Genomic DNA, 42,300 nt, shown 5'->3' with positions numbered 1-42,300 from the left:
GGCGGTGCTGGGCCATGAACTGGTCGAACTCTTCCTTGTCCTTGGCGTGACGCAGGCGCTCGAGGAAGCTCTTGAACTCATGCTGCTCCTCTTCGAGGCGGCGCAGCGTTTCGACGCGATATTCGTCGAAGGCGCGGTTGCCCGAGGTCGGCTCGCCGAAGCCGAAGCCGCCAAAACCGCGGCTCTCCATGCGGCCGCGCATGCGCTCCATCTTGTCCTGCATCCGCTGCATCTTGTGTTCGAAACGACCCTGACGATCCCAGCAACCCATGTTTCTGCTCCCGAGTTTGAAGAAGAGAAGTGCGAGGCCAATCGGCCACCAGACGATGAAACCAAGAACAACCAGCACGATGCTCCATGGCGAACGAAGGCCATAGGTCACGCGCTCATCGTAAGGGCGACGGCCCCAGCGATTGAGATCTGCGGTGTCGGACATCTTCCTCTCCATCGGCGGCACCATGCCGCTTGTGAATGTAAATAACATTTACATACGTAAAGCACGGCCCGTTTTTGTCAAGGCGGGCACCGGGCCAGCCGCTCACATAATCGAGAGGTGGCCTGCGACTATTTGGGCGCCGCGCCCCAGGGGCCGGATTTCGGCACTGATGCTTTGTCGTTTTCGGACGGCTTTTGGTCGGTCGGGAAACCCAGTCCGCGCAAATAAATCAGCGCACCCGCTTCCAGCAGATCGTCCGGTGACATCGGCAGTTTGCGGCGGGCGGCATCGCCGCGGCCGAACAGCGAGGCGATACCGTGGGACATCGACCAGATATGCAACGCCATCATCAGCGCCGGTGGACGCGGCACGCCAGGCGGCGTAAGCGCTGCGAGACGCTCGGCCGCGGCGCGAATGACGCCAAAGGCGCGTTCGCCGGCAGCCGTCAATTCAAGGCTGGAATCCGCGGGAATGCCGGATTCGAACATGGCTGAATAGAAAGCGGGCTCATTACGGGCGAAGGCGAGATAGGCCTTGCCCAAGCGCTCGAAGGCCGTGACCGTGTTCGGCCGGCCGTCATCCCAGGCCTGCGCCAGCGTCTGCTCGAACTGCTCAAAACCGCGCTGGGCGATATTGGCCAGCAGATCGTCCCGGTCGCGAAAGTGGCGATACGGCGCGGCAGCGCTGACCCCTGCCGTGCGCGCGGCATCGGCAAAGGTGAAGCCTGCCGGCCCCTTCTCGGCGATCAGCCCAAGCGCTGCCTGCAGCAGCGCCTCCTTCAGATTGCCGTGGTGATAGCCGCGTTCGCCGCGACGGTCCTTGTGCCAGCTCATGTGAAGGGCTTTTACATGAGCCGGATCACGAGGTCATCCGGAAAGACGATCGTCAGACCTCGACCACGCGTTCGTTATGAACGCAACGGCAGTCCATTTCATATTCCAGCCCTTCGATCGGCGGCCGGTTGAAGTGCCAGGTCAGGCCGTGGCGGAACACGCCGCGGCGGCCGAGCTCGCTTTCGAGGATCGGGTACACGTCCTGCACCGTATAGAGCTGGGCGCCCGTGGTCTGGCTCCAGTCACCGGAGAAGGCGCTCATGCGGCGTTCCATCTCATTGAGAACGAACTTCGCCTTTTCCAGCATGCCTGACGGGCTGGTGTCGCCGAACCGCACCGTGTGGTCGCGATAGTTGCCCTTGCCTTCGGTCGCCTCGCCGCTGCCTGCAATGACGAAGGACGGCGGCGCATCCGGTGCCACGGTCGTGAAGGAAAAGGCGTAGAAGCCCGGCGCCGACGGCGGATCGATCTTCGGACAGACATTGCTGCGCGCGATCGGATTCACGCGGTCCTTCATGATGCCCCAGTCTTCGAGGGTCTTGATGTAGATCTCGTTGAAATCGATAAAGCCCTGTTCGGTGAAGGGCGCGGGCGAGCGGAGTTCGCAGGCTGCGAAGGACGTCAGCGGCCGGCCAGCCGCCTTGATGATCTCGGCGATCTTCGCAAAGCCTTCCTTCAGCGGCACCACTTTCGAGAAGCGGACGCGCTCCAGCGTGAAGCCCGGCAGCGCGCCGACGCCGCAGGAATACTGGAATACGCCGGGCATGTAGCGGTAGCCGCTATTGGGAGCTTCGACAGTTGCGGTCATGATGGCCTCTTTCGGATGAAACGGTGGTCAGTCTTCGAGAACGCCGAGATAGGCGTCGCGGATGATGGGATCGGCGAGAAGCTCGGCGCCCTGCCCGGCCCGCACGATGCGGCCCATGTCCATGATGTAGGCGTGGTGGCAGAGATCCAGCGCCGTGGTGACGTCCTGCTCGACCAGCAGGATGGACATGCCTTCGGAATTCAGCTGGCGCAGTGCTGCGACAAGCTGCTCGACCAGCAATGGCGACAGGCCGAGTGACAATTCGTCGATCATCAGCAGGCGCGGCGCGCTCATCAGGCCGCGGCCGATGGCACACATCTGTTGCTCGCCCCCCGAGAGTGTCGCGGCCGCTTGGTTGCGACGCTCACGAAGCTTGGGAAATGTCGTGTAGACGCGATCGATGTCGCGCTTGAGTTCAACGCTACTCGCCTTGCGCGAATAGGCGCCCATCAGAAGATTGTCCTCGATGCTCATGGCGCCGAACAGGCGGCGGCCTTCGGGCACGTGGACGATGCCATGGGCGAGGATTGCAGCGGCCGATGCGTTCGACAGATCGACGCCTTCGGAGACGTAGCTGCCCGATTGCCGATTGATCAGGCCGGACAGCGCGCGCATCAGCGTGGTTTTCCCCGCGCCATTGGAGCCGATCAGCGCGGTGATCTCGCCGGAGCGCACCACCATGTCGATGCCCCACAGCACCTGGATCTCACCGTAGCCGGCGCAGACCTCTTTGAGTTCGAGCATCGGATGATCAGCCACGGGCGGCGTTCCGTTGTGCATATTGCTGGCCGAGATAGGCATCGACGACAGCGGGATCCTTGATGATGTCGCGCGGCGCGCCGTCGGCGATCAGCCGGCCGTTATGCAGCACCGCGATGCGCGTGCAGACATTCAGCACCACTTTCATCAGATGCTCGATCATCACGATGGTGATGCCGTCGGCCGCGAGCTGATGGATGAGCTTGGTGGCGCGCTCGACTTCGGCGCTGTTGAGGCCAGCATTGACCTCGTCGAGGAACAGCAGCTTTGGCTTCATCGCCAGCGCCTTGGCGAGTTCCAGCCGCTTGCGCATGGCGAGCGTTAGCGTTGCCGCCGGCTGGTCCGCCTGTGCATCGAGGCCGACGAATGAGAGATGCGCGCGCGCAGCTTCACGCGCCGACTTCAGGCTTTCGCCGGGCTGCGAGAACAAGGCAGCCGCCGCGACATTGTCGAGCGCCGAATATTCGGCGAAGGGCTGCACGATCTGGAACGTGCGCGACAGGCCCATGCGCGCGGACTGGTAGGTCTTGATGCGTGTGATGTCCTTGCCGTCGAACGTCACGACACCGGACGACGCAGGCGTCACACCGCAGATCGTGTTCACCAGCGTGGTCTTGCCAGCGCCATTCGGGCCGATCAGGCCGACGACTTCACCTTTGTTCACCGATAGCGAGACATCGCTGAGTGCCTTCAGGCCACTGAAATGACGGGAGACATTGCTGAGATGCAGGATTTCGTGCGCGGGCTCAGACATGGCTGGCCTTTCGTCCGAACAGCGCCTGCCGGATTTTTTCGATCCGCAGCGACACCAGACCATGCGGCAGGAACAGCAGCAGCAGGATGATCAGCACGCCGAGGACGCCGGAATGGATCTGGATATAGTTGCGCCAGACCACCTCTTCGAGGCCGAGATAAAGGAAGGCGCCAAACACCACACCGAGCGGCGAGCCAAGCCCGCCCATCAGCGCCATCACGATCGGCTTCACCGAATAGAGGATATCGAACACGTCGGACGGATCGATGTAATGCACCCAGGCGGCATAAAGCCCACCGGCGGCGCCGACGAAACAGGCCGAGAGACCGAAAGCAATCGCCTTGTAGAGCGTCGCATTGAGACCGACCATCGTGGCCGCGGTCTCGTTCTGGCGGATGCAGTTCAGCCCGAAGCCGAGCTTCGAGGTCGCCACGATGGTGACGGTGATCGCCGTGATCAGCAGCAGGCCCCACATGGCGTAGAAGAAAAAGGTCGCGTCCGACATCACGCTCGACCCCGACACCAGCGGGATGTTGAGGCCCATGCCACCACCGGTGAGATCGGTCGCGTTGTTGACGAGTTCGCGGAACACTTCGACGAGCGACAGTGAGGCGATCGCAAAGTAGTGCCCGCGCAGACGCAGCAGCACGGCGCCGAACGCAGCTGCCAGCAGCAGGCAGAACACCAGCGACACGCCGACCGATACGAGCAAGGGCGCGCCCTTGTTCATGAGGATTCCGGTCGTGTAGGCGCCAAGCCCGAAGAAGGCGGCCGTTGCGAATGACGGATAACCGGCGAAGCCGCCGACGATGTTCCAGGACAGCGCGAACACCGCATACATGCAGGCGATGGTGCCGAGCCTGAGTGCATAGGCCTCTCCGAACAGCGGCAGCGCCGCGACGCAGGCGAGAAAACCGAACAGGGCGATGTGAGACCGGGTCATTCAAAGCCCTTCCGGCCAAGCAGGCCCTGCGGCCTGACGATGAGGAACACGATCAACAGAACGAAAGACAGGGTCACCGCATGGGCAGGACCGAGATAGACCGAACCGATGCCTTCGACCAGGGCCAGCAGAATGCCGCCGGCCAACGCACCGGAGACGCTGCCGAGACCACCGAGCACGCAGACGACAAAAGCCTTGCCGAGATAGGCCGATGAGGTGAGCGGCGAGATCGGGAAAATCAGCGCCATCAGCACACCAGCGCAGCCGGCAAGCGCCGCGCCGAGACCGAAGGCGACGGCATAGATGGATTTGACATCCACGCCCATCAGCACGGCGGCATCGCGATCGAGGCGGACGGCTACGATAGCGCGGCCGACCTTGGAGCGGCGGAGCAGCAGATAGAGCAGGAATGTCAGGAACAGCGCAGCACCCGTGGCGATCAAACGATCGATCGGCACGACGACATCGAGGATCGAGATCGAGCCGGTCGGCGGGCTGAGGATCAGCTTCCGGTAATCCGCCTTGAAGTAATAGATCATCGCATTGTTCAGGATCAGATCGAGCCCGAAGGTCAGCGTCAGCGTCACCAGCACCGGTGCGGTGATGACGCGATTGAGCAGCAGCCGCTGCAGCACATAGCCGAAGATGAAGAAGGCCGGCGCTGCGATGAGCAGCGAATACCACGGCGACAGCCCGAGCGAATTATATGCGCCCCAGGCCAGATAAGCGCCGAGCACGATGAACGAACCGTGGATCAGGTTGATGACGTTGAGAACGCCCCAGACCAGCGAGAAGCCGATGGCGATACAGGCATAGAGGCACCCGAGTACGAGTGCGTTGATGAGAACCTGGATGGCCAGCATGTCAGTATGTCTCTCCGAGACGTCTCAGAAACATCCGTCGTCATTGCGAGGCGCGAAGCGACGAAGCAATCCAGAGCCAAGTGAAGAAAGAACTGGATTGCTTCGCTGCGCTCGCAATGACGACATCAATTCACGCCGAGCTTGAAGTCGCCCTGCTTGATCGCTTCGGGAAACAGCACGATCGGCTTACCGCCCTGGATCTGGAAGACCGGAGGTTCGAGCGAATTGATCTGGCCGTTGGCGCCGAATTTAACCGGGCCCCAGAAGGTCACGACATCCATCTTGGCAAGTTCATCACGCACCTTGTCGCGATCCAGCGAGCCGGCCTTCTCGATGGCCATCTGGAACAGCGCGCCGCAGACCGCGGCCGATGCATGGGCATAGTCCGGCTCCGCCTTGTACTTGTCCTTGAACAGTTTCACGAAATTCGCGGTGGAGCCGAAGATATCCTTGCCGTCATATTTTTCGGCCGGATGCCACCAGGACGCGCTCGAGATGTTTTCAGCTGTCGGGCCTGCGGAATCGATGAACTCCTGATAGGCCGGGCCGGCGATCATGGTCACGACGCCAGCCTTGATCTGCTGATCGGCCATCTGCTTGCGAACGAGCAGAAGATCATTGGTGTAGCCGGTGACAAAGATCCACTGCGGCGCCAGCGACTTGATCTGCGAGAGCGTCGCCGAGTGATCGAGCGTGTTGATGGCGTATTTCTCGAAATAGACGACTTCGAGCCCGTTCTCCTTGGCCGACTTCTCCATCTCCTGCGCGATGGCGAGCGGGAACAGATCGTTGCGGGCGAGGATCGCAACCTTCTTGACGTCAGCAGCTTTCGCCTTGACCAGCTTGGTCAGCGGCGTGGTCAGCGTGTCATTCGGGGTGAAGGTGCCGAACAGATATTTATAGTTCTGGTCATAGACCTGCACCGACGACGCCGTCGCAGCCAGCATCGGCATCTTGTATTTTTCGGCGATCGTGCTCGCAGCTTTTGCAGCGCCCGAACCGAACGGGCCGAACATGAAGTTCACCTTTTCCTGGGTGATCATCTGTTCGGTGGTCTGCACCGAGCGCGGCGTGTTCGACTGGTAGTCGGAATAGACGATCTCGACCTTGTATTTCTTGCCGCCGACATTGATGCCGCCGGCCTTGTTGGCCTGTTCGGCCCAGAGATCGTAGCCCTGTTGCTGCTTCACCGCTTCCGGCGCCAGCGGGCCGGTGATCGGCAGCGGCGCGCCGAAGCGGATGACATCCTGGGCCGAGGCGACCGTGGTCGCCGCGGCGAAGCCGGCCACCGCCAGCGCGAGAGAGGCTGAAATGCGTGTCGGGAAGGCAGACCGGAGGCGAAACATTCACGTTCTCCATCAGGGACGGTGACTTTGACCTGACGGAAAGACTGTCAAATTTAGATATCGAATAAAAGCATTGAATTTCGATGCAGCCGATCTGAAAATCAGAACGCTAGCCAGTCCCTGCCGCCGCAGCGGGCACGCCGCGAGAGGGCCGCCTGATGATCGAGTCCACTGCCATCCGCTATTTTCGCGTGGTTACCGAATGCGGCTCGATCAAACAGGCCGCCGCGGCGTTGCGGATTGCTCCGTCCGCCATCAGCCGACAGGTGCAGGGGCTTGAGGAAGAACTGGCCGTCAAACTGTTCGAGCGCGGCGCACGCGGCATGAACCTGACCGATGCCGGCCATGTGCTCTATCGCTATGCAATAGAGAACCGCAGCCAGCTCGAGGGCCTGCGCAGCCAGGTCGAGGAATTCGCATCGCTGCGCCGCGGCCAGGTGAAGATCGCAACGGTTGAGGGCATGCTGTCGGACTTCCTGCCGGGTGTCTTCACCGATCTCTCGCAACGCTATCCCGGAATCGCGCTGTCCGTCACAGCTGTCGGCTCTCGCGATGTGGTGGAGCTGGTCGGGCAGAACGACGTCGATCTCGGCCTGATCTTTGGTCGCGCCAACCGGCGCGATCTCAACGAACTCGGCCGCATGCGCCAACCCGTCTGCCTGATCGTCTCGCCCAGGCATCCGCTGGCGGGTCAGCCGTCATTGCGCATGAAGGATCTCGCAGGCTTGCGCGTGATCCTGCCCGACACGTCATTCGGCATTCGTCAGGAGCTCGACAAATCCTGCGCACAGACGGGCATTCAATTGGACATGTGCAGCGAGACCAATTCGCTGGCCTTTACCCAGACCATCACGGCACGAACCGATCTGGCGACCTTTCTGCCAATGGTTTCCGCCATGGGATCGATCAATGCGGGTCACCTGATCGCAGTCCCGCTGCGCGACAAGCGGCTGGAGGCGACCCAGGTCACCCTCGTCCAGCTCGCGGCACGGATCGCCTCGCCTTCGACCCGGCTCGTGGCCGAAATGCTGATGGCGCGGATGAAGGAGCTCGACGATTGATTCAGGCTGCGATCTTCGCCGCCAAAGCATGAAACCGCGCGAGCTGATCAGCCTTCAGCGCCCGTGTCTCATCACGCCCGACAAAGACCTTGAACATCACGCCCCCGTCCACATTCAGGAAGGCGACGAAAGCCGAGGACTTGCCCATGAACGGCCGCTCGACAAAGGCGACGCCGCCGCAGCGTTCATGGCGCAGATGGCCGTGCAGGCCCTTCGGCTCGGTGAGATTATAGTAACCGTGGCCGAGGCTGCCGGGCGACAGCGGCGCCGTGGTTTCGAAGATGCCGTCGTCGGTATGGACGATCAGCGTCACCTCGCCCCATTGGGCGATGTCCTGCATCGCGCTGACGAACGCATCCGCACCACCGCCGATCTTGACCATCTCCGGCGGCAACGCCTCGATGACGACACGCGGCGTGACGCCGCGCTCGCGCGCAACGGTCTCGATCACGGCGCCGGGATTCTCCGCCATATGAGCCTTGAGAGCGGCGACATCAGCATTCGACATGACGAACTCCGTGATCGATCGTGAGGCGCAGCGCGATCAGGCTGCTTTGCTGTTCTTCTCGGTCTGGATCACCTCGAAGCCCTCGAACTTCGGATGGCCAAGATACAGGCTCGCACCTTCCGACTTGTTATCGGCGCGCGCATGCGCCTTGCGGAACTGCTCGGACTTGGTCCAGTTCTCGAAATCCGCCTTGGCCGCCCAGACCGTGTGCGAGGAATACAGCGTGTGATCCTCGGCCACGGGACCCTTCAGCAGATGGAATTCGACGAAACCCGGCAATTCGCTGAGATAGGATTCACGCGATGCCCAGATATTTTCGAAGGCAGACTCCGAGCCGGTTTTGACCTGAAAGCGGTTCATGGCGATGAACATGGGTTTTCTCCTGATGATCGGCTTGTCTAACCCAAGACTACTAGCCGTTTTGTGATGCTGATCAAACATGGAAGAAGCCGCGTCGGGACATCGACGCGGCTTCGGAGGTTTTGATCAGGCCGCAGCGGCCGTGATCATCCCTGATCTTCAACCACCGAAGTGGTACTTCAGACCGCCCTTGAACACGATGCCTGCACCGGCGCTGGCCCACAGCACGTCGTTCTGCGCGAGGCCGGAGCCGAGATCGGGACCAGGAACGGCATAGGGACGATAGTAGGAATTGAGCAGGTTCTCGATCGATCCCGTCACCGTCAAATTCGGCGTCGGCTTGGCGGCAACATACAGATTGACGAGGTCATACGACGTTGCCGCGATGCTGCCCGCCGGAAGGTCGGTATTCGCCTTCACCGATGTCCACATCATGGAGAGCGTCACGGTGTTCTCGAACAGGCGCACGCCGGCCGTCGTCGTCACCTTCTGCGACGGAATAGTCAGAAGACCGACATTCGTCTGCGTGTTCTTGCCTTCCTGGAAGCTGGCCGACACACCGACGAAGTACGCGCTGGCGTCGTACATGGTCTCGACTTCCACGCCCTGGATGCGGGCATTGGGGATGTTCTGATATTGATAGTAGGTAGTCGGGAACAAACCAGGGACCGGCGGGAAGCTGTTGAAGGGTGCCCCCGTAAACAGCGTCGGATTGATGTAATCCTCGATGTCGTTGCGGAAGACATTGACCTTGCCGCGGAACGTGTCGCCAGCGACAAACAGGCTATCCTTTTTGATATTAAGACCGAACTCCTTGTTCTTGCCGACTTCGGGACGCAGCGCCGTATTCGGAATGAAGCAGAAGTAACCGCGGGTGCCGTCGGCGCAGCGATTGAAGTCACCGGCGCCGGTGCTGGTTGCCACATGCGCGCCGGAGATTAGCGATTCCGTGATGGACGGCGCGCGGTACCCTTCAGCATAGCTTACATAAGGCGTGATGACGCCTGTTGGGAGCAGGCCCACCGTGATCTTTGGCGAGAGACGATCGCCGCTCGTGCTGCCCAACACCGACGAGAGCGTGTAGTTATCGTAGCGAAGCGCACCCACGACCTCCAGCAGCGAGGTGTAATTGGCCTTCCACTGCACGAAGCCACCGGTGACGGTCCGTTCGCCACCTGGGGTCGTGATATTGGAATTGCCGTGCGAGTCGGAAGTCTTGACCTCGTCGCGGAAGCCGTCCGCGCCATAGGTCAATGCATGTCGCCAGTCGCCGAACTCGAAGCGAGACGTATTGTGCACGTCGAAGCCGAACGTATCGATTTCGTATCCACGCTGGTCGCCGACACAGCCCGTGATGTTATTTCCGAGGCCGACACCGACGCAATTTCCAAGCGCAGTCGTGCCGTTATGCGAGACCTTCACCTGGTTGTTTTCAGTGCGGTTCCAGTAGACCTTGGCATCCCAGTCGAACAGCTTGTCGTCCGGCTGCGAATAGGTCCACCCCAGGGTGGTCATATAGTTCTTCACATTGGTAGCGAAGACAGACGTACCGGTGCCAATGGCACCGCCTGCCGAATTAGGCAGACCGGCGCGACGTGCCGGCTGGCCGACATTGTAGATGTCTTGCTGGATGACGGTACCGAGCTTGACCTCGTGCCCGTCAGCGGGACGAATAGTCAGCTTGGCGAGACCGCTCGACAGCCTGTTCCAGGTGTTCGAGACCTCGACGCCGCTGCCGTCGCGATAGTTTTCCTGGGTCGAATAGGTGCCGCCGGCGAAGAAGTCGACATTCGGGTTGATGCGCACACCACCGAAAGCCGAATTCATCGAGCGCGCAGTATTGCTGCCGAACACCGTGTTGACGTCAACGCCCCAGACCTCGCCAGGACGCAAGACGTCCTGAATATCCTTTGTACGGAACGACGCGACACCACCGATGGCGCCGGATCCGTAGATATTTGCAGTCGGGCCGCGTGTGATGTCGATGCCGCCAATCAATTCTGGGTTGAGATAGAACGAGCCGTTGGCGAAGTGGCCGGTGCGTTGATAATTCTGACGGGCACCATCAACGACGACCGCGACGCGGCCAAAATCCTGCAGACCGCGGATATTGATCGAGGTCGACGGCTCATCGCCGCGATCCTGCAGCCAGACACCGGGCATGTTGTAAATGAGATCGCCAACGGTCGAGGCCTGACGCCCCTGGATCTGCTGCAGCGTGACAACGCTGACCGGAGCCAGCGCGTCGATCGCGCGCTCCTGCGTCTTCGATGCCGTCACCGTGATTTCATCGAGGGATTGCGTGGTCTGGCGCCCGACCTGGGCATTGGCATTGCGCACGGGCTCCGGGAAAACGGCCTGCGGCGCGGCCACTCGCTTCTTCTTCGGCTTTGGCTTCGCCGGCTGCACGGTCTCGGCCGTCTGCGCAAACGCGACCTGCGCGCTGAACGTCCCCAAAACCACGACCGACACGCCCAGCAATAAGGCGCACTTCGTCCTGCCCGCGAGAGCCATGAAAACTTCCCCAAGTAAAAAAGACGATGATCTTGGCTGGCTGACGCTGCACAAAAGGCAGGCTTGCTGGCTCGCGAACGCATATGAGTCGGTGGCCCCCGCCACCAAACCGCCACTTTCGATTAAGGGTCTGTTACGAAACGGTCAACCGATCGCCCGGCTGTTTACATTGATTATAGACTGCAACGCTTGGCGATGCCGGGCGTCGAAACCTATAACTGCCTGACGACTTTCATCGACCGGGCAGATTGACACGATGGACACGGGTTCTCACGACGGCCGCAATGCCGCTGGCATCAAAGCTGAAGCGCAGCGCAGCATCTTCGTGAATGGCGACCGCATGGACAGCAAAGAGCTCTTTGCCGACCAGCGCGAATTGCTGATCACGCATGGCGAGGACACCTATCGGCTGCGCCTGACATTCCAGAACAAGTTGATCCTAACCAAATGACCGCCTCACTGCGCCCGCGCCGTGGCGCTCTCACGCGCATGCTGCAATGCGCAGCGCTGAGCGGCTGCCTGGCTCTATCGGCTGCAGCGGCGGCTGAAGATGTCGTCATTCGCGACGCCCGCGGCCGCGATGTCACCATCGGACACCCGACCCGCATCGTCTCGATCGGCGGTGCCGTCACCGAGATCCTCTACGCACTTGGCGCCCAGGACCGGATCGTCGCCATCGACACCACCAGCCTCTATCCGCCACAGGCGACGGCTGACAAACCCAATGTCGGCTATATGCGGCAACTTTCGGCGGAAGGCGTTCTCGGCCTTAACCCGCAGCTTGTGCTGGCGATTGCCGGCTCCGGTCCAAAAGAAACGATCGATGTCATCGATGCCGCCAAAATTCCGCTGATCCTCGTGCCTGATGCCCATTCCGAAGCGGGCATAATCGAGAAAATCCGGATGGTGGCGAAGGTCACCGGGCTGGAGGCACGTGGCGAATGCCTCGCCAAATCCGTCGAGGCCGATCTTGCTTCGCTGCGCGATCTGCGCGCCAAGGTGACGACACCGCCGCGTGTGATGTTCGTGATGTCCTTTGTCGATGGCCGCGCCATGGTGGCCGGACAGAAGACGGCCGCTCACGAGATCATCAAGCTGGCAGGCGCCGTCAATGTCGCTGACGGTTTCGATGGCTACAAGGTGATGAGCGACGAGGCGATCGCTGCCGCCCGGCCCGATCATATCCTCTCCATGGAGCGCAGCCGGGACGCGGTTCAAGCCGATGCGATCTTCGCCAGTCCCGGTTTTGCATTGACTCCGGCGGCGAAGAGCAAGAGCTTTGCCGCCATGGATGGTCTCTATCTTCTCGGCTTCGGCCCGCGTACGGCCGCCGCAGCGCGCGATCTGGCGCTCAAGATCGATCCGGCGCTGTCGAAAGACGCCACCGCATTCCAGCCGGCCGCGCCGACCGCCAATTGCCGCCAGTGACATGAGCCTCGCCGAGATCAAGCCGAGCGCCTTTGTCCGGGCCAAGGGACATGTGCGACGGCCGTCTGCCCTGCTCATCGTCAGCGGTCTCGTTGCCTTCCTGTTGCTCACCACCGTTGTTGCCACCACGATCGGCGCAGCCGGCATTCCCGTTGCGCGCCTGCCGGCCGCACTTGGGCTCACAGCGCCCGGTGCCGGCGATGCGTTTCATGCCCGCGATCAATTGATCCTGTGGTCGATCCGCCTGCCGCGTATTGCCGTGACGGCCATGATCGGCGGCATCCTTGGCGCGGCCGGCGCCATCATGCAGGGGCTGTTTCGTAATCCGCTTGCAGATCCGGCGCTGGTCGGCGTCTCCAGCGGCGGCGCCTTTGCCGCAGCCAGCGCCATCGTGATCAGCGATAGCCGCTATGCCGTCCATCTGCAGTTCATGCAGCCGGTCCTGCTGCCGCTTGCAGCCTTTCTTGGCTCGCTGCTCACCACCATCATCCTCTATCGGATCGCCACGCGCAGCGGCCGCACATCGATCGCGATCTTCCTGCTCGCCGGCCTCGCGATTGCGGCCATCGCCAATGCGGGCATCGGCCTGCTCGTCTTCATCGCCGACGACCGCCAGTTGCGCGACATTACCTTCTGGCTGCTCGGCTCGCTCAGCGGAGCCACCTGGAGCAAGGCGGCAACCATCGTGCCGGTATTCGCCATCGGGCTGATCGGGATGGCCTTCATCCATCGTGGCCTCGATGTGCTGATCCTCGGTGAATCTGAAGCATTTCACTCAGGCATCGATGTCGAACGCCTCAAGCGCATCTGCATCGTCATCATCTCCGCCATGACCGGCGTCGCGGTCTCGGTCTGCGGCGTGGTCGGCTTCGTCGGCATCGTCGTGCCGCATCTGTTGCGGCTGATGATTGGCCCCGGCCATCGCCTCCTACTCCCCTCATCGATCGTGCTCGGCGCCAGCCTGCTGGTCGGCGCCGATACGCTCGCCCGCACCATCGTGGCCCCCGCTGAAATGCCGATCGGCATTCTCACCGCGGCAGTTGGTGCTCCAATCTTCCTGCTCATCCTGCTGCGTCAGCGTGGATTGGTGGGGCTGTGACGGCGCTGCTCACAGCATCCGGCGTTTCGCTGTCGCTCGGGCAAGCGACATTGCTTCGGGATGTCGATCTGTCGCTCCGCAGCGGCGAAATGGTCGCGATCGTCGGCCCGAATGGTGCCGGCAAATCAACCTTGCTGCGGTTGCTGTCCGCCGACCTGCGCCCGTCGCGCGGCACGGTCGCGCTGAACGGACGCAACATCGACGCGTGGTCGCCTTCAGATCTCGCTCTGCAACGCGCGATGCTGTCGCAGCACATCACCGTCAGCTTCCCCTTCACGGTCGAGGAAGTCGTTCGCATGGGGCGCGGCAATCGTCCGCTTGCAGCGACGCAAAAACTGATCGACGACGCGATCGCCGAAGTCGGTCTCGATGCATTCCGGCATCGCGAATTGCCGACACTGTCCGGCGGCGAACAGCAGCGCGCGCATTTTGCCCGTATCCTCGTGCAGCTCGCGTGCGGCGAGGCCGCGCGCGGCCCCGGAGTGCTGATGCTGGATGAGCCGACATCGAGCCTCGACCTTCGTCACCAGATCGCATTGGTGGAGACATCCAAACAACGCGCGCGTAACGGCACGGCAGTCGTTGCGGTGTTGCACGATCTCAATCTCGCCATCCGCTTCGCCGATCGCATCGTCGTCATGTGCGATGGCGCTATTGCCGCAGAAGGCACGCCGAGCGAAACGATCACGAGTGACGTAGTACGGCGCGTGTTCCATATCGATGTTGCCGTTGCTCAGTCTGACAACGGAACACCCTATCTGCTGCCGCAATCGATGCAGGCGATCAAGGCATCAGAGATCCGGATCGCGGATTGAACCACGCGCATATCGGCCATCCCGCTGCAAACATGCCAGCAATATTGCTTGCGGGAACCCTGCCTTATTGATGAACTCCAGATGAATTGGCGCATTGCCCTCCTGTCGCAACAACCACGGAGGTTCCCCATGGGATATGCACACCGGTCAACTGCATTGGTGGTCGAGAACGACGAGGCGCAACGCACGCTCGTCAGCCTGCTGCTCGAAGAAAGCGAGATGGACGTCATCGAATGCGAGAGCGCGGAGGCTGCCGTGCTCGTTCTCGAAGAATCAGGCGACAATGTCTCGATGGTCTTCACCGACGTCGAACTCGCGGGCATGATGGACGGCATCGAACTCGCTTATCTCGCCAAGCAGCGTTATCCGAATCTGCAAGTCGTCGTCACGTCCGGGGCACCGCGTGTTCGCAGGCTCCCCGACGGCACCCTCTTTATGGCCAAACCCTGGAGCCCGATCGACGTCTTGCGGGCTGCCGAGCAATCCCTGCATTGAAGTTGAGCACATCATCCCTCACGCGATCGGGGTAGCTATCGTGTGGGGGGCTTGTGCAGGGATAGCGCCACGTGGAATAAATCGGCTCCCTTGACGCCACTAAAGAGCCGATCATTCTTTTACAGCACAACAACGCATTGATACCGAATGCTGGGCGATGGCGTGTCGCTATTGTCGGTGGAGGCGTTGCGGGTTCACTCGCAGCAATCGCACTTGCAACCATCCCGCGGATCGAATCCATCGCGATTTTCGATCGAGACGCTGCATTTGGCCGCGGCCTTGCCTATTCCGCCAAGTCGCCGTGGCACCGCATCAATGTTCCCGCCTATAAAATGGGCGGCGTCGGTGCAGAGGACGCGGAAGGCTTTGTCGATTGGCTCACCGCGACCCAACAGGCGGACTGGCGCGACTATTCAGACTCGTTCGTGTCGCGCTCGGTTTACGGCGACTACATCGCCGCGCAACTCTCTGATGTCGTCGCGCGCGGCCGAGCCGTCATGCGGACCGATGTCATCACGCATATCAGCCGCCAACAATCTGCATATGAATTGACGAATGCGGCCGGCAATCGCCAGACATTCGATCTGGTCTTTCTTTGTCTCGGCAATCCGCCACCGTCGCCATTCCCTGGTATTGCGCCGTCATCGCGCTCGATCACCGATGTCTGGGCGCCAGGAGCGCTCGATCCGATCGGCATGAATGATCGCGTGCTGGTGATCGGCACCGGTGCGACAGCCGTCGATGTAGTGATCGACCTGCATCGTCGCGGCCTGCAGCAGCCCATCACCATGATCTCGCGGCGCGGATTGCTGCCGCTCATCGATGCACCGAGCCAGACCGATCCTGCCCCTCTCGAAACGTGGCCCGAACCAACCACGCGCGGCATCTTTGCACGTTTGCTCGCGGATGCGCGACGCAAGATGGCGGCCGGCATTCCGTGGCAGACATCGGTCGATACGTTCCGGTTGCAGATCGCCCGCTTGTGGACAGATGCGTCGCAGGATGAACGTGAGCGCTTCTCACGCCATCTGCGCGCGATCTGGCTGGTACACCGACATCGACTTGCGCCGGATGTCGCAACATTGCTGAACCAGTTGCAGAGCGAACAACGTCTCACCGTGCTGGCTGGCCGGATCGTCAAGGCACAGGCAACACCGACGGGCTATGACCTGGAGCTTCGTCGTCGCGGCGGACAATCGTTGGAGATGACGGCCGACTGGATCCTGAACTGTACCGGCCCCGAAGAACGTTACGATCGCATCGACAATCCACTGGTCAAATCCCTGCTTGCGACTGGCATCGCCCGGATCGGCAATAACGGCCTCGGGCTGGATGTCGACACGACCTGCCAGATCAAGGATGGTTCGGGGACTGTTCAGCCCGGACTCTATGCCATCGGTCATGCGACGCGCGGCGCGTTCTGGGAAGTGACAGCGGCGACCAATATCCGTCACCAGATCCTGCATGTTGCCGATACGCTCAGGCAGACGGCGAGCTGTTAGCCCGCCTCAGCCCTTGCGCCACGGCACGATCACACGCTCGAGCATGTCGAAGCCGGCATTGAGCAGGAAGCCGATGATCGCGATGACGAACAGGCCGACATACATGGTTTGGACGTCGAACAGCTCCCAGGCATTCCAGATCATGTAGCCGAGGCCGCTCTTGGCGCCCACCATCTCGGCGATGGCGATCAGCACCAGGCCCATGCCGGCGCCGAGCTTCACGCCGGTCATGATCATCGGCAGCGCACCGGGCAACGCCACAGTGCGGAACATGTTGAAACGACTGGCGCCAAAATTTTGCCCGACATCTAGAAAGATCGGCGCGATCTGGCGCACGCCGGCCGCCGTATTGATCACAACCGGATAAAAGACACCGATCGCAACCATGGCGATCTTCGAACTTTCGCCAAGTCCGAAGATGAGCAGGATCAGCGGCAGCAGCGAGCTTTTCGGAATGGGATAGGTGGCCGAGATCAACGGATCGAATGCTGCGCGCACCGGACGATAGAGACCGATGGCGAGGCCGATCACGATCGCCGGTATGCAGCCGACGAAGAATCCGACGACGAGACGATAGAGGCTGGCTGCCAGATGTCGCCACAGATCGCCCGATCCGATCATCTCGACCAGATGCCGGATGACGTTCGACGGTGCCGGGAAGAACCGGACATCGATGAGCCCCGTGCGCGCGCAAATTTCCCACAGTCCGAGCAGGATCAATGGCGAGAGGATGCTGATGACGCGATCGTTCATGAAAGGCTTCGATCCCGCGACGCTCATGCACGGCCTCCGGGCTCGCGGCTGCGCGCGCGATCGACTTCCTCGCGCAACTGCGCCCAGATGTCATAGACCAGCTCGCCATAGGCGGGCATATGCCGAAGCTCGACCACATTGCGCGGACGCGGCAAATCGACCGGCACGATCGTCTTGATGCGCCCCGGTCCCGCCGTCATCACCATGATGCGATCGCCGAGCGTCACGGCCTCATCGACACTGTGGGTGATGAACACCACGGTCTTGCGGGTTTCCTCCCAGATCCGCAGCAGTTCCTCATGCAGCAGTACCTTGTTCTGCTCATCGAGCGCAGAGAACGGCTCGTCCATCAGCAGAATGTCGGGATCGTTTGCAAAGGCGCGCGCGATCGAGACGCGCTGGCGCATGCCGCCGGAAAGCTGATGCGGATAGAGGCTTCGCGCGCCATACATCCCGGTCTTGTTCAGGAAATGCCCGACCACCTCGGCAATCCGCGTGGATGGGACATGGCGCATCTTCAGGCCGTAAGCAGCATTGTCCCACACCGTCATCCAGGGAAACAGCGAGTCGCCCTGGAACACCATCGCATTCTGTGGGTGCCCGGGCTGCGGATCGCCGATGCGCATTTCGCCGTCGGATGGCGCGTCGAGACCGGCCAGCATGCGCAGCAATGTCGTCTTGCCACAACCGCTCGGGCCGACCACGACGAAGAACGTGCTGGACGGAATGTCCAGAGTGATCTTGTCCAATGCCAATTGCGCGCCATGGCGCTTGGACACGTTCCGCAGACTGATCTTGGGTGCTGCGGACTGATCCAATGACGGCATCGGAGTGATCGTTTGCATCGCCAGGAATCCCTTCAGGCCATTCAGTTCGATGCCTTGAATGGGCCCAGCACCGGCTTCAATTCATTGACGAAGGAGAGATCGATGACGCCCTCGGTCGAAATATCACCGGCGACCAGACCACGGGACTTGAAATAAGCGAGATCGGTCTCGACACTCGCGCGATTGATCTGCCCGTCGGGATCGATGAAAACCGGCACCATCTGATGCAGCAGGGACACGTCCTTGATCCCTGTCATTTCGGCGATGTCCTTGATCATCGCTTCGGCACCCGGCCCGGCGATTTTTCCATCCTTCAAGGTCGCCGCGTAATCACGGACGCCACGCAGATAGGCCTTGAGAAAAGCCGTCACCGTCCTGCGATCCTCGGCAAATTTGCCGTTGATGAGCAACATCGCGGTCTGCTGCACCGGATAGAAATCGTCGAGGCCGACGAAACGGACGGCGGCGCCGTTGCGCACCATGGCGGTGATGCCGGGCTCGGCAGAGATCGAGGCATCGATCGCCTTGTTGGCGAAAGCGGTCAGATGCTGCGGAAATGGCAGGAACACCTTCTCGATATCATCGTCTTTCAAGCCGGCCTTCTTCAGCGCCTGATTGATCACCGATTCATCAGCCGCGCCATTGGCAATGATGGCAACCTTCTTTCCCTTCAGATCGGCCAGCGACTTGAACGCACCGGAATCGATCAGGTCCTTGCGCACCATCAGTGCCTTGTAGCTATAGCCGGCAATGTTGGTGCCCTTGTCGGCGACCATTTTCAGTTTCAAACCGCGATTGACGGCGTTGTAGAGCCCGGCGGATGCAGCGCCCGCGCCGGCATCGAGATCACCAGCCCCCAGCGGCGCCACCATCTTGGCCCCGGCATCGAACGGGATCAGCTCGACCTTGAGCCCCTCATCCTTGAAGTAGCCCCGCTTCTCCGCGAGAAACAGGCCGATATCCGACGACAGATTGGTGGTGCCGACCTTGACGGTCTTCATCGTCTGGGCGTACGAACTGCCAAGCGATCCGAGTGCGACGACAGCGACGACGAGCAAATGTTTCAGCATTGATCGATCCTCTGACATGCAATGAGCGGCGACACGCCGCGGTTTCAGGGAAGACGTGGAAACAGGCGCCTTGGATTGATTTCAGTAATCAGTTCGACATCGGCCGGCGAAAAACCCGCGGCTTTTACACTCGCGACCGGATCGCGATCCGCAGGTGGAAAGGACTCGTCAGTGCCGAGCGCCACGCGCTCGATACCAACCGTATCGGCCAGAAATCGCAACGCCTTCGGCGCATGCACGATCGTGTCATAGCCGATGCGGGCCGCATAGGCGGACGGCGCCAGCTGTGCGACATCGCCCTGCGCTGCCTTGTCCATCCGCTCATGCATCACATCGAAGCGGCCGAGCAGATATGGGAAGGCTCCGCCGCCATGGCTTAGCACCAGCGCAAGCGACGGAAATCGATCGAGCACGCCGGACAGCAGGATCGAGCCGATGCCGAGCGTGGTATCGAATGTGTATTGCGCGATCTGCGTCAGCGCGAATTTTGCCGCACGCGGCGCCGGATCAACCAGAACCGGATGCAGGATCACGGGAAGACCGAGCGCTTCCGCCTTGGCCCAGAACGGGTCGAGAGCTTTCTCGCCGATATTGACGCCTTCGATATTGGCAGGGACCATCACCGCCACGGCACCGAGGCCGGTGGCGCGCTCCAGTTCGACAGCCGCGTCCTCGGCATCGACAAGCGGGACCGAGGCGACGAATGAGAAGCGGTCGCTATTGTCGTGGCTCCATTCCGCCAGCGTGTCGTTGAGCATGCGGTGCCATTGGGCGCAGGCGCCGGATTCGAGACCGTAACCATAGATATCAGGCCAGGTTGCGACGAGTTGCCGGTCAAGCCCCTGACGATCGAGGCTGGCACGCCGCTGCGCGACCGGCTCGACGAGTTGCGGAAAGAACGGCCGGACCCTGAAGCCATAATCAAACCCCAGTGCCGGCGGGCGACCATTGCCGGCAGGCAACAGCCTGACGCCGCACATGGCGCCGCGCCCCTCGATGGCGGACAACAGCTGCGGCGGAACATAATGGGCATGGATATCGATGGGCACCGGTCGTTCCTATGCAGCGGCGGCGCGGTCACGCGCGTTCTTGACGAGACGCCACAGACGCGGCGGCGTCAGCGGCAGATGATGGATCTCCACATTCAGCGGCGCGAGGGCTGCCGCAACGGCATTCGCCGTCGCCGCGGCCACGGCCACGATGCCGCCTTCACCGGCGCCCTTGGCGCCGAGCGGGTTGCTCGGCGACGGGCGCAGTTCGAGCGTGATCGCCCGCAAAGCCGGATAGTCGCTCGCCGTCGGCACCAGATAATCGGCCAGGGACGCATTGAGCAACTGCCCGTCATCATCATAGATCAGATGGTCGAGAAACACGCCGCCGAGCCCCTGCACGATGGCGCCGATCGCCTGTCCATGAACGATCGCCGGATTGATGGCATGACCGACATCTTCCACGGCCACATAATCGAGGATCTGCACCGCCCCGGTTCGAGGATCAACCGTCACATGCGCCGCATGCGTGCCGTAGCTATAGGTGCGCACGGTGTTGGAGAATGTCCCGTCGGCCGAGATATCGCCGTCCCGCGCGAGCGATGCCAGCGAGACAGTCGCGCCATTGGCAGCGATCACCTCGCCATCGCGGATGATCAACTCGCTGTTCGGTCGCCCCAAGCGCTCCGCCGCAAGTTCTATCACCTTCTCGCGCAGTTTCTTGCCGGCATCGAGCACGGCCGAGCCGCCCATCACCACCGCGCGCGAATGATAGGTACCAAAGCCTTCATGCAGCAATGTCGTCGAGCCATGCAGCACGCGGATGCGCGCGAACGGGATCGACAATGTATCGGCGGCGATCTGGCCAAGCACGGTTTCCAGCCCCTGCCCGAGGACCGATGAGCCGACGGCTACGGTCAATGCGCCGTCGCCATGCAATGTCAGCAGCGCATTTTCCTTGGGGCCGGCGCCACCGCTTTCGACGAAACAGCCAAGCCCGATGCCGTGACGAACGCCATCGATCAATCTTCCTTGCAGGCTCTTTTTCTCCTGCCAGCCGATCTCGTCCAGCGCGCGCTGGAAGGCCGCGAGATAGTCGCCGGTGTCGTAGGCCGTCGGTCCCTCATAGGGCACGAGCCCGTCGATGGGATATGGCAGCTCTTCTTCGGTGATGAGATTCTTGCGACGGATGTCGGCGGGATCCATGCCCAGATCGGCGGCGATCATGTCGATCAACCGCTCCCGGAAGAAATTGGCTTCGAAGCGCCCGGGGCCGCGATACGTCCCGACCGGCGTCTTGTTGGTGAGAAACGCTTCGACCGCCACGCCGACATGCGGAATGCGATAGGGCCCCGGCAGGAACTGCGCGGCCTTGGCCGGCACCACACCGCCATTGGTGCGGATATAGGCGCCCATGTCGCTGAACACCTTGCCGCGCAGGCCGAGAAACATGCCGTTCTTGTCGCAGGCGATCGACAACTCGCAGGCGACATCGCGCGAATGATTGATCGCCATCAGATGCTCGCGGCGATCCTCGATCCATTTGACCGGGCATCCAAGCTTGCGCGCGACGAAAGCGATCAGGAAATCTTCGGGATAGAACTCGCCGCGCACCCCGAACCCGCCGCCGACATCGATCTCGATCAGGTCGATGTCCTCGACGCGCATGCCGAGCATGCCGGCCAATGTGCGCCGGTTGTAAAAGGTGACCTTGGTCGCGCCTGTGACGACCAGACGACGCGAGACCTGATCCCATTCCGCCAGCAGCCCCCGCGTTTCCATCGGCAGGGCCGTATGCCGCTGCACGCTGAAGCGCTCGGTACGAACATAATCGGCAGCAGCGAAAGCTGCCTCAACGTCTCCGAACCCTGCATCATAGCGGGCGGCAATATTGTCGTCCGAACCGGCGAACAGGGCTTCTGTGCCGGACGCATATCCGGTCACGGCCGACACTGCTGCAAACTGCACGTCGATCACCTCAAGCGCATCTTCCGCCAGGGCACGGCTTTCGGCGACGATCACCGCGATGGGTTCGCCGACATAGCGCACCTTGTCCATGGCGATGACCGGCTGTCGAAACGGCTCGAACGCGGGCAATGGCGCCAGACGGAGCGGGATCAGCGGGATATCTGCGCCGATATCGGCAGCCGTGATTACGGCATGGACGCCCTTTACTCCCAGAGCCGCTGATGCATCGATCGCGACGATGCGTGCATGGGCGATCGAGCTGCGCAGGATCACGGCATGCAGCATGCCGTCGCGGTGGAGATCGTCCGCGAAAGTGCCGGCGCCCGCAAGAAAGCGCGCGTCTTCCATGCGCTCGACCGCGCTGCCGATCAGGGGTTTGACAGGCTCCGTCATTGGGCTGCCTCGCGTTGCATCTCGCGATAGGCGTCCCGCGCCTCGATGATGGCGGCGATGATCGGCAGATAACCGGTGCAACGACACAGATTGCCGGAGATCACTTCGCGAATCCGGTCTTCACCCGCATTCGGCTCTTCCATGAGCAGCGCATGCGCTGTCGTAAGAATGCCGGCGGTGCAGAAGCCGCATTGCAGGGCATGGTGCTTTCGGAATGCGCGCTGCAATGGGCCGAGATGCGCGACATCGCCGAGCCCTTCCACGGTTATCACCTCGCGCCCTTCCGCCTGCACGCCCAGCATCAGGCAAGCGCGCACCGCCAAACCATCCACGATCACCGTGCAGGCGCCGCAGACCCCATGCTCGCAACCGAGATGGGTGCCGGTGAGACGGAGTTCCTCGCGAAGCGCATCGGCCAGCGTCATGCGCGGCTCGACCGTGATCGTCGCAGATGATCCATTGACGCGAAGATGAACCGGCACCCCTGTCATGCGGCCTCCGGCATGGCGATGTCACCCGCGCTTGCGAGCACGCGCTCGAGCAGGACGCCGACGAGTTCGCGGCGATAGGCGCCTTCCGCATGGATATCATCGGGCGGATCGACTGCGCCGCGCGCGAGTTCTGCGACCTGTCGGATCAATTCGACGCCGGATCGCTGGCCGTTCAGCGCCTTCTCGACATCGGTCAGCCGGACGGCACGATCGGCGACACCGATGACGCCGACATGTGCATCGGAGATGTTGCCTTGCGGATCGACATCGTAATAGGCGGCGACACCAGTCATGGCGAAATCGCCGCGGCGGCGGGCGAACTCGGCAAAGCCCCAGCGTCGCTCGCGCCGCCATGGCGGCAGGCGAAGGCTGACGATCAACTCATCCGGGTCCAGCACCGTTTCCAGATTGCCGAGAAAGAACGTCGACGCCGGCACGATGCGCGTTCCGTTCGTCCCGACAATCGTCAGCACCGCATCGCATGTCACTGCGATGCCCGGCATTTCCGCTGCGGGATCGGCGTGCGCGAGGCTGCCGCCGACCGTACCCCGATTGCGGATCTGATAATGTGCGACATGCGCGATGGCAGCAGCCAATAGCGGATGAGCCCGCGCGAGGCGCGTATCACGCTCGATCATGCGCCAGGTCACCAACGCACCAAGATCGATACCGTCGTCGGAAATATCGATCCGGTTGAGATCAGGCAATCTGCCGATATCGACCAGCAGCTTCGGCGCGGCCAATCGAAAGGCCAGCATCGGCATCAGGCTTTGGCCGCCGGCGATCACTTTCGCCGCGCCATCATGGGCAGCGAGCGTTGCGATCGCTTCGGTCAGTGTAGCAGGGCAAGTATAGTCCAACGAAGGAAGCTTCATGGCGCTGCTTGCTACTTCTCAATTGATGAGAACACTCTCTTATGTTATAAGAACTACACGGCACGGCAAGGTTTGTTAGTGCGCAAATGATGAACGTGAGCTGCCTTTTCCATCGGCAACCTGTAGCGAATGGAGAGCGCATTGGCCATCAAGAGACACGCCCCGCGCGACGAGGCGAACCGCCCGCAGCCCGCTGATGGCAGTTCACGCAAGATCCTGCGCGCATTGCTCGCCTTCTCGACAGACCGCCCGCGGCATTCTGCCGAAAGCCTGTCCGAGCAGATCGGCGTGCCGCTCTCTTCCACCTATCGCTATATCGGCATTCTTCGCGAAGCCGAGCTTATCGACGAAGACGGCCGCGGTTCGTTCGTGCTGGCGCCACGCGTCATCGGCCTCGCACAGGCCGCGCGGGCGGGAACGGATCTGGCATCGATCGCGCGTCCGCATATGAAAAGGCTGGCGCAGGACGCCGGTGAAACCGTCATTCTTCTGCGCCGCTCAGGCGATCGCGCCATCTGTATCGAGCGGTCCGAGTCGCTCTCGCGCATTCGCCTCACATTCGAAGTAGGCACTGCACTTCCCATGCATCGTGGTGCGGGCCCCAAGCTCCTGCTGGCGCATCAACCTGCAGCCGAGATCGAGCAATTGCTCGATGACGTCGTTGCGCGCGATCCCGGCTTCGGCATGCATCGCAGGACGCTGATGCGCGAGCTGGCGACAATCCGCGATGAAGGCTGGTCGGAATCGCATGCGGAGATCACACCGCATGTCTATGCCGTCGCTGCCGGCATCCGTGACGGCAGCGGCGTTGTCGCGACCGTCTCATTCGTCGCACCGGCATTTCGGACGCCAAAGGCCGGGCAGATCAAGCTGCGCGAGAAGGTTCGACGGACGGCGGACATCATCAGCAAGGCCTATACGGCCGTCACGCTCTGATACCGTAACGACTTGTCGCGACTGGCCGGCGCGAGTCTCGCGTGTGTCCTTTTAAGACCACGTCGTTCAATTCGATACATATCGCCAGCATATCCGCACAGCCGTACCTGCGTGATGTGTCGCGATGTTCCTCGGCGTTGTGATCACGGACAGTTTTGGAATCGGACATTGTGTCGCAGGTGAAAGCCTGCCAGTAACAGGACGGATCGGGATTGCGATCCACCTGCACATTTCAAGACTGATTCATTCACCTCTCTACGAGCGCTGCGCCATGACCATCGAGATCGTGCAAATCGTCCAGGAATTGAGCTCGGTCGGCGGCGTCGAGAGTGTTGCGAGCGAACTCGCCAGTGCATTCAGCCGCGCCAAGATCGCAAATACAGTTCTCGCCAGTGCCGTCGGCGAACGCGCCACGACGGGTACGCATATCGAGCGTGTCGGTGCCTGGCTATCGCGCGTCAAGACGCGTGGCGTACTGCGCTATGCCGGCCGGTTTCTCGTGGTGCCGATCTTCACGATGCTGGCCACGCGCGCGGCCCAGCATCACGACAAGGCCGTGGTCGTCAGCCATGGCGACAGCCTCGGCGGCGACGTCCTCGTGGTGCATGCGGTCAATGCGCAAAGCCTCGCCGAAAAGCGCAGTGCCGGCGACTGGAAATGGTTGCTCAATCCGATGCATCTGTGGGTGAGCTTGCGCGATCGCTGGATGATCGGCGGGCTGCGTTACCGCATGTATGTCGCCGTCTCGCCGCGCGTCGCGACGGAGTTGCAGACGATCTACAGGGTGCCGGCGTCGCGTATCCGCGTGATCCCGAACGGCATCGACCTCACGCGCTTCAAGCGCGACATCGAGGCTGGCATCGCAATCCGCCGCGAATTCAACATTCCACTAGATGCCAAATTGCTGGTGTTTGCCGGCCACGAGTTCCGTCGCAAGGGCCTCGCGCACGCCATCGACGCGCTTGAACGCCTCGGGCCGAATGTCTGGATGCTGGCCGTGGGCTCCGACAATCCGGCTCCCTATCGTAAACTGGCAACCACATCCGCGAACCGCTTGGTCTTTGCCGGATCGCGCAGCGACATGCCCGCGCTCTATTCCGCGGCCGATGCCTTCGTGCTGCCGACCGCCTATGAGACGTTCTCGCTGGTCTGCATGGAAGCCTTGGCCTGCTCGACTCCGGTTTTCGCGACGCCTGTCGGCGGCATCGAGGATTATCTGGTCGATGGCGTGAACGGTTATCAGATCGCGATGAATGGCGAGGACATCGCCAACAAGATCGCGGCTGCTTTTGCCGATCCCGACCTGCATGCGGCATTGCGCAACGGCGCCCATGAGACGGCTCTCAACTACGGCTGGGACTATGTCGGCTCGCGCTATATCGAACTGCTCGAACAGGTGCAGGCGTCAAAAGGTGTTTGGCCGCAGGACGTCGTGCCGGCAGGCGCCTGAGACGGATCAGCGTCCGCGTCGCCGCGCATCGGCAGCGAAACAGGCATTTGCGAGATCCTTGGCGACTGCTTCGTAAGTGAAGCGATCTGCGACATTCGTCAGCGCCGCCGCGCTGCGCTTCTGTAGCTCGGCAGGATCGACCGCGATGCGATCAATCAACGCCGCAAGTGCGGGCGGATCGCTTTCCGGCACGATCCAGCCGCCTTCACCGGTCACATCGGGTATTGCACCGCCGGTCGATCCGATCACCGGCACACCGCAGGCCTGCGCCTCGGTGATGACGCGTCCGAATTGTTCCTTCACTGCTCCAGTCGTACGCGTCAGCAGGATCAAGGCATCGAGGCTGCGCAAAAAGCCTGCGACCTCTGCCGGCTTGCCCCATCCGCGAAAGCTGACGCGATCGGTCAGGCCGAGTTCGGCCACGCGCTTGCGCAGCGCATCTTCCTGTGGCCCTTCGCCCATCAGTGCGAGCGTGACCGGTGCCTTCGCGCGCGCCATGGCATCTAGCGCGTCGTCCAGCCCCTTCTCCACGACCAGGCGTCCGACATAGCCGATCCGGAATGCCGGCCGCTCGACCGGCGGCAGCAATGGCGCGACGTCCGGCCGGAAATTGGTGAGATCGACACCATAGCCGATCGACGAGACAGGCCCCTCATAGCTGCGTGCGCGCACCACCGCCGTCGCATCCGGGCTGCGCGACAGCACATGATCAGTGTTGACGAGCACCTGCTTGCGAATGAATTCGAACGGCGGCGGCAATCGCTTCAGGATGTTCTGATCGACTTCCATCACCATGGCCGCGCGTCCCTTCAACAGGCGCGCCTGCATGGCAACGACGCTCCACGGCTCTTCCCACAGATGAATGACATCCGGATCGAGCTCGCGAATGAGCTTTCGCAGGCCGGGATAGAAATGCAGATACCAGCTCATCGGTCCGGCCTTCGGCAGCCGGATCGGCATCACATGCACGGTGATGCCAGGATCATCGGAGGGGTCGGCAACGATATCGCGACCGAATTGATGCCAGACCGCCGGAACGACGAGATGCACATCGAGGTCGTCGCGGCGGCCGAGAGGATAGTAGCGCAGCCGTCCCGCATCCCGGCTGACGGCAGGATGCGCGATCGACAGGATCTTCAGGCGCGCGCGGCTAGACACGTCCGGTCATCCGCGCAGCGATTCCGGTCATGCCGGAGAGATGCAGTTCCATGGTGGCCACACTGCGGTCTGCACCATTGATGGTGCAGCGTGGCAGCGAATACGGATCCTGCTTGTGCAACACCAGCCCCTTGCGTGTCGTCGATGCGCTCGCATAGCCGGCATCGCGCGCGATCGCGAAATCACGCGGACCGCAGTCACCCGCACGGCCGTAAGGGAATGCAAAGTGGCGGGCCGGAATGCCGAGCTGCTCGATCAGCCGGTCACGGCAGCCCCGCAATTCCAACGCCGCGCGTTCGGGGGACAGTGACGATATGCGGGAGTGATTGACCGTATGCCCGCCGATCTCGACCAGCGGATCGTCGCGCAACTCCGCGAGCATCTCCCAGCTGATCGCTTGCTTCCAGTGCATCGCTTCCATATCGATCCCATTCAGCCGGCAGAACGTCGTGTAATGGTCTGCCGCCTGCGGCCCGTCCCAACTATCGGCGATCCGATAGAACGCCGCCCGTTTGGCAGCGAAGTCCGGCACCGCGATGACACCATCTTCAAGGGTGATCTTATCATTGTTGAGCAGTGCGTCTTCAAGGCCTGCGGCCCAGAGAGACAGCGTTCCGTCCGGAATGCCGGTGGTAACAAACAACGTCACCGGTACATTGTGACGTCGGAACAGCGGGACGATTTCCTCATAGCTGTCACGATAACAGTCATCGATGGAGAAATTCACGAAGCGCCCGCGCCCATTCCTGGCGCGGCGCGTCGCCTCTTCCATGGTCACGACATCCCAGGCGTTCTTTTTAAGATAGCTCAAGAACTGATCGAGAAAGGTCGTATCGAGATAGAAATCGCGATTGGGAAGGCGCTCCCACAGCGCGGCGGGCGCACCACGATGAAATGTCATCAGGCAGCCGCGCTGGCTCGCGAACAGATCCGCCAGCATGCTGATCGGACGGACCAGCGCTTCGGACCGAGCCATCCGTCTGGCGGCGCCGGACAGTAATCGCTTCATCGAAATTCCCCAGCCACCCCGGCACAGAAACGCGACATGCTCAAATCAGAACCGGCTTCGCAAGCGCGCGAATGCCGCAACATAGATACCCGGCAGCAGCATCGCGAAGGACAGCGCGATACAGGCGACAAAAGCAGCACCTCCGGCGAACAGCCGCTGCCAGGTTCCCGAGAGCCATTCGTGGATCTGCCAGCCTGCCAGCAGCATCAGGATTGCCGGAATACTCGCGAGGAACAGCCAGAACAGGAGTCTCTTGCGCGACTTCAGAACCATCATGACGCCTGCAAGCAGGATGATACCACGAGCGGCCTCACCCAGTCCAAGTAGCAACGTCCCGGAGTCCAGCACATGCGGCAGATAAGAGGTGAGAAGGTTAACTCCGACATTAACCAGATAGGCGATGACAATAATCACCGCGGCGACGAAGTTCCGACCGGCTCCGTTGATGATGCGGATCAGGATCCAGCCGAGGGTCGCCGCCCAAAGACCGCAGGAAATGCCCTGCAGAGCCTGACTCGTCAGGATCAGAGCGTGCTCATTGAAAGCGCCGCGGAAGAAGATGAGCCGCACGATATCCGGCGCGAACATGAACAGGAACGCCGATGCTGGAACCGACAATGCGAGGATCGGCCGCGCGATGCCCTCGATCTGCTCGCCGAGTTCCTTCGGCTTCTCATTGGCCAGCACCGCAAGGCCGACAGGCTGGCTGATCAGCAGCAACGCGCTTTCGGTCAGGGTGCGGGCATAATCGAGCGATGCCACAGCGCCCGTGCCGACGCGGGATGCCAGAATCCGTTCGACCCAGATATTGGCCTGTTCGGCCATCGGAATGGCGAGCAGCGGACGCAGACGAACGAAGAACTCACGTGCCGATGCTGTCACATCGCCAAGCGACAATCCGCGAAAGCTGATCACGCCATCGCGGCCGAGTGAAAACAGCCCCCAGATCGCCAGGCCATCGAAAGCCAGCGTGAACGACCAGGCCAGCGTGCGGAAATTTCCGGTCACGGCGATCAAGGCAACGCCCAGCAGAACGGCGATGTTGAGTGTACTGGCGCGAATATTCGTCAGCCGCGTGCGCCCCAAGGCGATTTCGCCCGACGCCAGTACATTGACCAGCACCGATCCTGGCATGCCGAGCGCCATGATGCGCATGAAATCGAGCGTCAGGCTGCGCCCGTCCGCCGAAAAGCCGCCAACGATCGCACGCACTGCGACTTCGCCAAGGGCTTGCAGCCCCAACATCAGGATCATTGCGATGCTGGTGGCCGCAACAGCGAGCGCGGCGAGCTTGCGCGGTGCATCGTCGCCCTTCAGGGCATCACGATGCATCGGGATCATCACGGCCGGCACGGTCTCGTTCTGCAGAAAGGAAATCGGCAGCATGACGGCCGTGATCGCGCCGCGAAAGCCGTCCGCCACCAGCGTGGCGCCGAGCACAGTTGCCATTACGATTTCGCGGGCGAAGCCGAGCAGTTTGCTGGCCAGTGCACCGGTGATCAGATTGGCGACGAAACGCCCCGAGGATTGTCGCGGCGCATTCACGACGCGCACCACGCGCTCACGCGGCGCCCCGTCACGCTCCGTCTCCGGCCGCCTGATGGATCAGGCGCGCAGTCGCATCGAGCATCTGCGTAACCCCATAATGTGTACGCGCACGCGTCGCGGCATAGTCGATCTGCGCACGCAGTTCAGGGGATCGGGCCATGATCGTAGCCATTGCCTGCGCCAGCGCATCGGCGTCGCCCGGCGGCACCAGCGTGCCAGCCTTGCCGGCTTCGAGAATATCCGCTGCCGCACCCGCATCGGTGGCAATCACCGGCACGTCGGCAAGCATTGCTTCGACCAGTGTGCGGCCGAACGGCTCGGGATCGATGGATGGATGGATCACTGCATCGACAGCGCGCATCAAGCGCGGCACGTCGCTGCGCTGACCGAGAAAATGGACGCGATCCGTGAGACCCAGGTCTCTCACCATCTGTTGCAACCGCTGCTCATAGGCTTCCTCGCCGAACAGCGCCGAGCCGGCGATGATGCAGCTGACACCCGGTGTCTTCGCTAGTGCCTGCAGCACAACGTGCTGCCCTTTCCATTCGGCGAGGCGACTGAAGACACCAACAAGCGGACCTTGCGGCAGGCCCGATTCGTGGCGGATCTGGGCAGGCGATTGCGTCTCAGGTGCGATGTCGAGCCCGTTCGGCACGATGGCAACGAGATCCCGACGGCCACCCTCGGTGATGAATGCATCGGCCGCAGCTTTTGACGGGACGACAACCCTGGTCGTGCAATGATTGGCCAGCAGAACCTGCACGCGCCGCTGCATCTTGCCGAAATGTGCGGACGAGATGATGTCGTGGAGATGCCAGATCAACGGCCGGCGCACGAGCTTTGCGGCAATCGCCGCGAGCACGAACGCCTTCTGTGAATTGGCATAGACCACGTCATGCCTGCGCGCGAAGCGTGCGAGTTCCGCGGTGATGCCATACATTGCGCCGATGACGGGAAGCACCTTTGTGAACGAACTGTCGCGCCGGACATCATTGAGGCCGCTGCCCCAACGCGAGATCGCGACATTCAGTCCGCAAGCTGCGAGCGCACCATGCAGCGGTCCATCCTCGAACAGCAAAGCCGATTGTCCGGGCCATGGCTTGACCAGATCAAGCAGCACCAGCTCGGCGCCGGAGATCGAACCTGTATGACAGACAAACAGAACGCGCGGCGACGCAGACATCACGTCGCTCCGGCATAGGCATCACTCGAAGCGGAGGCTGTGCGTGTCGCACCGGCATCCGGAACCATGGTGATGGCAATCCCCATCAGCTCGCCACCGGCAACACGAATGGCGCTGGAGGTCGCGACCGCCTGGCCGATCGACGAACGGCCGGAGCGCATGCAGAGCAGCACGCCATCGACCTGCTTGGCCAGCAAACCGATATCGGTCTGGATGCCTGGCGACGGCGCATCGACGAGGACCACGTCATAGATCTGCGCCCATTGCAGCACGTCAGCGAGCGGCTTGCGCAGCAGCTCCGCCGAAGCCGGAACCGGGCCCGCCGGAATTGCATCGAGGTTCGGCACGCCGGTACTGACCACGCTCTCGCGCGGCGTGATCTCGCCACGCAGGATGCCCTGCAGGCCGAGGCTGCTGCGCAGGCCCAGCGCCATCTCGAGCTTCGGTGCACCGAGATCGCATTCGATCACCAGCACATTGCGGCCGGCAGCTGCGAGATGCTGCGCGAGCGAGAGCGTCAGGAACGTCTTGCCTTCGGCAGTGGATGGCGATGCCACGAGGATGGTCTTGCGCGGCTTGCTATTGCCGGGCGCGAGCAGATTGGCAGAGAGATCGCGCAACGCATCCTGATAGTGGCGATCATCACGCGCGATCGGCAGGCTGCGCGCCAGCGCCGCGCCCGATTGCGCGGACAGGATCGCACCGATCGTCGATTCCGACGCTTCGCGCTTCACCGCCGGCAGCCGCGCGAGAATCGGCGCGCCGGTGACCACGGAAAGTTCGGACGACGAGCCGGCGAGAACGGGTGCAGGCTGCGCTATCGGCTCAGCGACTGGCATTGGCGGCACGACAGGCGGCGCAGCAACGGGCACAGCGGCCGCAGCAACAGGGGGAGCGGAAACAGGTACAGCAGCAGCAACCGGCTTGTCCTGCGGCTTGCTCGGTGCTGGACGTGCCGGTCGCGACAAGGCATCGAGGCGCATATTGTCGCCGAAGAAGGCCGCGAAGCTCGCTAGCAGCAATGCGAGCGTCGCACCTGCGGCAATGAACGGAATCTTCTTCGGGAAGAACGGTTTGGCCGGCAGCTCGGCCAGGCTGACGAGGCGCGTGCTGCCGATCAACACGCGGCGCTCGGTTTCGAGCTCGCTGGCGCGGCGATAGAGGTCCGCATATTGCGTGCGCTTGATCTCGGTATTGCGCGCCAGGCTTTCGATGGTGGCTTCATCCGACGTGGCCGAACCGACTTCGGCCTTGGCGGCGTCCATCTGCTTGGTCAGCGACTTCACCAGCGTATCGCTGGAGTCGAGCGTCTTCTGCGCACTCGCAACGATGCTTGCGACTTCCGCATTGAGGCGGTCACGAATCGCGCCCTGCTCCTGCTCGAGCGCCCGGATCGACGGATGACGCGGGCCGAGCGAATTCGACTGGCTGGCGAGTTGTGCCGTGACCACCATCATCTGCTGCTTGAGATCGGAGACAGTCCGGTTCGACTGCACCGCCGGCGAGTCGATGGCACGGGCCTGGTTGCTCTTGATTTCCTGCAGGCGCGCTGCCGCTTCGGCACGGGCATTCTCGGCATTGGCAAGCTGCTGGCTGATGCTGGTCAGGCGCTCCGACCAGATCGGCGCCTGCTGGCCGCGGGCGAGGCCCTTGTTGCGGCGGAAGGCCTGGATCTTGGCATCGGCATCGCGCAGCTCGGCATCGAGCTGCTTGGCTTCCTTCCACAGATAGGATGCCGCGATTTCCTTGCTGTTGGCGCCGGTCACGCGCTGATCATCAAGAAACGCATTGGTGAGCGCATTGGCCATCTTCTGCGCGACGTCGGCGATGGGCGAGCTGTAGGAAATGCTGATGACGCGCGAGCGGCCTGTGCCGCCAATGGAATAGTTGCCGGCGATGTAATCGACCAGCACGCCGGTGTCTTCTTTCGCCTTCTCGCAGCTGGAGCCGATGCTGCTGCGCGCAAAGCAATCCTGGATCGCTGCCTCACGAACGCCCGGCGCATCCAGCGCCATGCGCATCAGGCGCGGCGACTTCACGATCAGCAGCTGGCTCTCGACATCCGCGGGATCGCCGATCTTGGCTGCCCATGCCGCGGAGGCATTGGCGTTGCTGGGCTCCTGCTCGGCAACGATGACAGAGCCCGACGCGGAATAGCGCACCGGCACGACCAGGAGCGCGATCACCGTGATGATCATGATGCCGCAAAATACCGCGCCAAAAATCTGGCGATGGCGCCAGACTTTCTGCAGCGGATTTTCATTCGCTGCGAGGTCAGTGGATGGTGAGGCGTTTGCGGGGCGTCGGATGAACATGGCGTGTCACACGATGTCGCTGGGCGTCGATCGAGCGCGCGGCTGGTTCGCGACACCCACTTCACAGGTCCAATCCTGAACGGCCACCATACGCATTCCAAGCCCTTATGTAGCGGCCCGCATGCGGAAGCTGCAGCAACGGTCGCTCATTCTTCATTAGGGATGTCTTGGTTAAGGCCTCGTTTAAAATACAACCGTTCCGCGTTTATGACCCTAATTGGTACACTTATACGCGAGTATCGAACGGCATTGCTCGCATCGCGTTCGATCATACCGATCGCCGCCGACCATAGGCGATGGAACCAACCGCCGGAGGCTGGCGTTCCCGATTTGATTCAATCCGGAGCCATGCCATGACCCTGCTGAAATGGGCGCTGATTTTCTTTCTGGTCTCGATCGTCGCCGGCGTGTTCGGCTTCACCGGCATCTCCGCCGCAACGGCCGATGTCGCCAAGATCCTGTTCTATATCTTCCTCGTGATCTGCATCCTGCTGCTGGTGCTCGGCATCACGATCTTTCGAGCCTAGCGCGGCCCTTAGCCTCAAACGCAATCGGCGCGACATTGCCTGAGCAATGCCGCGCCGAGCGCAAATCAGAGCGGGACGACCGAACGGCCGTCCCGGAAATTCTTAGACCGCGTCCTTCGCAGCCTTGACCGGGCGCGCGCGAACGATCTTGCGGGCCGGCTTGGCCTTGAAGGTCATGGCTTCACCGGTGAACGGGTTGGTGCCCTTGCGAGCCTTGGTGGCCGGCTTCTTGACGACGACGAACTTGGCGAAGCCCGGAACGAGGAACACGCCGTTCTTCTTCAGCTCTTTGTAGCCGATGACGGCGAGGTTCTCGAGAACGCCCTTGACGTCCTTCTTGGTGAGTTCGGTGGTCTCAGCGATCTTCTCGATGAGCTGCGACTTCGTCAGTTGTTCTGCCATGTTGCACCTTTGCGTTTGCAGGAGTGATTCGGTGAACAGACACTAGCGGAATCGCCGAAAAAAACAGGCTTCCAATCGGCTCGGCCGCCGTTTTTCCCTTAAAAAATGATGTTTTTTGGCGCACAGGCCCCGATTCGACTTATACGGCAGGGATTCGGGGATCGCGCAAGCCCATTTCCTATGAATAAAGGGGCTGAGGGATTCGCGAACGACCGGTCATCGCGAATACCCTCATAAGCCGCGGTTACCACATGGTCTGACGCGCCCGCTCGGGCCAGGCGCGGTCATATTCGACGCCGCCGACGCGGCTCTCGCTCATTTCCGCCAGGATCTCGCCGGGCGTCGGCAGGGTCTTCGGATCGACGCGCTTGTCGGGATTCCAGAGATCGGAGCGGACGATGGCGCGGGCGCATTGGAAATAGATTTCGCCGACCGCCATCACGATCACCGTCCGCGGCGCCTTCTCGGTGACGGCAAAGGACTCCAGCAAAGCGGGATCGTCGGACAGATGCGCCGTGCCGTTGATGCGCAGTGTCGTGCCGGAGCCAGGAATCAGGAACAGCAGCGCCACGCGCGGATCGCGCACGATATTGCGGAGGCTATCGACGCGATTATTGCCGCGGCGATCCGGCATCATCAGGGTCTTGTCGTCATGGATGCGGACGAAGCCCGGCAGATCGCCCCGCGGCGAGCAATCGAGCCCTTCCGGGCCGGATGTCGCCAGTGCCGCGAAAGGCGACACCTCGATCAGCCGGCGATACTGCGCCGTGACGCGATCGCCGACCTTGGCCGTGGAGGCTTCACCAATGGCATCGAAACGGCCATAGATGGCTTCCAGTTGCTCGATGCTGTCGATCACCGCCATGGCTGTTTTCCCCTTCGTAGGGCGGATGAGCGAAGCGTCATCCGCCGTTCTTTGTCCCATACGCTCGGCCGGCGGATTACGCCTTTGGCTCATCCGCCCTACGGCGCTTGATCGTCTCTATCAATTCGGCCGCATGCGCATCCGCCGCACCGACATTGCTGATCGTCACGTCCGCACCCGATGTCTCGACGCTGCGCTTGAGCCGATCACTGAGCGGTCCATCACTGGCGCGGCCACGCGCGGCCAGGCGTGCTGCGAGAACCTCAGGCGGCGCTGTAATCGAGACCACGACCACATCCGCATAGGCTGCTCGCAGGGCCGGAATGACCGTGCGCGAGATATTGGCAACCACGTTGCGACCGGCGCGGATCTCGTCGTCGATCGACCGCGGCAGCGCATAGCTCAATCCATGCGCGTCCCAGTCGATGGCAAAGGCGCCATCTTCCCTGGAGGCGCGGAATGCCTCAGGCGTGACTTGGACATTATTCTCGTGGGCGGACGCCTCGCGCGTCACCACGCGGCGGACGAAGACCACATCGTCGTCGTCAGCCAATCCGGCCTGCGCCAGACCCAGCAGCGTATCCTTGCCGGCCCCCGATGGACCGACGACCAGCACGAGCCGGCCGGGCCCGATCCTGGCGTCAGTCTCGGACATCGCTGCAAGGTCGGTCATGCCACGCGCTGCCCTTCCCGCCACACGCTGCGCACCACCGGCACATCATGGGCGACATGGACGCGGATCACATCGGCGCGCTTGCCGACGGCGATCTCGCCGCGATCCATCAGGCCGACGGCTTCCGCCGGACGCTTGGTCACCGTGCGGACGGCGCTGGCAAGATCGATCGCCGGCACTTTTGTCGCCAGCTGCAGCGCGCCCATCAGGAGGCTCGACGGCACATAGTCCGACGACAGGATGTCGAGCATGCCTTCGCGGGCGAGATCGATGGCGGCGATATTGCCGGAATGCGAGCCGTTGCGGACCACATTCGGCGCGCCCATCAGGATGCCGATGCCGGCCTTGTGCAGGCCTTCAGCCGCTTCCAGCGTGGTGGGGAATTCGGCCACCGAGACCTTGTCGCCGACGGCTTCGGTCACGTTGTCATGGGTGGTGTCGTCGTGACTCGCCAGCGGGATGTTGTTGGCATGGGCCAATGCCACGATCGCGCGCATATTGCCGGCGGCATATTGCTGCTGGCAGGCGAGGCGATTGGCGAACAGGATATCGAGCTCGGCGTCATTCTTGCCGCCCTTGCCGCGATAATAGGTGCGCAGCTTCTCCTCGTCGCGAAACTGGCGCTGACCGGGCGTGTGATCCATCAGCGACATCAGCCGGACTTCGGTCTTGCCGAGCAGCGCCTTGGCTTCGTCAACCACCGACGGCATCGGTATCTCGCAGCGCAGATGCAGGAAGTGTTCGACGCGCAGCAGGTCGGCCTTGCCGGCATTGGCGATGGAATCGACCAGCAGTTCGGCATAGCTGTCGATGCCCTGGCTGGCATCCTCGCAGCCGACGCGCACGGAGTCGAGCACCGTGGTGATGCCCGATGTGGCGAGCTGGCCGTCATAGGACACCACGGCCGAGATCGGATCCCAGAACACCTTCGGGCGCGGCATGAAATGCGCCTCGAGATGGTCGGTGTGCAGTTCGACCAGACCCGGCATCACCAGATCGCCGCGCGCATCCTCTGCACCGCGTGGCGCATCGCCCTCGCCAAATTCGGCAACGCGGCCATTCGCGAAGGCGATCCAGCCTTTGTCGATGACGCGGTCGGCCAGAATGATCTTGGCGTTGCCGATGACGGTTTCAGTCGATGAAGCGCTCATGGTCTCCCTCTCAGGCAGCGGCGGCAAAGGACGTGACGTCGATCAACCGGTCGGCGATCAGATGCCGCACTTCGTCGTCATGGACAATGGCCACCATGGCCACACCCGCACGTTTTTTCTCGGCGACGAGATCCACCACCACGGCGCGATTGGCCGCATCCAGCGAGGCGGTCGGTTCGTCCAGCAGCAGGATCGGCAGATCCGAGATGAAACCGCGCGCAATATTGACGCGTTGCTGCTCGCCGCCGGAGAAGGTCGAGGGCGGCAACTGCCACAGGCGTTCACCGATATTCAGCCGCTTCAGCAGCGCTCCGGCGCGCACGCGCGCTTCCTCGCGGCCGACGCCGGCGTTGAGCAGCGGCTCGGCCACGACGTCGATCGCCGCCACGCGCGGAACTGCGCGCAGGAACTGGCTGACATAACCGATCGTGTCGCGGCGAACGCTGAGGATCTGGCGTGGCTCGGCGCTGGCGACATCCACCGATGTGCCGAGATGACGCACAAGGATGGTGCCGCCATCGCAGCGGTAATTGCCAAAGATCATTTTCAGGATCGACGACTTGCCCGCGCCCGACGGGCCGGACAGCACGACGCACTCGCCGGCATTCACGTCGAAAGTCACGCCATGCATCACCGGCAGATGAATGCCGCCTTGCAGATGCATCACAAAGGTCTTTTCGGCATTCCGAAGTTCGATCATCGCAGTCATGGTGTCCTCACGCCGGCAGGATCGAAGAAACAAGCAATTGCGTATAGGGCTCGCGGGGATCGTCGAGCACCTGGTCGGTGAGACCGGTCTCGATCACGCGACCGCCCTGCATCACCATCACGCGATGCGACAGCAAGCGCGCCACAGCTAGGTCATGGGTCACCACGATGGCTGAGAGGCCGAGTTCGCCCACCAATGAGCGCATCATATCGAGCAGGCGCGCCTGCACGGAGACATCGAGACCGCCGGTCGGCTCGTCCATGAAGACGAGGCGCGGTTCGGTGACGAGATTGCGGGCGATCTGCAGGCGCTGGCGCATGCCGCCGGAGTAAGTGCGCGGCGCATCGTCGATACGCTCGGCCGAAATCTCGACACGCTCCAGCCAGGTCGTCGCGGTTGCGCGGATCTTGCCATAGTGATTGTGGCCGACGGCCATCAGCCGCTCGCCGACATTGGCGCCGGCGGACACTGCCATGCGCAGACCCATCGCGGGATCCTGATGCACAAAGCCCCAATCGGTGCGGAACAGCAGACGTCGTTCGGCCTCGCCCATGGTGGCGAGATCGCGCGTGATGCCGTCGCGCATGCGATAGGACACGCGGCCCGTGTTCGGCGCGAGCTGCGCCGACAGCAGCTGCAGCAATGTCGATTTGCCCGAGCCGCTTTCGCCGACAATGGCAAGCACTTCGCCCGGATAGAGCTTGAACGAGACATCGCGGCAGGCCTGCAGCTTGCCATAGGTCTTGCCGAGTCCATCGGCGATCAGGATCGGCATGTCGTCCTGCAGTGTCGTGGTGCGATCAAGCATGACGGCTCTCCGCGAAAGGCGAGGCGTTCTCGCTGCCACGATGGCCCTGCGCCTGCCGTGTCTCGCAATAATCAGTGTCCGAGCAGACGAACATGCGGCTGCCCTTGTCATCGGTGACGATCTCGTCGAGATACGAATCTTCCGCGTTGCACAGCGCGCAGCAGGCCTTATGCTTATAGGGCTCGAACGGATGGTCCTCGAAATCCAGCGACACCACCTTGGTGTAAGGCGGGATTGCATAGATGCGCTTCTCGCGGCCGGCACCAAACAGCTGCAGCGCCGGGCAATTGTCCATCTTCGGATTGTCGAATTTCGGCGTCGGCGATGGATCCATCACATAGCGCGCGTTGACCTTCACCGGATAGGCATAGGACGTGGCGATATGGCCGAAGCGCGCGATGTCCTCGTAGAGCTTCACATGAATCAGGCCGTATTCGGCCAGCGCATGCATGCGGCGCGTTTCGGTCTCGCGCGGCTCCAGGAAGCGCAGCGGCTCGGGAATCGGCACCTGATAGACCAGCACCTGATGTTCGCCGAGCTTGGCTTCGGGAATGCGATGACGGGTCTGGATCACGGTTGCGTCCAGCGTGTTCGTCGTCACAGCGACGCCTGCTGTCTTCTCGAAGAATTTGCGGATCGAGATCGCATTCGTTGTGTCGTCTGAGCCCTGGTCGATCACCTTGAGCTGGTCATTGGGCCCGAGGATCGATGCCGTCACCTGTACGCCGCCGGTGCCCCAACCATAAGGCATCGGCATTTCGCGTGACGCAAACGGCACTTGATACCCGGGGATCGCAATCGCCTTCAGGATGGCGCGGCGGATCATCCGCTTGGTCTGTTCGTCGAGATAGGCGAAATTGTATGTCGGCGCGTTCATTCCGCGGCCTCCTGCATGGGCATCGGCGCGTCATTGGCCTCAGCAAACTCCTTGCGCAGCTTGCGAAGCAGGCCGAGCTCGGACTGGAAGTCCACGTAATGCGGCAGCTTGAGATGTTCGACGAAACCGGTCGACTGCACATTGTCGGAATGCGACAGCACGAATTCCTCGTCCTGCGCCGGCGCCTTGATGTCCTCACCGAGCTCGCGCGCACGCAGCGCCCGATCGACCAGCGCCATCGACATCACCTTTCGCTCGGACTGCCCGAACGCCAGGCCATAGCCACGCGTGAAGCAAGGCGCTTCGGTCTCACTCCCTTTGAACTGGTTGACCATCTGGCACTCCGTCAGCGTGATTGAGCCCAACGGCACGGCAAAGCCGACATCCTCGGCGGCGAATTCGACCTCGACCTCGCCCAGACGGATTTCGCCGGCGAAGGGATGGCTGCGGCCATAGCCGCGCTGGGTCGAATAGCCAAGCGCGAGCAGATAGCCTTCGTCGCCGCGCGCGAGATTCTGCAGACGCAGATCGCGGTCCGCCGGGAAGTTCAGCGCATCGCGCGTGAGATCGCCGACGGGCTGCTCAGGATTTTCCGCTGGCGAGCGCTCGATCAGACCGTCGCGGCCGAGAATATCGGTGACGCGCGGCATGATACCTGGCTCGGCGTCGGCGACGACATTCGGCTGCTCCGGCGATCCCTCACCCATCAAGGATGAATCGAGCAAGCGATGCGTGTAATCAAAAGTCGGCCCAAGCACCTGACCGCCCGGCATGTCCTTGAACGTCGAGGACACGCGACGACGAACCTGCATCTTCGCGGTATCGATCGGCTCGCTCGAACCGAAGCGCGGCAGCGTGGCGCGGAAGGCGCGCAGCAGGAAGATCGCCTCGATCATATCGCCGCGCGCCTGCTTGATGGCGAGCGACGCAAGCTCGCGATCATAGAGCGACCCTTCGGTCATCACGCGATCGACGGCGAGCCCGAGCTGGTTGGAGATCTGGTCCAATGATACTTCCGGCACATCGCGATCGCCGCGACGCTCATGCGCCAGCAATCGATGGGCATTCTCGATGGCGCGTTCGCCACCCTTGACGGCGACATACATGCTCAGCCCTCCCGCGCGACAAGGCGCGTGGTACGTGGCAATGCCACGATGGATTCGCCGGACACCAGCAACAGATCGATGCCACGCGGAAACCGCCGCGCATTCTCGGCCAACCGATCGATGATATCCGGCACGCCGATGGCTGCACGCAGGATCGTCACGCCATCGATGCCAGGACCGCTCAACTCATAAGCCGGACCTTCGCTGAGGCTTGCGACCTGCAGCACGATCGTTGTGGAGCGATCGGGATATTCGGGCGTGCCGAGCGCAAAGCGATCAAATTCGGGAAGCTTGATGGGATCAGCGATCACAGCGAAACTGGACGCTGCCGAGTCTGAGATCACCGGCGCGCTGGTGTGAAACTTGATCCATTTGGCGACATCTTCCGATGCCGCGAGCTTCTCATCGAGCCACACCGGCGTATCCTGATCGAACAGCGTCAGGGCGATGGCTGCAGCGCCGCGCATCATCGGCGCCGGCACGCCGGACACGGCACGAATGAGCTGCACGCTGCCCGGACGCGCCATCGCGTCCATCACGGTACGGAACGTGGATTGCGCCGCGATCACCTTGTCGGCAAAGCCGGCCGGCATTTCTGCAATCGTCGTCATGATCATCCCTCCCCGCGCACGAGCGTGTAGAAATCGACTTTGGTGGCCGCCGTTTCCGCAGCCTTGCGCTTGCGCTCCGCCGCAACGCGCGCACGCAGCGGCGTCAGGACTTTCGCTTCGATCGTTTCGGAAAATTGCGATGTCTGGATCAGCGCATCGCACAGCGCGATCAGCTGCGCCTTGGCGCCGTCGCGACCGAGCGTGTAGCCGAAGCCGACCTCGCCAGAGCTGAGCCGCACCGCGGCACGCGACACCGTCGCCTCGCCCAGATTGAACGGCGCGCCATCGCCACCGATCCGGCCGCGCAGCATCACGAGGCCATTTTCCGGTGCGCGCAACTGTTCGTGATCGGGCACGGCGATATCGTCGAAATGCCGGGCGATGTCGGCCGTCGGGCAGTGCCCGAGCACGCCCATCGCCTCCTGGCGCCGCGCCTGTAGATCGTTTGAAGGGGCCTGCATCATGTCACCGCCGCCGGACAAGTTGTATGATTTACTAGACAACTTTATAGGAGGAGGCAATGACCGTTTCGTGACAGTGACATGATTTTTGGGTATCCCTGTTGCGACGGACATTCAGGGACTGATTTGTGACCATTCAAGACAAGCCGACCGGCGTGGCTCTATGGCGACATGTGGCCGACGGGATCGAGCGCGGGATTGCCGACGGGCGCTTTACCGCCGGCGAAAAACTGCCCGGCGAAACCGAGCTGGCCGATACCTACCGCGTCAATCGCCACACGGTGCGCCGCGCGCTGGCGACCCTGGCCGAGCGCGGTATGGTGCGCGCCGAGCGTGGCAGCGGCACGTATGTGGAGGCGCCGAAGCTCGCTTATCCCCTGCGCTCGCGCACCCGCTTCTCGGAGAACGCGCGCGCCGGCGGCCGCGAACCGGCTGGCCAGTTGATCGGCGCCTGGGACGATGTGGCGACGCGCGAACTGGCGCGGCAGCTTGGCCTCAAGACCGGCGCACCGCTGATCCGCCTCGAGGCGCTGCGTCTCGCCGACAAGACGCCGATCTGCGTCGGCACCAACTGGCTCTCGGCCGAGCGGTTTCCCGATTTCGGCAAGGTCTATGAGCGCG

At 62.2% G+C, this 42,300-nt stretch carries 44 protein-coding genes; 11 read left to right on the top strand and 33 right to left on the bottom strand.

Annotated elements, in window-relative coordinates:
• The 8 genes from ACIQ2A_RS14400 to ACIQ2A_RS14365 form a co-directional block, all read right to left on the bottom strand.
• The coding region (locus ACIQ2A_RS14400; RefSeq protein ID WP_398480233.1) for a DUF2852 domain-containing protein at nt 1-436 on the bottom strand (436 nt) is incomplete at its 3' end.
• 128 nt (nt 437-564) lie between these two features.
• Nucleotides 565-1,269 (bottom strand): TetR/AcrR family transcriptional regulator, encoded by a 705-nt coding sequence (locus ACIQ2A_RS14395; RefSeq protein WP_398480231.1) that lies wholly within the window; start codon nt 1,267-1,269, stop codon nt 565-567.
• A 52-nt stretch (nt 1,270-1,321) separates the two neighbouring features.
• Nucleotides 1,322-2,077, bottom strand: coding sequence for a hypothetical protein (locus ACIQ2A_RS14390; protein WP_398480229.1), 756 nt, complete (start codon nt 2,075-2,077; stop codon nt 1,322-1,324).
• Between the two features lie 27 nt (nt 2,078-2,104).
• A complete protein-coding gene (locus ACIQ2A_RS14385; protein WP_398480237.1) occupies nt 2,105-2,821 on the bottom strand; it encodes an ABC transporter ATP-binding protein in 717 nt (238 codons plus the stop codon).
• 7 nt (nt 2,822-2,828) lie between these two features.
• Nucleotides 2,829-3,590 carry an ABC transporter ATP-binding protein gene (locus ACIQ2A_RS14380; RefSeq protein WP_398480227.1) on the bottom strand — a complete coding sequence of 254 codons (762 nt, stop codon included), beginning with the start codon at nt 3,588-3,590 and terminating at the stop codon, nt 2,829-2,831.
• Nucleotides 3,583-4,533, bottom strand: a complete 951-nt coding sequence (locus ACIQ2A_RS14375; RefSeq protein ID WP_398480225.1) for a branched-chain amino acid ABC transporter permease — start codon at nt 4,531-4,533, stop codon at nt 3,583-3,585. The genes ACIQ2A_RS14380 and ACIQ2A_RS14375 overlap by 8 nt, the downstream gene beginning before the upstream one ends.
• Nucleotides 4,530-5,396, bottom strand: a complete 867-nt coding sequence (locus ACIQ2A_RS14370; protein ID WP_398480222.1) for a branched-chain amino acid ABC transporter permease — start codon at nt 5,394-5,396, stop codon at nt 4,530-4,532. The genes ACIQ2A_RS14375 and ACIQ2A_RS14370 overlap by 4 nt, the downstream gene beginning before the upstream one ends.
• Before the next feature lie 125 nt (nt 5,397-5,521).
• Entirely contained in the window at nt 5,522-6,742 is a 1,221-nt protein-coding gene (locus ACIQ2A_RS14365; protein ID WP_398480220.1) for an amino acid ABC transporter substrate-binding protein, read from the bottom strand.
• Nucleotides 6,743-6,900: 158 nt separating this feature from the next.
• On the opposite strand from ACIQ2A_RS14365, the gene ACIQ2A_RS14360 reads away from it, so the two are divergent.
• A complete protein-coding gene (locus ACIQ2A_RS14360) occupies nt 6,901-7,803 on the top strand; it encodes a LysR family transcriptional regulator (RefSeq protein WP_398480218.1) in 903 nt (300 codons plus the stop codon).
• A gap of 1 nt (nt 7,804) precedes the next feature.
• Here ACIQ2A_RS14360 and hutX read toward each other — a convergent pair whose 3' ends face one another.
• From hutX to ACIQ2A_RS14345, 3 genes are all read right to left on the bottom strand, one after another.
• Entirely contained in the window at nt 7,805-8,311 is a 507-nt protein-coding gene (hutX, locus tag ACIQ2A_RS14355; protein WP_398480216.1) for a heme utilization cystosolic carrier protein HutX, read from the bottom strand.
• Nucleotides 8,312-8,347: 36 nt separating this feature from the next.
• Nucleotides 8,348-8,683, bottom strand: a complete 336-nt coding sequence (locus ACIQ2A_RS14350; RefSeq protein WP_398480213.1) for an antibiotic biosynthesis monooxygenase family protein — start codon at nt 8,681-8,683, stop codon at nt 8,348-8,350.
• Nucleotides 8,684-8,830: 147 nt separating this feature from the next.
• A complete protein-coding gene (locus tag ACIQ2A_RS14345) occupies nt 8,831-11,185 on the bottom strand; it encodes a TonB-dependent hemoglobin/transferrin/lactoferrin family receptor (RefSeq protein WP_398480211.1) in 2,355 nt (784 codons plus the stop codon).
• 256 nt (nt 11,186-11,441) lie between these two features.
• Between ACIQ2A_RS14345 and hemP the strand changes: the two genes are divergently transcribed.
• From hemP to ACIQ2A_RS14315, 6 genes are all read left to right on the top strand, one after another.
• Nucleotides 11,442-11,636 carry a hemin uptake protein HemP gene (hemP, locus tag ACIQ2A_RS14340; RefSeq protein ID WP_398480209.1) on the top strand — a complete coding sequence of 65 codons (195 nt, stop codon included), beginning with the start codon at nt 11,442-11,444 and terminating at the stop codon, nt 11,634-11,636.
• Complete coding sequence (locus ACIQ2A_RS14335; RefSeq protein ID WP_398480207.1) at nt 11,633-12,613, top strand: hemin ABC transporter substrate-binding protein; 981 nt, start codon at nt 11,633-11,635, stop codon at nt 12,611-12,613. Before hemP ends, ACIQ2A_RS14335 begins: the two co-directional genes overlap by 4 nt.
• A gap of 1 nt (nt 12,614) precedes the next feature.
• Entirely contained in the window at nt 12,615-13,712 is a 1,098-nt protein-coding gene (locus ACIQ2A_RS14330; protein ID WP_398480205.1) for a FecCD family ABC transporter permease, read from the top strand.
• Entirely contained in the window at nt 13,709-14,527 is an 819-nt protein-coding gene (locus ACIQ2A_RS14325; RefSeq protein WP_398480203.1) for a heme ABC transporter ATP-binding protein, read from the top strand. Before ACIQ2A_RS14330 ends, ACIQ2A_RS14325 begins: the two co-directional genes overlap by 4 nt.
• Before the next feature lie 129 nt (nt 14,528-14,656).
• Complete coding sequence (locus ACIQ2A_RS14320; RefSeq protein WP_398480235.1) at nt 14,657-15,022, top strand: response regulator; 366 nt, start codon at nt 14,657-14,659, stop codon at nt 15,020-15,022.
• A gap of 137 nt (nt 15,023-15,159) precedes the next feature.
• On the top strand, nt 15,160-16,524 hold the full coding sequence (locus ACIQ2A_RS14315) for an FAD/NAD(P)-binding protein (RefSeq protein ID WP_398480201.1): 1,365 nt from the start codon (nt 15,160-15,162) through the stop codon (nt 16,522-16,524).
• 6 nt (nt 16,525-16,530) lie between these two features.
• Here ACIQ2A_RS14315 and ACIQ2A_RS14310 read toward each other — a convergent pair whose 3' ends face one another.
• From ACIQ2A_RS14310 to ACIQ2A_RS14280, 7 genes are read right to left on the bottom strand one after another with little or no spacing between them, the layout of a single operon-like run.
• Nucleotides 16,531-17,304, bottom strand: a complete 774-nt coding sequence (locus ACIQ2A_RS14310; protein ID WP_398480199.1) for an ABC transporter permease — start codon at nt 17,302-17,304, stop codon at nt 16,531-16,533.
• Nucleotides 17,301-18,122 (bottom strand): ABC transporter ATP-binding protein, encoded by an 822-nt coding sequence (locus ACIQ2A_RS14305; RefSeq protein ID WP_398480197.1) that lies wholly within the window; start codon nt 18,120-18,122, stop codon nt 17,301-17,303. Before ACIQ2A_RS14305 ends, ACIQ2A_RS14310 begins: the two co-directional genes overlap by 4 nt.
• 23 nt (nt 18,123-18,145) lie before the next feature.
• Nucleotides 18,146-19,174: an ABC transporter substrate-binding protein gene (locus tag ACIQ2A_RS14300; protein WP_398480195.1), complete on the bottom strand. Its 1,029-nt coding sequence runs from the start codon at nt 19,172-19,174 to the stop codon at nt 18,146-18,148.
• 44 nt (nt 19,175-19,218) lie between these two features.
• Complete coding sequence (locus tag ACIQ2A_RS14295) at nt 19,219-20,223, bottom strand: amidohydrolase family protein (protein WP_398480193.1); 1,005 nt, start codon at nt 20,221-20,223, stop codon at nt 19,219-19,221.
• A gap of 9 nt (nt 20,224-20,232) precedes the next feature.
• Nucleotides 20,233-22,524 (bottom strand): xanthine dehydrogenase family protein molybdopterin-binding subunit, encoded by a 2,292-nt coding sequence (locus ACIQ2A_RS14290; protein WP_398480191.1) that lies wholly within the window; start codon nt 22,522-22,524, stop codon nt 20,233-20,235.
• Nucleotides 22,521-23,015: a (2Fe-2S)-binding protein gene (locus tag ACIQ2A_RS14285; RefSeq protein ID WP_398480189.1), complete on the bottom strand. Its 495-nt coding sequence runs from the start codon at nt 23,013-23,015 to the stop codon at nt 22,521-22,523. The genes ACIQ2A_RS14290 and ACIQ2A_RS14285 overlap by 4 nt, the downstream gene beginning before the upstream one ends.
• The gene (locus ACIQ2A_RS14280; protein ID WP_398480187.1) at nt 23,012-23,890 is read right to left on the bottom strand and encodes an FAD binding domain-containing protein; all 879 of its coding nucleotides are present in this window, start codon (nt 23,888-23,890) and stop codon (nt 23,012-23,014) included. The genes ACIQ2A_RS14285 and ACIQ2A_RS14280 overlap by 4 nt, the downstream gene beginning before the upstream one ends.
• Before the next feature lie 141 nt (nt 23,891-24,031).
• On the opposite strand from ACIQ2A_RS14280, the gene ACIQ2A_RS14275 reads away from it, so the two are divergent.
• Together ACIQ2A_RS14275 and ACIQ2A_RS14270 are read left to right on the top strand one after the other, a co-directional pair.
• Nucleotides 24,032-24,826, top strand: a complete 795-nt coding sequence (locus ACIQ2A_RS14275) for an IclR family transcriptional regulator (protein ID WP_398480185.1) — start codon at nt 24,032-24,034, stop codon at nt 24,824-24,826.
• Between the two features lie 271 nt (nt 24,827-25,097).
• Complete coding sequence (locus ACIQ2A_RS14270; protein ID WP_398480183.1) at nt 25,098-26,276, top strand: glycosyltransferase family 4 protein; 1,179 nt, start codon at nt 25,098-25,100, stop codon at nt 26,274-26,276.
• A gap of 6 nt (nt 26,277-26,282) precedes the next feature.
• Here the strand turns inward: ACIQ2A_RS14270 and ACIQ2A_RS14265 are convergent, their stop codons facing one another.
• From ACIQ2A_RS14265 to ACIQ2A_RS14245, 5 genes are read right to left on the bottom strand one after another with little or no spacing between them, the layout of a single operon-like run.
• Entirely contained in the window at nt 26,283-27,434 is a 1,152-nt protein-coding gene (locus tag ACIQ2A_RS14265) for a glycosyltransferase (protein ID WP_398480181.1), read from the bottom strand.
• Nucleotides 27,427-28,443: a polysaccharide deacetylase family protein gene (locus ACIQ2A_RS14260; protein WP_398480179.1), complete on the bottom strand. Its 1,017-nt coding sequence runs from the start codon at nt 28,441-28,443 to the stop codon at nt 27,427-27,429. Before ACIQ2A_RS14260 ends, ACIQ2A_RS14265 begins: the two co-directional genes overlap by 8 nt.
• A 45-nt stretch (nt 28,444-28,488) precedes the next feature.
• Complete coding sequence (locus ACIQ2A_RS14255) at nt 28,489-29,997, bottom strand: lipid II flippase MurJ (RefSeq protein ID WP_398480177.1); 1,509 nt, start codon at nt 29,995-29,997, stop codon at nt 28,489-28,491.
• Between the two features lie 22 nt (nt 29,998-30,019).
• Nucleotides 30,020-31,174, bottom strand: coding sequence for a glycosyltransferase (locus ACIQ2A_RS14250; protein WP_398480174.1), 1,155 nt, complete (start codon nt 31,172-31,174; stop codon nt 30,020-30,022).
• Nucleotides 31,174-33,489, bottom strand: a complete 2,316-nt coding sequence (locus ACIQ2A_RS14245) for a polysaccharide biosynthesis tyrosine autokinase (protein WP_398480172.1) — start codon at nt 33,487-33,489, stop codon at nt 31,174-31,176. Before ACIQ2A_RS14245 ends, ACIQ2A_RS14250 begins: the two co-directional genes overlap by 1 nt.
• A 353-nt stretch (nt 33,490-33,842) precedes the next feature.
• On the opposite strand from ACIQ2A_RS14245, the gene ACIQ2A_RS14240 reads away from it, so the two are divergent.
• Entirely contained in the window at nt 33,843-34,016 is a 174-nt protein-coding gene (locus ACIQ2A_RS14240) for a DUF1328 domain-containing protein (RefSeq protein ID WP_398465249.1), read from the top strand.
• A 102-nt stretch (nt 34,017-34,118) separates the two neighbouring features.
• On the opposite strand, the gene ACIQ2A_RS14235 is transcribed toward ACIQ2A_RS14240, so the two are convergent.
• The 10 genes from ACIQ2A_RS14235 to phnG form a co-directional block, all read right to left on the bottom strand.
• Nucleotides 34,119-34,418 (bottom strand): HU family DNA-binding protein, encoded by a 300-nt coding sequence (locus ACIQ2A_RS14235; protein ID WP_398480170.1) that lies wholly within the window; start codon nt 34,416-34,418, stop codon nt 34,119-34,121.
• 244 nt (nt 34,419-34,662) lie between these two features.
• Nucleotides 34,663-35,283 (bottom strand): pyridoxamine 5'-phosphate oxidase family protein, encoded by a 621-nt coding sequence (locus ACIQ2A_RS14230; RefSeq protein ID WP_398480168.1) that lies wholly within the window; start codon nt 35,281-35,283, stop codon nt 34,663-34,665.
• A gap of 76 nt (nt 35,284-35,359) precedes the next feature.
• Nucleotides 35,360-35,956, bottom strand: coding sequence for a phosphonate metabolism protein/1,5-bisphosphokinase (PRPP-forming) PhnN (gene phnN / locus ACIQ2A_RS14225; RefSeq protein WP_398480166.1), 597 nt, complete (start codon nt 35,954-35,956; stop codon nt 35,360-35,362).
• Nucleotides 35,953-37,107 carry an alpha-D-ribose 1-methylphosphonate 5-triphosphate diphosphatase gene (locus tag ACIQ2A_RS14220; RefSeq protein WP_398480164.1) on the bottom strand — a complete coding sequence of 385 codons (1,155 nt, stop codon included), beginning with the start codon at nt 37,105-37,107 and terminating at the stop codon, nt 35,953-35,955. The genes phnN and ACIQ2A_RS14220 overlap by 4 nt, the downstream gene beginning before the upstream one ends.
• Nucleotides 37,108-37,117: 10 nt before the next feature.
• A complete protein-coding gene (gene phnL / locus ACIQ2A_RS14215; protein WP_398480162.1) occupies nt 37,118-37,816 on the bottom strand; it encodes a phosphonate C-P lyase system protein PhnL in 699 nt (232 codons plus the stop codon).
• 7 nt (nt 37,817-37,823) lie between these two features.
• Nucleotides 37,824-38,624 carry a phosphonate C-P lyase system protein PhnK gene (gene phnK, locus ACIQ2A_RS14210; RefSeq protein ID WP_398480159.1) on the bottom strand — a complete coding sequence of 267 codons (801 nt, stop codon included), beginning with the start codon at nt 38,622-38,624 and terminating at the stop codon, nt 37,824-37,826.
• Nucleotides 38,617-39,501, bottom strand: a complete 885-nt coding sequence (locus tag ACIQ2A_RS14205) for an alpha-D-ribose 1-methylphosphonate 5-phosphate C-P-lyase PhnJ (RefSeq protein WP_398480157.1) — start codon at nt 39,499-39,501, stop codon at nt 38,617-38,619. Before ACIQ2A_RS14205 ends, phnK begins: the two co-directional genes overlap by 8 nt.
• Nucleotides 39,498-40,607, bottom strand: coding sequence for a carbon-phosphorus lyase complex subunit PhnI (locus ACIQ2A_RS14200; protein ID WP_398480155.1), 1,110 nt, complete (start codon nt 40,605-40,607; stop codon nt 39,498-39,500). Before ACIQ2A_RS14200 ends, ACIQ2A_RS14205 begins: the two co-directional genes overlap by 4 nt.
• Nucleotides 40,608-40,609: 2 nt before the next feature.
• Nucleotides 40,610-41,218, bottom strand: coding sequence for a phosphonate C-P lyase system protein PhnH (gene phnH, locus ACIQ2A_RS14195; protein ID WP_398480153.1), 609 nt, complete (start codon nt 41,216-41,218; stop codon nt 40,610-40,612).
• A gap of 2 nt (nt 41,219-41,220) precedes the next feature.
• On the bottom strand, nt 41,221-41,682 hold the full coding sequence (phnG, locus tag ACIQ2A_RS14190; protein ID WP_398480151.1) for a phosphonate C-P lyase system protein PhnG: 462 nt from the start codon (nt 41,680-41,682) through the stop codon (nt 41,221-41,223).
• A gap of 125 nt (nt 41,683-41,807) precedes the next feature.
• On the opposite strand from phnG, the gene phnF reads away from it, so the two are divergent.
• On the top strand, nt 41,808-42,300 hold a 493-nt coding region (phnF, locus tag ACIQ2A_RS14185; RefSeq protein WP_398480149.1), incomplete at its 3' end, for a phosphonate metabolism transcriptional regulator PhnF.

The sequence above is a fragment of the Tardiphaga sp. genome (genome assembly GCF_044336785.1).
Lineage (GTDB): Bacteria > Pseudomonadota > Alphaproteobacteria > Rhizobiales > Xanthobacteraceae > Tardiphaga.
This window is presented reverse-complemented; position numbering and strand designations above follow the sequence as displayed.

Excerpts from the sequence above, each read along its gene's own strand:
- ACIQ2A_RS14385 (WP_398480237.1), bottom strand. The coding sequence starts at position 2,821 with ATGCTCGAACTCAAAGAGGTCTGCGCCGGCTACGGTGAGATCCAGGTG.
- ACIQ2A_RS14380 (WP_398480227.1), bottom strand. The coding sequence starts at position 3,590 with ATGTCTGAGCCCGCGCACGAAATCCTGCATCTCAGCAATGTCTCCCGT.
- ACIQ2A_RS14290 (WP_398480191.1), bottom strand. The coding sequence starts at position 22,524 with ATGACGGAGCCTGTCAAACCCCTGATCGGCAGCGCGGTCGAGCGCATG.
- ACIQ2A_RS14280 (WP_398480187.1), bottom strand. The coding sequence starts at position 23,890 with ATGAAGCTTCCTTCGTTGGACTATACTTGCCCTGCTACACTGACCGAA.
- ACIQ2A_RS14345 (WP_398480211.1), bottom strand. The coding sequence starts at position 11,185 with ATGGCTCTCGCGGGCAGGACGAAGTGCGCCTTATTGCTGGGCGTGTCG.
- ACIQ2A_RS14285 (WP_398480189.1), bottom strand. The coding sequence starts at position 23,015 with ATGACAGGGGTGCCGGTTCATCTTCGCGTCAATGGATCATCTGCGACG.
- ACIQ2A_RS14390 (WP_398480229.1), bottom strand. The coding sequence starts at position 2,077 with ATGACCGCAACTGTCGAAGCTCCCAATAGCGGCTACCGCTACATGCCC.
- phnN (WP_398480166.1), bottom strand. The coding sequence starts at position 35,956 with ATGACCGACCTTGCAGCGATGTCCGAGACTGACGCCAGGATCGGGCCC.
- ACIQ2A_RS14370 (WP_398480222.1), bottom strand. The coding sequence starts at position 5,396 with ATGCTGGCCATCCAGGTTCTCATCAACGCACTCGTACTCGGGTGCCTC.
- ACIQ2A_RS14350 (WP_398480213.1), bottom strand. The coding sequence starts at position 8,683 with ATGTTCATCGCCATGAACCGCTTTCAGGTCAAAACCGGCTCGGAGTCT.
- ACIQ2A_RS14360 (WP_398480218.1), top strand. The coding sequence starts at position 6,901 with ATGATCGAGTCCACTGCCATCCGCTATTTTCGCGTGGTTACCGAATGC.
- ACIQ2A_RS14305 (WP_398480197.1), bottom strand. The coding sequence starts at position 18,122 with ATGCAAACGATCACTCCGATGCCGTCATTGGATCAGTCCGCAGCACCC.
- ACIQ2A_RS14320 (WP_398480235.1), top strand. The coding sequence starts at position 14,657 with ATGGGATATGCACACCGGTCAACTGCATTGGTGGTCGAGAACGACGAG.
- phnH (WP_398480153.1), bottom strand. The coding sequence starts at position 41,218 with ATGACGACGATTGCAGAAATGCCGGCCGGCTTTGCCGACAAGGTGATC.
- ACIQ2A_RS14245 (WP_398480172.1), bottom strand. The coding sequence starts at position 33,489 with ATGTTCATCCGACGCCCCGCAAACGCCTCACCATCCACTGACCTCGCA.
- ACIQ2A_RS14270 (WP_398480183.1), top strand. The coding sequence starts at position 25,098 with ATGACCATCGAGATCGTGCAAATCGTCCAGGAATTGAGCTCGGTCGGC.
- ACIQ2A_RS14205 (WP_398480157.1), bottom strand. The coding sequence starts at position 39,501 with ATGAACGCGCCGACATACAATTTCGCCTATCTCGACGAACAGACCAAG.
- ACIQ2A_RS14240 (WP_398465249.1), top strand. The coding sequence starts at position 33,843 with ATGACCCTGCTGAAATGGGCGCTGATTTTCTTTCTGGTCTCGATCGTC.
- ACIQ2A_RS14375 (WP_398480225.1), bottom strand. The coding sequence starts at position 4,533 with ATGACCCGGTCTCACATCGCCCTGTTCGGTTTTCTCGCCTGCGTCGCG.
- ACIQ2A_RS14365 (WP_398480220.1), bottom strand. The coding sequence starts at position 6,742 with ATGTTTCGCCTCCGGTCTGCCTTCCCGACACGCATTTCAGCCTCTCTC.
- hemP (WP_398480209.1), top strand. The coding sequence starts at position 11,442 with ATGGACACGGGTTCTCACGACGGCCGCAATGCCGCTGGCATCAAAGCT.
- ACIQ2A_RS14310 (WP_398480199.1), bottom strand. The coding sequence starts at position 17,304 with ATGAGCGTCGCGGGATCGAAGCCTTTCATGAACGATCGCGTCATCAGC.
- ACIQ2A_RS14220 (WP_398480164.1), bottom strand. The coding sequence starts at position 37,107 with ATGAGCGCTTCATCGACTGAAACCGTCATCGGCAACGCCAAGATCATT.
- ACIQ2A_RS14230 (WP_398480168.1), bottom strand. The coding sequence starts at position 35,283 with ATGGCGGTGATCGACAGCATCGAGCAACTGGAAGCCATCTATGGCCGT.
- ACIQ2A_RS14235 (WP_398480170.1), bottom strand. The coding sequence starts at position 34,418 with ATGGCAGAACAACTGACGAAGTCGCAGCTCATCGAGAAGATCGCTGAG.
- phnL (WP_398480162.1), bottom strand. The coding sequence starts at position 37,816 with ATGACTGCGATGATCGAACTTCGGAATGCCGAAAAGACCTTTGTGATG.
- ACIQ2A_RS14300 (WP_398480195.1), bottom strand. The coding sequence starts at position 19,174 with ATGCTGAAACATTTGCTCGTCGTCGCTGTCGTCGCACTCGGATCGCTT.
- phnK (WP_398480159.1), bottom strand. The coding sequence starts at position 38,624 with ATGCTTGATCGCACCACGACACTGCAGGACGACATGCCGATCCTGATC.
- phnG (WP_398480151.1), bottom strand. The coding sequence starts at position 41,682 with ATGATGCAGGCCCCTTCAAACGATCTACAGGCGCGGCGCCAGGAGGCG.
- ACIQ2A_RS14335 (WP_398480207.1), top strand. The coding sequence starts at position 11,633 with ATGACCGCCTCACTGCGCCCGCGCCGTGGCGCTCTCACGCGCATGCTG.
- ACIQ2A_RS14330 (WP_398480205.1), top strand. The coding sequence starts at position 12,615 with ATGAGCCTCGCCGAGATCAAGCCGAGCGCCTTTGTCCGGGCCAAGGGA.
- ACIQ2A_RS14260 (WP_398480179.1), bottom strand. The coding sequence starts at position 28,443 with ATGAAGCGATTACTGTCCGGCGCCGCCAGACGGATGGCTCGGTCCGAA.
- ACIQ2A_RS14200 (WP_398480155.1), bottom strand. The coding sequence starts at position 40,607 with ATGTATGTCGCCGTCAAGGGTGGCGAACGCGCCATCGAGAATGCCCAT.
- ACIQ2A_RS14250 (WP_398480174.1), bottom strand. The coding sequence starts at position 31,174 with ATGTCTGCGTCGCCGCGCGTTCTGTTTGTCTGTCATACAGGTTCGATC.
- ACIQ2A_RS14395 (WP_398480231.1), bottom strand. The coding sequence starts at position 1,269 with ATGAGCTGGCACAAGGACCGTCGCGGCGAACGCGGCTATCACCACGGC.
- hutX (WP_398480216.1), bottom strand. The coding sequence starts at position 8,311 with ATGTCGAATGCTGATGTCGCCGCTCTCAAGGCTCATATGGCGGAGAAT.